The following is a 57,053-nucleotide window of genomic DNA, read 5'->3' on the forward strand; positions in this document are numbered from 1 at the left end:
TCGGTCACATCAAAACGCGCCACGTCCGAGTTCTACCAGCCACGGCCGGCCCGCCACTGGGCCACACCTAGATCCGAACCCCAAACAGCTCCTAGCTCGCCCGCCAGGACGTAGGCGCCGACGACGGCCAGACTGGTGCTGCCGCCGACCGCGGGGCCCGGGCAGTAGCCCGCGTCCCCGGCCAGGCTCACCCGCCCCCGTGACCAGGTGTCCATGCGCAGCTGGGTGATCGAGTCGAAGTAGAACGCCGTGGCGCGGTCGAGCTCCTCGCCCAGCAGGCGGGGGACCTCCCAGCCCATCCCGGCGAACTGCTCCCGCAGCAGTTCCTTCTGCCGGGCGACGTCCCGGTGGTGATAGTCGAGTTCGGCCGGAGGGCGGAACAGGAAGACGGCGCGGGCGTCGTCCAGGTGGGCGCCGCCGTACACGCCGACCATCCTGTTGACGCCGGTGATGCCCGATATGCGGTCGCGCAGCCCCAGATAGTTGGGGATCGACATGACCGCCAGGTAGGCCCCGATCCAGGCCGTGTAACGCGACTCGGGGCCGAAGACCAGGCGCCGGACGTTGGAGTGCAGCCCGTCGGCGCCGATGACCAGGTCGAACCTGCGGGCCGGTCCCCGTTCGAAGGTGACCTCGACGCCGTCGGCGTCCTCGGTCAGGGAGGCGATGGAGTCGTCGAAGACGTACTCGGCGTCGTGCCGGGTGGCCTCGTACAGGATCTCGCCCAGGTCGTCGCGCATGATCTCGGCGTGCCGGTCGGACACGACGCGCATCAGCCTGCCGACGTCGAGTGTGTGCGGGCGGTCGCCGTTCTCCGCCAGGAAGGAGAGCCACTCGGTGCCGGTCTTCTTCGCCTGGACGGCCCCGGCCAGTCCCATCCTGTCGACGATGTCCATGGCCGGGCGGAACAGGTCGACCGCGTGGCCGCCGGCCTTGCGGGGGGAGGGGGCCCGCTCGACGACGGTGACGACGAAGCCGTATCTGGTGAGCCAGTAGGCGAGGACGGGCCCGGCGACGCTGGCGCCGGAGATGAGGATCCGCATGCGCCGTCTCCTTACTTAACGGGAGGTAAGTTAATTACTTAACGATAGGTAAGCACGGTTGACGGCGGGGCGCAAGTCTTACTGAACGATAGGTAAGCGATACTCTTGGCTCATGGCGAGGCCCTCGGACACCAAGATCCGCATCCAGGCGACGGCGCGTGAGCTCTTTCGTGAGCAGGGTGTGCAGAACACCAGCCTCAAGCAGATCTCCGACCGGCTCGGCATCACCAAACCGGCTCTCTACTACCACTTCTCCTCACGGGAGGAGCTGGTCAGGAGCATCCTGCAGCCCGTCATGGACACCCTGGAGGCGTTCGTCATCGGGCGTGAGCCGGGGGAGGGGCGGCTACTGCTCGAAGACTACTTCGATCTCATCTGGCGCTACCGCGAGGAGATCTCGATGGTGCTGCACGCGCCGACCGTGCTCGCCGAGCTGGAAATGGTCGATCGGATGTGGCGCTGGCGCAAGGAGCTGACCGTGCTCCTGCTCGGCCCCGCTCCCTCGGACGCCGCCCGGATCCGCTCGACCGTGGCGCTGGGCGGCATGGCCGACTGTGTGGTCGAACACGCGGATCTCCCCGCGCAGGAGGTCAAGGCCGCCGCCGTCGAGGCCGCGCTCGCCGCCCTCGGACCGCTCGGCCGGGCGACCCCCTGAGGATCACCGAAAGGCGCTTTTCGGGCACCTAAAGTGACCGTATACCCTCCTTCGTACGAGTATGGGTGGTGTACGGGTGGGGACCGGTATCCGTTCTCCCAGACGGCCGTGTGGAATGTTGTGGGGTTCCTCCATGCGTGACCCGGCACCTCCTGGTGTGGGATCGACCTCATGACAGATGAAGGGAAGACGGTGTCACAGCAGGAAGGGACGGCGGGCTCCTCGTCGGGCTCCTCGTCGGGCCGAGGCTTCTCCACCGGAGATCTGGCCAGGGTCAGCGTGTTCGCCGCGCTGATCGCCGTGCTCGGACTGCCCGGGGCGCTGAACGTCTTCGGCAACGCGGTGCCCATCACCCTGCAGACGTTCGGCGTCATGCTCGCCGGAGCGATCCTGGGCACCTGGCGGGCCGGGCTCGCCGTAGCGGTCCTCATGGCGCTCGTCGCGACGGGACTGCCGTTGCTGGCCGGCGGCCGTGGCGGACTCGGCGTCTTCGTCGCGCCCTCCGCCGGGTTCCTGCTCGGCTGGCTGCCCGGCGCGATGCTGACCGGCTGGATCGTCGAGCGCGGCGGGCGCACCCCGGGCATCGTCCGCCTGCTGATCGCCTGCCTCCTCGGCGGCGTCGGGATGGTCTACCTCCTCGGCATTCCCGTGCAGGCGGCCGTGACCGGCGTCTCCCTGGGACAGGCCGCGCTGCTCAGCCTCACCTTCCTGCCCGGCGACCTGATCAAGGTGGTGCTCGCCTCCCTGGTGGTCAGGGGGACGCAGCGGGCCTACCCCGACGCCGTCCCCGCCGTGCGGCACGAGCGGCTCAAGGCCGCGGGGAGGCGTTGACCCGCCCATGCCGGTGGCCCTTCAGGTGGTGCGACACGCCTCGGAGCACCCGCGCCGGATCGCGCTGCGCGCTCCAGGAGGCGACCTGAGCTACGCCGGGCTCGCGAGGCGGACGGAGGCCGCCGCGGCGACACTGCGGAGCCGGGGGATCGGCCGGGGCACGCTGACGGCGCTCAGCCTGGCCGACCCGGCCGAGTTGCTCGTCGCCGTGCTCGCCGCGGACCTGGCCGGTGCCACGCCGCTGGTCTGCGACCACACCTGGGAGCGGGAACGGCGCGAGCGGATCATGGCGATGGTCCCGGCCCACGTCCGCGTCGAGGCCCCGCTGCCCTCGGACCCCGGCCCCGTCCCGGTGGACTCCGGGGTCTCGCCGCAGGACCGGGCGTGGGCCTGCTTCAGTTCGGGCAGCACCGGCAGGCCACGCGCCGTGGTACGAACCCGCGCGTCGTGGACGGGTTCGTTCCCGCACCTGAGCGCGCTCACCGGGATCGGCCCAGGCGACATCGTGCTGGTCCCCGGCCCCCTGACCTCCTCCCTGTACGGCTTCGCGGCCGTGCACGCCCTGGCGACCGGCGCCACGGCCGTCGTCCCCGGCCGCTGGCCGGCGAGGCCGGCCGCCCACCTGGGCGACGTGACCGCGGTCCACGTGGTGCCGCACCGGCTGCCCGCCGTACTCGACGCGCTGCGGGAGAGCGGCGGTGCACGGGGGCGGCTGCGCACCGCGGTCGTCGGCGGGGCGGCGCTGGGCGCGGGCGTCCGTGACCTGGCGGTGCGGGCCGGGGTGGACGTGGTCGCCTACTACGGCGCGACCGAGCTCTCGTTCGTCGCCGCCGACACCGACGGCCACGGCCTGCGGCCCTTCCCCGAGGTGGAGATCCAGGTCAGGGCCGATCCGGGCCGGGAACTCGGTGAGGTGTGGGCGCGCTCGCCCTGGCTGGCCGAGGGATACCTGACGGCAGGGGCGGGCCCGCTGCGGATCGACGGCGACGGCTGGGCGACGGTCGGCGACGTGGCGGAGCCGTACCGGGCGGGGGAGGTTCTGCGGCTGCGCGGCCGGGGCGGCGGCGCGATACAGACCGGCGGCGCGACCGTGGTGCCGGAGGACGTCGAGGAGGTCCTCAGACGGGCACCGGGGGTCGACGACGTCGTGGTCGTCGGCTCACCGCACCCGGAGCTCGGCTCCGTGGTCACCGCGATCCTGGAGACGGACGGTCCCCGGCGACCCTCACGCGCCACGCTTGAGGAGGTGGCGCGCGGCGGCCTGGACGCCGCGCAACGGCCAAGGCGCTGGTACGCCGTCCGCAGCCTGCCGCGAACCCCGGCGGGCAAACCGGCGCGCGGCCTGCTCGCCGCCCGCCTGGCCGACGGCGACCCGGACATCAGGCGGCTCACCTGACATGAGACGGGACCCATCCTCACGGCCGGTCGTCGTCGCGGCCCGCCGCGGCCCCATCGGCACCGCCTTCCACGCCTTCAAGGAACTGACGGTCGAGGCGCTCGCCGCCCCTGTCATCGACGCCGTCGCCCGGGACGTCGCCCACCTGGGCCCGCCCGTCGAGGACGTCGTGCTCGGCAACTGCACCGGCCCCGGAGGCAACGTCGCACGGATCTGCGCGCTGGCCGCCGGGCTGGGCCACGGCGTCCCCGGCGTCACCGTGGACAGGCAGTGCGGCAGCGGCCTGGCCGCGATCCTGCTCGCGGGGAACGCGGTCGCCGCGGGAGAGACGGACCTCGTCGTCGCCGGAGGGGTGGAGAGCGCCTCGACCGCTCCGCTGCGGACCCGCCGCGGCACGGCCGTTCCGTACGAGCGGGCGCCGTTCGTCCCCGCGGGGTGGCACGACCCCGAGATGGGGCCCGCCGCCGAGGCGCTGGCCGCCGCGCGCGGTGTGACCCGCGAACGTCAGGACGCCTACGCCCTGCTGAGCCACGCCAAGGCGCTGGCCGCGCGGGAGGCGGGCCGGTTCGCCCAGGAGATCGTCACGGTCGGCGGCCGGGACGACGACCAGTGGCCACGCCCGCTGCGCGCCCGGTCGCTGGCCCGGCTGCCCGCCGCGTTCGTGCCCGGTGGCACGGTGACCGCGGGCAACTCCTCCCCGGTCAGCGACGGGGCGGCGGCCGTCGCCCTCGTGCCGGAGTCGCTGCGGGCCGAACTCGGGCTTGCGGGACTGCGGCTGCGGGCCGGAGCCGTCGTCGGCTGCGACCCCGCGCTTCCCGGACTCGGACCGGTGCCCGCCGTACGGCGGGTGCTCGAACGCGCGGGGGCCGGCCTCGGGGAGGTCGCCGCGGTGGAGATCGTGGAGGCGTTCGCGGCGCAGGTGCTCGCGGTGACCGACGAACTCGGCCTCGACCCCCTCGGCGCGGACGCGGAGCGGGTCTGCGCGGACGGCGGCGCGCTCGCCCTCGGCCACCCGTGGGGCGCGACCGGCGCCGTGGTGGTCACCAGACTGTTCAGCAGGCTCGTACGGCAGGGCGCCCCAGCCGGGACACTGGGACTGGCCACGGCCGCGGTCGGCGGCGGCCTGGGCGTCGCCGCGTTGTTCGAGGTGGTGTAGATGATCGAGATGAACGACGTCGGGGTGCGGTTCGGGCGGCGTGAGGTGCTGCGCGGCATCACGGCCTCGCTGACCGAACGCAGGATCGGCGTGGTCGGGGCCAACGGCTCGGGCAAGAGCACCCTCGCCCGCCTGGTCAACGGCCTGGCCCTGCCGACCTCGGGCGGCGTCACCGTCTTCGGGCTCGACACCCGCCGTGACGCGGCCAGGATCAGGCGCCGGGTCGGGTTCCTGTTCAGCGACCCCGACGCGCAGATCGTCATGCCGACGGTCGCCGAGGACGTCGCCTTCTCCCTCAGGCGTGGAGGGCTGACACGGCAGGAGATCGACCTGCGGGTGCGGGAGGTCCTGGACAGGTACGGCCTGGCCGATCACGCCGACCATCCCGCGCACCACCTGTCCGGAGGCCAGAAGCAACTGCTCGCCCTGTGCTCGGTCATGGTGCTCGACCCGGAGGTCCTGGTCATGGACGAGCCGACGACGCTGCTCGACCTGCGCCACTCCCGCCAGGTCGCCGGCCTGCTGCGCGAGCTGCCGCAGCAGGTCGTGGTGGTCACCCACGACCTGCCGCTGCTGGCGGGTTTCGACCGCGTGCTGGTGCTGGACGAGGGACGGATCGTCGCCGACGACGAGCCGGAGGCGGCCATCGGCCACTACCGGAAGCTCATGGCGTGAACGCGCTCACCGGCGCCTACGTCCCCGGGGACTCGTTCCTGCACCGCCTGCCCGCCGGGGTCAAACTCCTCGGCCTGGCCCTGTCGTGCACCGCGCTCCTGCTGCTGCGCCCGCCCGGGGCGCTGGCGGGGGCGGCGTTCGCCGTGGCGCTGCTGTACGCGCTCTCCGGGGTCGGCGCCGCGGCGGCCTGGGCGCAGATCAGACCGGTCCGCTGGTTCGCCGTGGTCCTGTTCGCCATGCAGTACCTGCTGGACGGCTGGGCGGGGGCGCTGTCGTCCGTGCTTCGTGTCCTGCTCGCCGTCGCGCTGGCCGGGCTGGTCACGCTCACCACGCGTACCGCGGTCATGATGGCCACCCTGGAACGGCTGCTGGCCCCCGTCAGGTTCGTCGGCGCCGACCCCTTCCGCCTGTCGCTGCTGCTCTCCCTCACCCTGCGCAGCGTGCCCGTCGTCGCCGGGCTGGCCACCCGGGTCAGGGAGGCGCAGCGCGCCAGGGGCACCGAGTGGAGCGTGCGGGCCTTCGCCGTACCGCTGGTGGTGAGCGCCCTGCGGCACGCCGACACCCTGGGCGAGGCCCTCAGCGCCCGCGGCCTGGACGACTGACCACAGATCTCCATAAAAGCGGAAAAATCCAGATCTTCCTCGGTTATCGTGTGGACGATCTTGACGGCGACCGTCACCACGCGTCCGGAGGAAAATGTGGCCGAGGGCTTTCCTGACCGTGGATTCAAGGCCTACTGGTCGGCGATCGGGGTCTCGCAGTTCGGCACCGCCGTCAGTATGGTCACCATCCCGATGGTCGCCGTGCTGACCATCGGGGCCACGCCGGGGCAGATGACCTGGCTGGTGGTGATGGAGCTCGCGCCCGCGATGCTCGCCGGGGTTCCCGCCGCGGCCTGGGCCGACACGCTGCACCGGCGGTTGCCGCCGCTCATCGGCTGCAACGTCGTCCAGGCGCTGGTCGTGGGGGCGATTCCGCTGCTGTGGTGGCTGGGCTCGCTGAACTATCCGGCGCTGCTGGCCCTGGTCGGGGTCTCCTCACTGGTCCGCGGCCTGCAGTCGGCGCTGTCCAGCCCGATCCTGGTGCAGATCGTCCCCAGGGAACACCTCGTCGACGCCAACGGGAAGACGAACGCGACCCGCAGCGTCGCCGACATCGGCGGCCCCGCGGCCGGCGGGATGCTGATGGCGGTCCTCGCCGCCCCCCTGGTCGTCCTGGCCGACGCGTTGTCGTTCCTGCTCTCCGCGGCGCTGCTCACCCGGGTCAGGACGCCGCCACCCTCCGAGCGGGCCCCGAGGGAGAGATCACGCGGCACCCTCGGCGAGGTCGTACGGCTGGCCCGCGCTCTGGGCCGCCGCTCCGGAGTGCAGGCACTGGCCACCCTGTGCGTCGCCCAGGGGATCATGCAGCCGATCCTCGTCCTGTTCCTGGTGCGGGAACTCGGCCTGGGGCCGGCACCGATCGGGCTGCTGCTCGGCCTGGGCGCGGTCGGCGGCGTCGGCGGGGGACTCCTGCTGGGCAGGGTCATCGGCCGGCACGGCCCGGGACGGACGCTGGCGCTCGGCACCGCCGTCTCCATGTGCTCCCTGCTCGCACTGCCCTTCTCCGCCCCCGGCGTCTCCGGTGCCGCCGCGGTCGTCCTGTTCGAACTCGCGGGCAGCCTCGGCGGCACCGTCATGGCCGCCACGGTCTACGGAACCCTCCAGAGCGCGGCCAAGGACGGTGAGGTGGCCAAGGTGATGGCGCTGGCGGGCACCTTCCTGCAGGTCGGCGGCCTGGTGGGCTCCTTCGCCGGGGGAGCGCTGGCCACGGCGTTCGGGCTGCGCGCCGCCGCAGGAACGGCCGCCGCCCTGATGCCGCTGCTCCTGCTGCCCCAGCTCGTCCGCTGGTACACGGCCCGGTGGCGGATCGACACGGCCACCATCGGGTGAATCCACGGTCGAATCCACGGTCCCGCCCCGGGGCGCTGCGGGACCGTGGATGTGTCACCTGGTCTCGACGGGCATGACCGAGGAGAGGCTCCGCTCGACGCGCTCGGCGTCGCCGAGCAGCACCGCTGTGGCCCGGCCCGGTCCCATGTAGGTCGAGGCCACGCGGTGCACGTCCTCGACCGTGGCCGCGGTGAGCCGTTCGACACGCCGCGCCAGGTGGTCCAGCCGCAGGCCGAACCCCGCCAGCGTCCCGGCGAACCTGGCCAGCCCCGCCTGGGTGGCCGTGGCGACCTGCAACGTGCCGATGGCGTACCGCCGGGCCTGCTCGACCTCCTCCGGCTCCGGCGGCAGCGTGGCGATCCTGCCCAGCTCGTAGAGGGTCTCGACCAGCGCGGGAGCCGTCACCTCGGTGGAGACGTCGACGGAGAGTATGACGGCGGAACCGCCGAGCGAGTGGTCGACGATCGAAGCGGGACCGTAGGAGTACCCCTTGTCCTCGCGGATGTTCTCCGTCCAGCGGGAGGAGAAGTAGCCACCGAAGATCAGGTTGGCCAGCTGCATGGCGGCGCTGTCCGGGTGGTCACGGCCGGGGGCGGGCAACGCGAACCGTATCGACGACTGGAGCGTGCCCGGCCGGTCGACCAGCAGCAGCGGCCCCGGCACCGGTGACGGTGCGGGCGGCATCGTCACCTTGTGCCCGCTCCCGGCCCACCCCCCGAGCCTGCGCCCGGCCAGTTCGATCGCCTCGCCGGGGTCCAGGTCGCCGACCAGCACCAGGACGGCGCCGTCGGGACGCATCCGCCGCTCGTGCAGGGCGCGTACCCGCCCGGCCTCGACCGCGCCGACCCGCTCGGGATCGGGCGTCTCCACCGCGTACGGGTGTGTGCCGTAGACCCGCTTCAGCAGTTCGGCCCTGGCCAGCGCGGGCGGCTGGCTCAGCGTCACCCGGAACCGGTCGGCGAGCCTGTCCCGTTCGACGGAGAACTCATGGTCGGGGTACCGGGCGTCGCAGAGCGCGTCCGCGAGCACCTCCAGCAGCCGGTCGAGACCGGAGGCCAGGCAGTCTCCGCTGACCAGCCACCGGTCGGGGCTCGCCCCGCAGTCGAGACTGCCGCCGATGGCCTGCGTCTCCTCGGCGATCACGGCGGCCGAGCGGGTCCCCGTACCGGAGAACAGCGTCTGCGCCAGCAGGGCGCCCTCGGCGATGTCCACCTCCGCCATCGGCACCCACAGCCGCGCCTCGACCAGCGGCGTGGTACGGCGGGCGATCGCCACCACCGTCAGCCCCGAGGGCAGCACCGCCTCCGCCTGCGGTGGCAGGACCAGAGGAACGGCGGGCTCCAGATCGGGCAGGGGCCGTACGGTCTGGGCGCTCATCGGCCCCTCCCCGCCACGACCTCGACCGAGGCCCGCCGGTCCGGGACCAGCCTGGCCGCGGCCGCTCCGACCTGCTCGGCCGTCACCGAGGACAGCAGCGCGGGCAGCTCGTTGAGCAGCGCCGGATTTCCTCGTTGCAGCTCCAGCACGGCCAGCCGTGTCGCCCGGTCGATCATCGTGTCCCCCTCGCGCAGCAGCAGAGCGGTCATCCGCGCCTGGACGCGCGACAGTTCCTCGGGAGCCGGGCCCTCGGTGGCCAGCCGCTCGGTCTCCTCGCCGATGACGTCGAGCACGTGCCCGGCGGACCCGCCCGCGGGCAGGTTGGCCTGCAGCAGCAGCGCCGTGGGGTCGAGGACGTCGAAGGGGTCGCCCATGAAACCCACGTAGCCGCTGACGCCGGTGGCCAGACGGTCCCCGAGCACGAGCCGGGAGACCAGACGCGAGGAGGCGCCGTCGGTGAGCACCTCCGCCAGCACCACGTACGGCAGATAGCCCGCCAGGTCGGAAACCGGGTCGGGTACCCGCCACGCCGCCGCGACCGCGGGGGTCGGCGCCGCCGCGTCCACGTAGGAGTGGTGCCGGGCCGCGGTGAGATCGGGCTCCGCCAGGACGGGCGCGGGCGGCGCCGGGCGCGCGGGCACGTCGCCGAAGTGCCGCCTGACGAGCACCTCGGCCTGTTCCACGGAGAAACCACCGGTGACGCACAACACGGCGTTCCCGCAGGCGTAGTACCGGTCGAAGAACTCCTCGGCCTCGTCGACCCCGGCCGCGTCGAGGTCGGTGAAGGAGCCGTAGCCGTCGTGCGCGTTGGGGAAGGTGTCGAACATCACCGGGGGGAGCCGCAGCCACGGGAAGCCCCCGAAGGGACGGTTGAGGACGTTGACCCGGATCTCCTCCTTGACCACGTCCACCTGGTTGCGCAGGGTCTCCGGGGTGATCCGCGGCGCGCGCATGCGGTCGGCCTCAAGGAACAGCACCCGTTCGAGGGCGTTGGCGGGAACCGTCTGGATGTATCTGGTGTAGTCCAGGTGGGTCGAGCCGTTGAAGGTGCCTCCGGCTCCCTGGATGTGCCGGAAGTGCGCGAGTTTCTCCAGGTTCTCCGACCCCTGGAACATGAGGTGCTCGAACAGGTGGGCGAATCCGGTACGGCCCTGCGGCTCGGACCGGATGCCGGCGCCGTACACGACGGCGACCCCGGTCACGGGGCAGTCCGGCTCGGGGGCGAGCACGACCCGCAGCCCGTTGTCCAGGGTGAGGCGCTCGACCCGGTAACCGGTGCGCGGCCGGATGAGGTTTGACGTCGGCATTCGCGGCTACCCCCCGACCTGGGGCGCGTGCCCGAAGAGGGGGATCAAGCCGTCCTGGCCGATCGGTTCTCCCACTGCCATGGTGTCCTTTCGTGATCGCCGGGCAGATGCCTCCCCAGTCTTCCCAGTCGGAGCCCGGGGCGGAAGTGGGTCCCTGATCACGTCTGGATTGTCCGTTTCCTGGACAGTCGTGCGAGACTTTCGAGAGCGAGGTCCGCCCGCTGCTGGGCGGCACGTGAGGAAAGAAGGTCCGGGATGGTCAGGAAGGCTCCGCGAGAGGACGTCAACGAGGACGGGCTGGAGGTCGGCCCGCCCAAGGAGTGGGCGGCGGGCATCCCCGGGGTGACCCGGTCGCTGCTGACGTCCTACGCCCAGATGGGCGCGGGCCGTACGTTCCTCACCCTGGCCCGGGTCAACCAGAAGGACGGCTTCGACTGCCCCGGCTGCGCCTGGCCGGAGGGCGGGCACCGCAGCCCGGCGGAGTTCTGCGAGAACGGCGCCAAGGCGGTCGCCGAGGAGGCCACGACCCGCAGGGTCACCCGTGACTTCTTCGCCGCCCACACGATCGGCGACCTGGCCCGCCACACCGACTACTGGCTGGGCCAGCAGGGGCGGCTCACCGAGCCGATGTACAAGCCGGAGGGCGCCGACCACTACGAACCGATCACCTGGGAGCGGGCCTTCGGCGTCGTCGCCGAGGAACTGCGCGCGCTCGGCGGCCCCGACGAGGCGGTCTTCTACACCTCGGGCCGCACCTCGAACGAGGCGGCGTTCGTCTACCAGCTCCTCGTTCGGCGCTTCGGCACCAACAACCTGCCCGACTGCTCCAACATGTGCCACGAGTCGAGCGGTTCGGCCCTCACCCAGACCCTGGGCATCGGCAAGGGCACGGTCTCACTGGAGGACCTGCACCGCGCCGACCTCGTCTTCGTGGTCGGCCAGAACCCCGGCACCAACCATCCGCGCATGCTGTCGGCCCTGGAACGGGCCAAGCGCAACGGGGCGCGGATCGTCGCGGTCAACCCGCTGCCCGAGGCGGGACTGCTGCGCTTCAAGAACCCGCAGCGCCCCTCGGGGCTGGCCGGGCGCGGCACGACACTGGCCGACCGGTTCCTGCAGATCCGCCTCAACGGCGACCTGGCGCTGTTCAAGGCGCTGTCCCGGCTGCTGCTGGAGGCCGAGGACGCCGCCCCCGGCACCGTGGTCGACCACGCCTTCGTCCAGGAGCACACCCACGGCTTCGAGGAGTGGGCGGCCGACACCCGTGCCCTGGACTGGGCGGAGGTCGAGGAGGCGACCGGGCTCGACCGCGGGGCGGTCGAGGAGACCGCCCGCGACGTGCTCGGCGCGAAGTCGGTGATCGTCTGCTGGGCGATGGGTCTCACCCAGCACAGGAACTCCGTCGCCACCATCAGGGAGGTGGTCAACTTCCTGCTGCTGCGCGGCAACGTCGGCCGCCCCGGGGCGGGGGTCTGCCCGGTCAGGGGCCACTCCAACGTCCAGGGCGACCGGACGATGGGCATCTACGAGAAGCCCTCCGCGGTCTTCCTCGACGCGCTCCGTGACGAGTTCGGCTTCGAGCCGCCCCGCGAGCACGGCCTGGACACCGTCGAGGCCATCAGGGCGCTGCGCTCGGGCGCGGCGAAGGTGTTCTTCGCGATGGGCGGCAACTTCGTGGCCGCGACGCCGGACACCGAGGTGACCGAGGCGGCGCTGCGCCGCGCCAGGCTGACCGTGCAGGTCTCCACCAAGCTGAACCGCTCCCACGCCGTCTGCGGCGATCGGGCGCTGATCCTGCCGACGCTGGGCCGTACCGAACGCGACAACGACCGGTTTGTCACGGTCGAGGACTCCATGGGCATGGTCCACGCCTCCCGGGGCAGGCTCAGGCCCGCCTCTCCGGACCTGCTGCCCGAGGTGGCGATCGTCTGCGGCCTGGCCCGCGAGCTCTTCGAGGACGACCCGCATGTGCCCTGGAAGGAGTTCGAGGCCGACTACGACGCGATCAGGGAGCGCATCGCGCGGGTCGTGCCCGGCTTCGGCGACTTCAACACCCGGGTCCGCGCCCCCGGCGGATTCGCGCTGCCCAACGCGCCCCGCGACGAGCGGCGTTTCCCGACGGCGACGGGCCGGGCGACCTTCACCGTCAACCCGCTTGAGGTGCTGCGGGTCCCCGAGGGACGGCTGCTGCTGCAGACGGTCCGCAGCCACGACCAGTACAACACCACGATCTACGGCATGGACGACCGCTACCGGGGCGTGAGCGGCGGGCGCAGGGTCGTCTTCGTCAACCCGGACGACCTGGCCGAACGCGGCCTGGCGGACGGTGAGACGGTGGACCTGGTGAGCGAGTGGCCGGACGGCGAACGCAGGGCGGAGCGGTTCCGCGTCATCGCCTATCCGACCGCTCGGGGGTGCTGCGCGGCCTACTTCCCCGAGACCAACGTGCTCGTGCCGCTGGACTCCGTCGCGGAGACCTCCAACACCCCGACCTCGAAGAGTGTGGTCGTCAGGCTCGTCCGGCCCAACTGAGCACCGGGCGGCGGACGTGGACCGGCTCCCCGGGGCGGAGCATGCGAAACAGCGGTATGGCGTTGTGCAGCGGCACCCGCACGCACCCGTGGGAGGCGGGACGGCGCGGTACGAGCGTGGAGCCGTGCACGGCGATGCCGCCGTTGAAGTAGACCGGGTAGTACATCGCCCCCAGGGGGCCGGTCGACCAGCCGCGCACCCGCTCGCCGACCGTGAAGTCGCCGGGCGGCGTGTCGGCGAACCCGCAGTGTCCCCGATCGCAGTAGGACTTGCGCGCGCCGGTCGAGACATGGCTGACGAGTACGGCCCTGCCGTCCCGCCACACCGTGAGCAGCTGGCGGGTCAGGTCGATCTCGACCCGTGAGGGGCTTCCCCCGGGCACCAACGGCCTGATCCGCGCGGGCCTGGCCATCGCCCGCCGGGTGGCCGCGTCCACCCGGTCGAGGGCGGGCAGCCCGTTGGCCTTCTGGAAGGCCCACACGGCCATGCGCAGGGCGGAGTCGTACTCGGGGCCGGGAGCGCCGGGGGCGAACCCCAGCTCACGCAGGCGCCTCTTCACCTGGCGGACCCCCTGCAGCCGGACGCCGAAGCGCAGGGTCTGCGGTGGCTGCCCGGCCGCCGAAGGAGGCGTGTCGTCCGCGTGGGCGGGCCCCGTGGACACGAGCGCGGCCGGGGTGAGAGCGGTGAGCACGACCAGAAGACAGCGGCCGACGGTACGCATGGTTCACGCCTGTCCGTTGCCGGGAGCGGATGTTCCCGGTGATCTTCCCGCAACGGCATGGAGTTGACGGGCTTTCCAGTGGTGTTCGTGCCGGGAGGGACGTGGCCCGGCGGGGAACGCCCGCCGGGCCCGTGGACCTCTACGACAGGAAGCGGGAGGTCATCATGCGAAGGAGCGGGCGCTTCTCATGGATCGCCCCGGGGCCCCGGCCGTGGCACACCGGCCGGTGACAGCCGAACCAGTGTCGGCCGCCGTCGAGGTGGTGCCGGCTGTGGGTCCACACCTTCCCGGCCTGCCCTCCCGTTCCGCCCTCCACCGGAGGCTTGGGCGGACGCGGGGTCCGGGTGGGACTGGGCGTGGGTGTGGGTGTGGGTGTCGGAGTCGGGGTGGGCGTCGGTGTCGGCGTTGGGGTCGGGGTGGGCGTCGGCGTCGGTGTGGGCGTCGGTGCCCCGCAGTCGGGAAGGTCCCCGTTGAAGGGGTAGGCGTGGATCTCGTATCCGCCGTTCCCCGTGTGCGTGAGAGAGCCGTTGACGAACAGCCGCCCGTTGAAGCCCGGCATGCTCAGCGTCGTGGTGCTGGCCGGGTCGGCCACCAGGACACTGCCCTGGAAGTTGCCGCCGCCCTGCAGGTTCACCGTGGTCGCGTCGGGGAAGTTCCACAGCGACCGCTCACGCAGCGCGTTCCACGGGTCGGCGTCGGCGATGTCGCCGCTGAAGGTGTTGATCGTACGGCTGGTGCCCAGCATGTTGATCAGGACGGTCGCGTTCGCGGGGATGCCCTCGAACACGATGCCCTGCGTGGAGCCCCCGGGGCCGGTCAGGTCGAAGTCGACGTTGAAGACCTGGAGCGCGGAGGTGCCGTCACCGGTGAACAGGGTCTGGGCGCCCTGGTTCACCGCGGTCCCCGTCGGCGTGCTCGGAGGGTTTCCGGTCGAGTCGGCGTAGCACCGGCTGGCCTGCTGCAGCGCGGGCACCAGGTCCAGATAGGGGGTCGCCGCGTCCGGGTCCTCGACGAGGGTTCCGGTGACCGTGCCCGTCAGGGGACCCGCGTGCCGTACCACCCCGCCTTCGGCCAGGAGGCGCTGGCCCGGAGCGACGGTGACCGATCCACCGGTGGTCAGGAAGTCGGCCCCCTCGGGAGGCGGCACCCGTGAGCCGACCCCCGCGATGCCCACGTTGTAGGCGGGGGAGGCGGCGGCGTCCTTGTTCTGGTCGAAGTCGCCCAGCACGACCGCCCGGCCCTCGGCCTCGGCCGCGAAGCCCCGGACCAGGAAGTCACCGCCGACGAAGGTGTTGATGGCGTTGTCACGGCCCGCGAAAGGACCGTTGTTCACCGGAGGGAAGGGGGAGGGGCAGCTGCCCGGTACGCAGGGGCCCAGGCCGAAGGGCAGTGTCGCGGCCATGACGGCGGGAAGGGCGATGACGCCTCCCACCACGACGGCGAGGACCCCGGCACCTCCCGTCAGCAGCGAAGGGCGGCTGAAAACCCGGTATTTCCCGGGCCGTCGCATCTTTTGGAGCATGATCGATTCCTTTTTCCGAACGAGTCCTCCTCATCCTGAGCGGGAACATGATCATTTCCGTGATGGAAGCCCCCTGGTTGGTCACTGTTTGCGATCTACGGGGAAAAGCAAGGCGAAGATCAGTGCGGGACCGTGGCGAGCAGGTGCCGCAGGTGGTCCCGCAGGACCACGGCGTTGTTGTGCTCGGTGTCCCGTGCCGAGTACAGCAGGGTGACCGGCCCCTTCCTGGCGGCGTCGAGCAACGGCCGTACGGCCTCCGGGTTGGCCTCGAGCTCCCGCAGGTAGCGGTCACGGAACTCGGCGAACCGCTCGGGGCGATGCCCGAACCATGTCCTCAGCTCCGGCGAGGGCGCGACGTCGCGTGTCCAGCCGTCGAGCCTGAGGTCCTCCTTGCGCACGCCCCTCGGCCACATCCCGTCCACGAGGAAGACCGCCCCCGCGGTGGGTTCGGGATCGTACGCCCTGCTGATCGTGATACTCCCCATCCTCCGGACCTACCCGTCGCCGGTGCCGTGAAGCCGTACGAGAGGTTATGAGGATTTTGTGAGGGATCTGCCAGAGGAGGTTCCTAGATTCGTCCTCGCCTCACCGAAACGCCTCACCGAGACAAGAAAGACGAGGACGAATGGACATGACCATGTGTGCCGTCACGCGGGGACCGTCGGACCCGGCGCGGACGTTCGCCGGGCGCGGGGGCGCCGGCCACGGGGACGCGGTGCGGGACGACGGCGTCCGCATCACCCGTGGCGTTCGCATCACCTGATCCGGGCCGGGGAGGGGTGGACGGGGGTGTGCGCCCCTCCCCGGTTCTCAGCCTCGGCCAGGCGCAGCCGTACGGCCGCCGCCCGGTCGTCGTCGAGCTCGGCGAAGATCTCCGCGGCCTCCCGCCAGTGCGCCCGCGCCGCCTCGTGGTCGCCGCAGTCGCGCAGGACCTCGCCGAGCAGGTCCAGGATCTCGGCCTCGTCCAGACGGTCGTCGAACTCCCGCATCACCCGCAGCGCCTGCGACAGCAGGACGCAGGCCTCCTCGTGCCGGCCGAGCCCGGCGTTGGCCGTGCCCAGCACGCGCAACGCCTCACCCACGCGATAACGGTCACCGAGCTCGGTGTAGCCGTCGAGCGCCGCCCGCGCACCTGCCAGCGCCTCGTGATGGCGGCCGAGTTCGTTGTCGTTCCTGGCCAGGTCGTTGAGCGCCTCGGCCTCAAGACGCCGGTCACCGCTCAGCCTGGCGATCTCCAGCGCCCGGCCGTAGCACGACGCCGAGTCGGCGAACCTGCCGAGCCTGAAGTAGGTGGCGCCCATGTTGACCAGGACGTCCCCCTCAAGCCCCGGCTCCCCGATCCGCCGGGCCACCGCCAGCGCCTCCTCGTAGTGCGCGACGGCCTCCTCCGGCCTGCCGAGCAGCGCGCTGACCCAGGCCAGGTGGTTGAGGGCGAACCCCTCCTCGTACGGCTCACCCGCCCGCCCGCTCGCCTCGGCCGCGACGCGGAAGACGGTGGCCCAGGCCTCTCCGGGCACGTGCAGGTCGAGGAAGGAGGCCAGCAGCCGGGGAATCCGCCAGGCGGCCTCGTGCCGGTCGAGCGACGCCGCGCGCCGGGCGGCGGCCATCAGGTTGGGCAGTTCCTCCTCGTACCAGTCGACCGCCTCCTCGGGACCGCCGAAGCTCGGCAGGCTGAGCCCGGGCGGAACCGGCCCGTGTCCCGAGTCCCACACGGCCGGCGGCAGGTGTTCGGCGGCGGCGCGGGCCGCGTGCAGGTACCAGTCGAGCACCCGGCCGAGCGCGGCCTCCCGCTCCCGCCGGTCCTCTCCCTCCCCGGCCCGTTCGGCGGCGTAGTCGCGCAGCAGGTCGTGGAAGTCGTACCGGCCGGGGAAACGGGACCTGAGCAGATGGTCGGCGGTGAGCCGGTCGAGCAGCGGGGTGACCTCCGCGAGGCCCGCGCCCATCAGCGCGGCCGCGGCCCCGGCGCTCACCTCGGGTCCGGGGTGCAGGCCGAGGAGCCGGAACAGCCGTGCCGCGTCCTCCTCAAGGGCGCCGTAGGTCCACGAGAAGACCGTGCGCAGGTCGGTGTGCCCGCCGTCCCCGGCGTCGAGCGCCGACAGCCGGGTCGCCTCGTCCCGCAGGTCGGCGACGAGCCTGCCGAGCGGCACGGCGGGGAAACGCGCCGCGCGCTCGGCGAAGATGCGCAGCGCCAGCGGGAGACGGGCGCACCGTTCGACGGCCTCCGCGACCGCCTCCGGCGCGGCGGCGACCCGGTCCCGGCCGAGGACCCCGGCCAGCAGTTCCGTCGCCTCCCGCTCGGACATCTGGTCGAGTACGACGCGCCGCGCGCCGTACTCGACGACGAGGCCGCGCAGCTGGTTGCGGCTGGTGACGACGACCACCCCGCCGGAACCGGGGATCAGCGGGCGGACCTGCTCGCTGCTGCCCGCGTTGTCGAGCATCAGCAGCGTCCGCCTGCCGCTCAGCAGCGTCCTGAACAGGGCGGAGCGCTCGTCGAGACCGGCGGGAATCCGGCCCGCCGGGGTGCCGAGGGCCCGGAGCAGCGTCTCCAGGGCCTTGGCAGGGTCGACGGGCGGTTCGGGTCCGTAACCGTGCAGGTCGAGGTAGAGCTGCCCGTCGGGGAAACGGTCGGAGATCCGGTGCGCCCAGTGGACGGCCAGCGCCGTCTTGCCGGACCCCGCGGTCCCCTGGAGGGAGACGATTCTCGGCCCCGTCGTGGGAACGTCCTTCCCGAGCAGCAGGTCGAGCGCGGCCAGCTCGGTCCTGCGGCCGGCGAAACCCGGCGTGTCGGGCCGCAGCTGCCGGGGGACGGGAACGGGAGCCTCCTCACGCGGCGCGGCTGCGGGTGCCCGCGGAGACCGGCCGGGCGACTCACCGGCCAGGATCGCCTGGTAGGCGGCGCGCAGCGAGGGGGCGGGATCGACACCGAGCTCCTCGGCCAGCAGCTCACGCAGTGAGTGGTAGGCCTGGATCGCCTCCGCGTGACGCCCGCAGCGGTGCAGCGCGAGCATCAGCAGCTCCCAGAACGGCTCCCGCAGCGGGTGGGCACGGGTCAGCTCGCGCAGCGGGGTGACCAGCTCGGCGTGCCCGCCGGTGCGCAGCCCGATCTCCAGGCGTTCCTCCTGCAGGCGCAGCCACTCCTCGGTGAGCGGCCCGACCTCCTGGTCGTGGAGCACGGCCGAGTCCACGTTGGACAGCGCCGGGCCCCGCCACAGCCCCGCCGCCTCGGACAACGCCCGCGAGGCCGCGGCCAGGTCGCCCGCGGCGGCGGACCGCCGCCCGCTCTCCGCCAGGGAGCGCAGCCGCAGCAGGTCCAGCGACCCGGCGTCGACCTCGGCCCGGTAACCGTCGGGAAGGGTGCGGATGACCTCACCGGGTTCCAGTTGCCGCCGCAGCCGGTTGACGTAGCTGTGCACGGTCGCCCTGGCTCTGGCGGGGTCGTCCGTCTCCTCCTCCCACAGCCAGGAGACAAGCCGGGAGACCGGGACGGTCTCACCGGGGCGCAGCAGCAGACCGGCCAGCACGACACGCAGCTTGTTGCCGCCGACCGGCACCTCCCGGCCCTGGGAGATTACGGTCAGCGGGCCGAGTACACGAAATCTCACACCATCACCTGTGACGCGGAACCGACGAGCCCGCCGTCCGGCCCTGGGACGGCGGAGGCGGCGCGCCACACGCTACCGCCGCTCGGCCCCACATGCCTCCTCGTACGGCGGAGGCGGGCGGCTCAGGCGTCCCGGGCGAGCAGTTCCTTGAGCGCGTCGTCGATGAAGGCGGTGTCCACCGGGTTGAGGCCGCCACCCGCGAAGTGCCCCCACGACCCCGGGATCACCCGCAGTTCGGCCGAGGGCATGTGGGAGACCTCCCACTCGTTGTCCTCCGGCGGGAAGTAGAGGTCCTGCCGGCCGGGCATGATGATCGCGGGCATCCTGATCGAGGACAGCGCCTGCTCGGTGCCGCCGGCCCCGGGGGTCTTGCCGATGTCGGCGTTCTGCCAGGTCCACAGCATCGTGAGCAGGTTGTTCGCGTCGCGTTTGACGAACAGCCCCTCCCAGAAGCCGACGAGGAAGTCCTCAAGCGAGCCGTAGTCGAACGGGTCCCGCTCGTAGGTCCTCTCCCGGTAGAACTGCTGGGAGAAGCCCCAGCCCGCGTAGACCCGCGCCAGCGCCCGCAGACCGGTCCAGGGCTCCTCGGTGTACCAGCCGTGCTTCCAGGCGGAGTCGGCGGTGAGCGCGGCCTTGACCCCCTCAAGGAAGACGATGTTGTGCAGGCTGGTCCTGGCCGAGCCGCAGAAGGGCAGGATGCGCCGCACCATCTCGGGATGGCTGACCGCCCACTGGTAGGTCTGGCCCGCTCCCATCGACCAGCCGGTGACCAGCGCGAGACGCTCGACGCCGAACACCTCGGTGACCAGGCGGTACTGCGCCTCGACGTTGTCGTACATCGTCACGTCGGGGAAGCGCGCCCTGTCGTGCGGCGGCGGGGTGTTGCTCGGCGACGACGACAGGCCGTTGCCGAACATGTTCGGGATGATGATGAAGTATCTCGACGGGTCCAGGGCCATGCCCTCGCCGATCAGCCACTCGTTGTCGTAGTGCTGGCCCGAGTACCACGTGGGGTAGACGATCGCGTTGCCCTTGTCGGCGTCGAGCTCGCCGTAGGTCTTGTAGGCGAGCTTCGCGCCGGGTAGCGTCGCGCCGTTCTGCAGTCGCACGTCCCCGAGCTCGAACACGTCGTAGTCCATCGTGGCCTCCCTCGCCGACCACCGGTCCCGGCCGTCCCAACCCCCTCATGGTAACTGGGACACTTCGGACAATCAGGAGGTAGGCAGGGATCTGACCTGCCCTTTCCTCCCGCCGTACCCGCCCCCGCGCCACAAGCCCGCGGCGCGGTCCGAGACCACCGGGGTCGCCACCCGTACCGGGCGCCGCGCGAGTCTTCCCTTCGTGGGGGTTCTCGGGGCGTGCGACGGCCGGGTGGCGCTCTGGCGGGAGTATCAGGACACCGCGGGCATCGCGCGGGCCCTCGGAGCGGGCTGACCCCGCGTGGGGAAGGGTGCGCTCAGCCCACCCGGGACAGGACGGGGAGCAGGTGGACCTCGGCGGCCGGAGGGAGGGCGCAGGCGAGTCCGCCGAGCCCCCTGGCGTTCTCGCCGCAGACGAACACGCTGATGTGACGGCGCATCCGCCCGTGGTCGTCGCGGAGCCTGCGCTCAAGCGACGGATGGGTACGGCAGAGCGTGTCGAGGGCGGCCCCCAGGGTGGGGCGGCCGCCGTCGCGGTCGGCGACCGCGAAGACGCGAAGCTCGACCATGTCGCCCGCCCAGCGCCCCAGGGCTGAGGGGAACACGAAGGTGACGAGTGTGGCGGACCTGGTCAACGGTCTTCCTTTCCGATGCGGCCTCATGCTGTCACGGCGCGGGACGCCGCGTCCCGCGCTCAGCCGGTCAGGTATGGCAGTGGGCGCCCCGGCGCCGTCCCTCCTGGGGACGGTCCCGGTGGATGTCCGCGGGCGGGACCCCACCGCGCTGGAGCCTGAGGATCGTCTCCTCGACCATGTCGTCGGGTCCGCAGACGTAGACCTCGTGCCCGGCCCACGGCCGCAGGCGGTCGACGACCTCGGGCAGCCGCCCCCGTTCACCGCCGTAGCGGGGCTCGTCGGAGACCACGGGCACCACTTCGAGCCTGGGCACGCGTGAGCGCATCCTCATCAGGTCGGGCAGGTCGTAGAGCTCGCGCGAGGTGCGGGCGCCGTACAGCAGGCGGACGCGGGGCGGGGTGGGGTCCGAGGTGATCACGTGTTCCACGATGGCCTTCAGCGGGGCCAGGCCGGTGCCCCCGGCGACGCACAGGATGTCACGTCCGGGCTCGGGCGGCGTCATCGTGCCGCCCGGCGCGCCGAGCGTCACCGTGTCCCCGATCCGGGTGTGCCCGACGAGCGCGGAGGAGACCCAGCCGCCGGGGACGGCCCTGACGTGCAGGCGGACGGTGTTGTCCCGCCTGGGCGCGTTGGCGATGGAGAACGGGCGCCACACCCGCGGCCAGCGCGCGGTCTGCACGTCGACGTGCTGGCCCGGCAGGTACGGCAGCGGCTCGTCGGGCCGCAGGGTTATCACCGCGATGTCCGGGGCGCGCAGTTCGTGACCGATCACCTCGGCGGTCCACCAGGCGGGCGAGGTCCGGGCGTCCTCCTCGGCGGAGGTGATCATGATGTCGGCGGCGGCGGTGTAGGCGGCCAGCCACGCGGCCTCCATCTCGGGGCTCCACACCTCGGCGGCGAAGCGTCTCACCGTGGCCAGCAGGGCGTTGCCGAGCGTGGTGTAGTGCTCGGGGAGCACGCCGTACCTGCGGTGGCCCCGGCCGAGTTCGCCGAGGAACGACGACAGGCCGTCGAGGCTGTCGAGGCTCCACACGATCCTGGTCAGCGCGCCGAACAGGCGGTCGCGCTGGGTGTCCATCGCCGGGGGGAACATGGCCCGCATGTGCGGGTTCTCCGCGAACAGACGGCCGTAGAAATACGCGGCGGCCTTGTCCGCGACGGGTTCGATGACGGCGAAGCTTTCCTTCACGAGACGCGGATTCAAGGACATGGACGGAACCCACCCTAATTGACCGGATCGAATGTCCGATCACGCAGACCTACCTCCTGACGAATCCGGGTGATGAGCGTCCTGTGGCCCCGGCGCACCAGAGCGCTCGCATTTGAGTCTTCCATCACCATGTGAGGCTCACAACGTGTTCTCAGCAATATGGCGGGAATTCAAACTATCTGTAATTGCGAGACTATTTTTGGCGATCGTGCTATAGGAGTGACCTGGGTGGTCACAAATCGTATTTATCCGAACTTTGTTATTTATCCCTTGTGTGGGTGTTTGCCGTGTCGCCTGGTGCGGCCCGTCCCGTCCCTGCGTGGCGACGGCGCGGTGAGACGACACTGAGACCTTCAAAAGCGTGACATAACCGAAATAGGGTGCGCCATGATAGGGAAGTTGCTGAAGACGGGACGGGTGCCGCCCGGAACGGGGACGCCGCCGTCGCATGGCCCCCTTGGAGTTCCACATGCCCCGACCCCTGATCGGTGTCACCGCTTACCTTGAGGCCGCCCGCTGGGGCGACTGGGTTCGCGAGGCCGTCCTGTCGCCCCCCTCCTACGTGCGCGCGATCGAGAAGGCGGGCGGGATCGCCGTACTGGTCCCGCCGACGAACCCGGCCGCGGCCGGCGACCACGTGCGGTGTCTGTCCGGACTGGTCCTCGCGGGCGGTGGCGCGCTCGACCCCTCCCTGTACGGCGCGGCCCCCGAGGGCCGCGCGGGCGCGCCCCAGCCCCACCGTGACCGGTTCGAGCTCGCTCTCGCCCGCGCCGCCGTACGGGAGGGTCTGCCGTTGCTGGCCGTGGCCAGGGGCATGCACGTCCTCAACGTCGCCCAGGGCGGCTCACTGATCCCGTGGCTCTCCGACGAGGTCGGTCACGACCGTCACTCCGCCGCGGGCCGGGAGCACCTGATCCAGATCAGCGTCTCAAGCGGCCTGGGCAAGGCGGTCGGCGATCACGCGGAGGTGACCGCGCCGCACCACCAGGCCGTCAAGAGGCTGGGCGAGGGGCTGCTCGCCGTCGCGTGGGCCGACGACCAGATCGTCGAGGGGGTCGAGCTTCAGGGGCACCCCTTCTGCGTCGGCGTCCAGTGGCATCCGGAGCGCGCCGGCGACAACCGGCTGTTCGAGGCGCTGGTCCAGGCGGCGCGCTGAGGTGCCCCCGAGGTGTCACAGGTCGCAGGCGCCTGCGGTGTCGAGGGTCCGGGGCCTGCGCACGTGGTAGACGAAGGCGGGGGGAAGGTTGCCCCAGACGGTCCTGCCGACGACGACCTCCTCGAAGGTCTCGTGCAGACGGCGCCGGAAGCGCTGTGCGGGCCGCATGCGCTTGGCGAAGCTGTAGGCGAAGGTCGTGAAGGCCGTGTGCGGGCTCATGGTGGCCACGACGGCGTCCAGCAGGCGCGTCTGGGTGTCGGCGGAGAAGGCCGCCCAGGGCAGGCCGCTGATGACGGCGTCGGCCTTCTCAAGACCGCGCTCACGCAGCATCTCGGGCAGCCGCGCCGCGTCGCCGACCACCACGTCCACCTTCGGGTGCCGCTCCGACAGGAACGAGGCCAGCGCGGGATTGATCTCCACGGCCAGGTGGTGCCCCCTGCCGTTCAGCCGCCGCTGGATCTCCGCGGTGAACGCCCCCGTCCCCGGGCCCAGCTCGACGATCACGGGATCGCCCCGCTGGGGGACCGGGGTGGTCACCGTCTCGGCCAGCCGCCGTGAGCTCGGCGCCACCGCCCCAACGGTTCCCGGGGAGCGTAGCCACTGCCCCAGAAAGAGCGTGGTGTCTTTGGTCATGCTGTGAAGGGTAGAGGCTGAAGCGGGCGGAATGACCCCGTAATCCGATTGATTTTCCTTCCGCCATGAGGAGGAGAGGGCCGACCTACCTCAGGAGGAGAGGCGCGGGCGCCGCGAACGGGTTCCGTCCCGGCGTCGTCCCCGGAGCACGGCGAATCCGCCACGCGGCGGATCGGCGGGTACCCCTGGAGGCTGACGACCCGGCGGAACCGCGCGGCCACGATGTGTCCCTGAACAGTCATTGCAGGAAGGACACATCTCATGCAGGAGGGCATCACCCGGCCGCTCGCGGCACCGGAGCGCTCCGTCTCCGCGGGCCTGCTGTATGGCCTGCGCGTTCTGGTGACCGCGCAGGCCGTCGGTCTGATCGTCGCGGCCTCCTTCGCGGGCCAGGCCGTACAGGGCGGAGCCGATCTGGCCGAGACCCACGTCATGGTCGGGATGGTGGTGCACCTGATCGCACTGCTGCAGACCGTCGCGGCCGTGCTGTTCTGGCGGCCGGGCCGAGGCGCGGGATGGCCCGCGGCGGCCAGCGCGGGCCTGCTCCTGATCGGCATGGGGCAGCACTTCACCTGGAACCTGCTCGGCACACACGTGCCCAGCGGGCTCACCCTGTTCGGGCTGACCGTGGCCCTGCTCGTCTGGGTCTGGTCGCCCCGCGCCGCGGTCCGCGGCCGCTGAGGCGCGGCGCGGGCGGTCTCCCGGCCCGCGCGCCTCGCCCGACCCCCGGAACCTCGGAAGGCCCGGGACGCACGAGACGGATCCGTCTCGTGCGTCCCGGGCCTTCGCCGTGCCGCCAGGGCCGCCCGGAGACGAAGGTCGTTGACAACGACAGTTGCGAATAGTTGGATGTTATGTGGGTCAAGGAACATCCGTGGCCGGGTCCGTCACCCGCCGTCCTTGTCGCCCGTTCGGTGACGATCGAAGTGCTCGTGCTGTGAAAGCACAGTTCCGGCCCCATTTTTGGCGTTTGTGCAGCGCCGTACCATGCCCAAATAGTTCAACGTTCAACCAAACGTCGACCTGTGGGTGCCGGTTCATCAGTGAACTACATCGCAACAGGAGAAAAGTCATGCTGGAGAGAATCGGGCCTTACACCCTTTTGCTCGCCCGGGTCGTCATCGGCATCGTGTTCATCGCGCACGGCCTTCAGAAGCTCCTCAGCAGCGGGATCGACGAGGTCACGGCCGGGTTCACCCACCTCGGCATCCCCCTCGCCGCCGTGGCGGCCCCGGCCGTGGCGGGCAGCGAGGTCCTCTGCGGCCTCGCCTTCATCCTCGGCGCCGCCCTGCCTGTCGCGGGCGTCATCCTCGCCCTCAACATGGTCGGCGCCTACGTCTTCGTCCACGCGGGCAAGGGCTTCTTCTCGCAGCAGGGTGGGTTCGAGTACGTCCTGGTCCTGTTCGCCATCTGCCTGGCGATCGGGTTCAGCGGCGGCGGGGCGCTGGCCCTGGACAGGCTGTGGCGGCGTGACCGCTCCCCGGTCGCCGTGGGAGCCGCGAACTGAGCCGTTGCGGCGGACCGTGACCGGGTCCGCCGCATCCTCCCCGGGTGCGGGACGGGCGACACGCCCGGCCCGCGCCCGCGGCACACTCCCCCCACGACCTCGAAGAACCTTCACAGGGTTCCTGCCGAAGCTGTGAAGAGACCTGTGGTGCCCGTCACCTGCGGGATGCCGCGGCGAACGCAGTAGGGTCGGCTTCAGGTACGGGGAGGGAGACATTCGGGTGAATCCGGAAGCATCGGGTGCCGAAGACCGCATTTTGACGGTGCCCAACGCGCTGAGCCTGGCCCGGCTTGTCGGAGTCCCGGTCTTCCTGTGGCTGGTCCTCGGGCCGAAGGCCGACAGCTGGGCCGTGGCGCTGCTGATGCTGGCCGGCCTGTCCGACTGGCTCGACGGCAAGATCGCCCGCGCGTGGAACCAGACCAGCAGGCTCGGCCGCCTCCTCGACCCGCTGGCCGACCGCCTCTACATCCTGGCCACCCTCTTCGGCCTGGCCATGCGCGAGATCATCCCCTGGTGGCTGGCCCTGGCGATCCCGCTGCGCGACGTCATGCTGCTGGGCATCCCGCCCATCCTGCGCCGCCTGGGGTACGGCCCCGCGCTGCCCGTGCACTTCCTCGGCAAGGCCGCGACGGCCAACCTGCTCTACGCCTTCCCCCTGCTCTTCCTCGCCCACCACGACGCCTGGTACGCCGGGCCCGCCCGCATCGTCGGCTGGTCGCTCGCGATCTGGGGCACCGGACTGTACTGGTGGTCCGGGGCGCTCTACTGGGTACAGGTGCGTCAGCTCATACGCGGAGCCGGACGCATTAAGAGGTGATGTGTGAAGGCCGTCGTGATGGCGGGCGGGGAGGGGACTCGGCTGCGGCCGATGACCGCCAACCAGCCCAAGCCACTGCTACCCGTGATCAACCGGCCGATCATGGAACACGTGCTGCGCCTGCTGAGGCGGCACGGGTTCACCGAGACCGTGGTGACCGTGCAGTTCCTGGCGGCGCTGGTCCGCAACTACTTCGGTGACGGCGACGAGCTCGGCATGAGCCTGTACTACGCCACCGAGGACACCCCTCTCGGCACGGCGGGCAGCGTCAAGAACGCCGCGGACAAGCTCAGGGACGAGCCCTTCCTGGTCATCTCCGGCGACGCGCTGACCGACATGGACCTCACCGACATGATCCGCTTCCACCGGGAGAACGGCGCGCTGGTGACGATCGGGCTCAAACGCGTCCCCAACCCCCTGGAGTTCGGCATCGTCATCGTCGACGACCGGGGCAGGGTTGAGCGCTTCCTGGAGAAGCCGACCTGGGGTCAGGTCTTCTCCGACACCGTCAACACCGGCGTCTACGTGATGGAGCCCGAGGTCCTCGACGAGATCGCCGCGGGCGGGGTCGTCGACTGGTCCGCCGACGTCTTCCCCCGCCTGCTGGCGCGCGGCGCCCCGCTGTACGGCTACGTCGCCGACGGTTACTGGGAGGACGTCGGCACCCACGAGAGCTACCTCAGGGCGCAGGCGGACGTGCTCTCCGGGCGGGTGAGGGTGGACATCGACGCCTTCGAGGTCTCCCCGGGTGTCTGGGTGGCCGAGGGGGCCTCGGTCGACGCCGACGCCGTACTCAAGGGCCCCCTGTACGTCGGCGACTACGCCAAGGTCGAGGCGGGGGCCGAACTGCGCGAGTTCACCGTGCTCGGCAGCAACGTGGTGGTCAGGGAGGGCGCCTTCCTGCACCGCGCCGTCGTCCACGACAACGTCTACGTCGGCCCGAGCGCCCACCTGCGCGGCTGTGTCGTCGGCAAGAACACCGACCTGATGACCGGGGTCAGGATCGAGGAGGGCGCCGTCGTCGGCGACGAGTGCATCATCGAGGCCGAGGCGTACGTCTCCTCGGGCGTCAAGGTCTACCCCTTCAAGACCGTGGAGGCCGGGGCGGTCGTCAACACCAGCGTCATCTGGGAGCCCAGGGGCCAGCGCAGCCTGTTCGGCCCGCGCGGCGTCTCCGGCCTGGTCAACGTGGAGATCACCCCCGAACTGTGCGTACGGCTCGCCAGCGCCTACGCGACCACGCTGAGGAAGGGCGCCTCGGTCATCACCTCCCGGGACTCCTCCCGGGCGGCCAGGGCGCTGAAGCGGGCCGTGATCAGCGCGCTGACCGCCAGCGCGATCAACGTGCTCGACCTGGAGGCGGCCCCGCTGCCCGTCTCGCGCTTCCACACCGCCAGGGAGAACGCGGTCGGCGGGATCGCGTTGCGCACCACCCCGGGCGACCCGCAGAGCGTGGACATCGTCTTCATGGACGAGCACGGCGCCGACCTCTCCCAGGGCGCCCAGCGCAAACTGGAGCGGGTCTTCTCCCGCCAGGAGTTCCGCCGCGCCTTCCCCGGGGAGATCGCCGAGCTGAGCTTCCCGGCCAGGGCGATCGAGGACTACACCTACGAGCTGCTGCGCTGCGTGGACGTCACCGGGGTGCGCGACGCCGACCTGAAGGTCGTCGTCGACTGCGCGGGCGGCACCTCCTCACTGGTGCTGCCCAGCCTCCTGGGCAGGGTCGGCGTCGAGGTGCTCACCGTCAACAACCGCCTGGACGACGCCTCGCCGACCGAGACCCTCGCCGAGCGCCGCCGGGCCCTGCAACGCCTGTCCGAGCTGGTCGGCTCGGCCAGGGCGGCCTTCGGCGTGCGCTTCGACCCGGTGGGGGAGCGGATCGCGCTCGTCGACGAGACGGGCCAGCTGATCAGCGAGGAGCGCGCCCTGCTGGTCGTGCTCGACCTGGTCGCCGCAGAGCGGCGTGGCGGCAGGGTGGCCCTGCCGGTCACCACGACCCGGGTGGCCGAGCAGGTCTGCCGCTTCCACGGCGTGCAGGTCGAGTGGACCTCGACCGCACTGGACGCGCTGACCACCGCGGCCAGGGCGGAGGGCATGGTCTTCGCCGCGGACGGGCGGGGCGGCTTCGTGGTGCCCGAGTTCGGCCCGACGGTCGACGGCCTGGCGGTGTTCCTGCGGCTGCTCGGCCTGGTCGCCAGGACCCGCCTTTCGCTCAGCCAGATCGACGCCAGGATCCCGCAGGCCCGGTTGCTGCGCCGTACGGTCCCCACGCCGTGGGCCGCCAAGGGCGTGGTGATGCGCTCGGTCATCGAGGCCGCCGAGCTGTACCGGATAGACACGACCGACGGGGTGCGCGTCGTGGCGCAGGACGGCAGCTGGGCGCTGGTGCTGCCGGACCCGGCCGAGGCGGTGACCCACCTGTGGGCGGAGGCGGGGGACGTCGACTCGGCGCAGAGCCTGATCGAGCACTGGGCCAGGGTCGTGGAGGGGGCGGCGGCGACCTGAGGTCTCCCCTGGGATCCCCGGCCCGGAGAGCGCGAAAACCCAGCGCGGCGGCATGGACCGGGGCGCCGCCCGGCGGTAACTTTGTCCTCGACCGAACCCGTCCTCGAGCGTCGGACTTGATCTTTCTCGCTATTCGGTGTATGTTGCGGCATTCGCAGTCTGAGCAAATACTTGAGAAGCGATGAAGCGAGGCGCGCGTACCGAGAACCGTTGCCGCGTCCTCGCGGTAGGAGGCCGAGCCGATCGATGCCGAGCGTCTACTGCACGCAGTGCGGTCATGCCAACCCTGAGGACGCCCGTTTCTGTTCACGATGCGGGTCGCCGCTGACCAGGTTCGACTCCCCGGGGGACAGTACGTCGACGATCTCCCTGTCCGGGATCGAGGCCTACGAGGCGGAGACGGGAGAGACGCTTCTCGCCGAGCGGCAGGCCGTCGAGCAACTGCCTCCGGGCGCCGCGCTGCTCGTCGCCATGCGTGGTCCCAACGCGGGCAGCCGCTTCCTGCTGGACAGCGACCTGACCACGGTCGGCCGTCACCCCGAGAGTGACATCTTCCTGGACGACATCACCGTCTCGCGGCGTCACGTCGAGTTCTACCGGCGCGGCGGAGGGGTGTTCACCGTCCGTGACGTCGGCAGCCTCAACGGCACCTACGTCAACCGTGAGCGGATCGAGGAGGTCCCGCTCTACGGCGGCGACGAGGTGCAGATCGGCAAGTTCCGCCTGGTCTTCCTCACCCGTGGCGCCGCTGGAGGATGATGAGCTCCCAGGCGGCTCGTTCGCACATGAGCATCGGGGAGGTGCTCGCCCTGTTGCAGGGCGAGTTCCCCGACGTCAGCATCTCCAAGATCCGTTTCCTGGAGGGCGAGGGGTTGATCGAGCCGGAGCGCAGTCCCTCCGGCTACCGGAAGTTCAGTTACGCCGACGTCGAGCGGCTGCGTTACATCCTCGGCGAGCAGCGCGACCGTTACCTGCCGCTGCGTGTGATCAAGGACCGGCTCGAGGCCGCGGACCGCGAGGACCGGCCGGTCACCCCTCCGCGGGCCCTTCCCGGCGAGGCGCCGCCGGAGGTTCGTCTCACCCGCAAGGAACTGCTCGCCGCCGCCGAGCTCGACGAGGAGACCCTCACCGAGCTTGAGGACTTCGGCCTGCTCGCCGCGGTCGCCCGCCACTACGACGCCGAGGCGCTGGCCGTGGCCCGCAGCGTGGGGGCACTGGCCGCCTTCGGGCTCAGGGCACGCCACCTGCGGGTCGTCAAGGCCGCGGCCGAGCGGGAGGCCACCCTCGTCGAACAGGCCATCGCGCCGTTGCTTCGCCGCCGAGGCCCGGGGGCCATCGACCGGGCCGACGAGACCGCCAAGGAGATTTCTGGTCTTCTGCTGGAATTGCACGCCTCGCTCCTGCGTTCCGCCGTGCGTGGGGGCTTGGGCCGGTGAGAACCTGACCAGGCACTCGTCCCCTCACGAGTGTTACGTTGAACAAACCGGTCATAATCCAGCGAAGACGGAGCAGCCCGTGTTGCAGATGGAGGTCGTGGGCGTTCGGGTTGAGATGCCCTCAAACCAGCCTATTGTCCTGCTGAAGGAGGCACATGGGGAGCGGTACCTGCCGATCTGGATCGGCATGACCGAGGCGACGGCGATCGCGATGGCCCAGGCCGAAGAGCCGCCACCCCGGCCACTCACCCATGACCTCTTCCGCGACGTGCTCGACGCGCTCGGCGTCCGGCTGAGCACCGTGAACATCGTCGCACTCCGTGATGGGATCTTCTTCGCCGATCTCGTGTTCTCCAACGGGGTCGAGGTGAGCGCCCGTCCTTCGGACTCCATAGCCCTGGCGTTGCGTACGGGAGCCCGTATCTTCGCCAGTGAGGACATCGTCAGGGAGGCGGGGGTGATCATTCCCGACGACCAGGAGGACGAGGTGGAGAAGTTCAGGGAGTTCCTTGACACGATCACGCCCGAGGACTTCGGTCGCGCGGGGTAGGTATTTCGGTGCATTTACGCTTCACGACGCGCCGGGGAGGGTCGTTGACTGATCTTGGCCCCAGTCCTACGGTGCAAGTGAAACCCGCGGCTGTGCGCAAACCCCCAGATCAGGCCGCGGGATGAGAGAAAGCCGGAGGTCCGCGTGGCGGTCAGCAGCGGCGAGGGTAGAAACGCCGACCAGGATGACCCGGAACGGCGCGGGGAGGCACGTCAGCGTGCGGGCGAAGAGGGCCTGCTGTTCGACGGGCAGCCGGTGAAACTGCCCGCCGACATCGGATACCGCGGTCCCACCGCCTGTGCCGCGGCCGACATCACCTATCGGCAGCTGGACTACTGGGCGCGCACCGGTCTGGTCGAGCCCACGGTCAGGGCCGCTCACGGTTCGGGTTCCCAGCGCCTGTACGGCTTCCGCGACATCCTGGTGCTCAAGGTCGTCAAACGGCTGCTCGACACGGGTGTGTCCCTCCAGCAGATCCGCATCGCCGTCCAGCACCTGCGCGACCGCGGCGTCAACGACCTGGCCCAGATCACCCTCATGAGCGACGGGGTGAGCGTGTACGAGTGCACCTCACCCGACGAGGTCATCGACCTGCTCCAGGGAGGGCAGGGTGTCTTCGGCATAGCCCTCGGCCGCGTCTGGCAGGAGGTGGAGGGCTCCCTGGCCGACCTGCCCGGAGAGCGCGCGGAGTCCGGCCAGAGCCCTTTAGGCGATCACCACGCGGATGAGCTGGCCCGTCGTCGCCGGGCTCGCCGCACCGGGTAAGGTTGTCTCGCTGCTGACTCTGCGCGGGAGAGACCCCGGCATGATCGGGGCGCCGAAGGAGCAACCTCCCCGGAATCTCTCAGGCACCCGGTACCGCGTGGGCGAGGCGACTCTGGAAAGCAGGCACGCCCGCCAGGCGCGTCTCACCGACGGGGAAAGCCTTCCACGCACCGGAAGGTGAAACTCTCAGGTCGCGATGACAGAGGGGGAGATCCGGCATACGCCCGCGCCCAGCGCCGGTCTCCAACGTCTCGGGAGGCTTCCCATGACCGACCTGTCACCGCTCAGCGAGCTGACCCCCCCGCCGTTCGCCACCCGTCACATCGGGCCCGCGGACGCCGACCAGACCCGCATGCTCGAGGCGGTCGGATTCGCCTCGACCGCCGACCTGGTCGCGGTGGCCGTCCCCGAGGCCATCAGGGCGAAGGACAGGCTCAACCTCCCGCCCGCCGCGAGCGAGACGGAGGCCATCGCCGAGCTGCGCGCCCTCGCCGGGCGTAACACCGTGCTCACCTCGATGATCGGCCTGGGCTACCACGACACGATCACCCCGGCGGTCATCCGCCGCAACCTCCTGGAGAACCCCGGCTGGTACACCGCCTACACGCCCTACCAGCCCGAGATCTCCCAGGGGCGCCTTGAGGCCCTGCTCAACTTCCAGACGGTCGTCTCCGACCTGACCGGTCTCGACGTGGCGGGCGCCTCCCTGCTGGACGAGGCCACCGCCGCCGCCGAGGCGATGACGCTGGCCCGCAGGGCGGTGCGCGGCTCCTCGAACGTGTTCGTCGTCGACGCCGGCTCGCTGCCGCAGACCAAGGCCGTGCTGCGCACCAGGGCCGAGCCGCTCGGCATCGAGCTGGTCGAGAGCGACTTCACCGAGGCCCTTCCCGACTGTTTCGGCGTGCTCGTGCAGTACCCCGGGGCCGACGGCGAGATCAGGGACTTCCGCGCCGTCGCCGAGGCCGCCCACGCGCGCGGCGCCCAGGTGGTGGCCGCCGCCGACCTGCTGGCCCTGACCCTGCTGGCCGCCCCCGGCGAGCTCGGCGCCGACATCGCGATCGGCTCCTCGCAGCGCTTCGGCGTCCCGCTGGGCTTCGGCGGCCCGCACGCCGCCTACATGGCCGTCCGCGACGGCCTGCAGCGGCAGATGCCCGGCCGCCTGGTCGGCGTCTCCCAGGACGCCGACGGCCGCCCCGCCTACCGCCTGGCGCTGCAGACCCGTGAGCAGCACATCCGCAGGGAGAAGGCGACCAGCAACATCTGCACCGCGCAGGTGCTGCTCGCGGTCATCGCGGGCATGTACGCCGTCTACCACGGCCCCGAGGGCCTTCGCAGGATCGCCAGGCGCGTCCACCGGCACGCCGTCGTGCTGGCCGCGGGCCTGCGCCACGGAGGCGTCGAGGTCGTCCACGACGCCTTCTTCGACACCGTGCTCGCCCGGGTGCCCGGCCGCGCCACCCGGATCGTGGCCGCGGCCCGCGACAACGGCGTCAACCTGCGCCTGGTCGACGCCGACCACGTCGGCGTCACCTGCGACGAGCGGACCGAGCAGCTCCACCTGGAGCAGGTCCTGGCCGCCTTCGAGGTCAGCGGCGCCGTACTGACCGACCTGGACGCCGCGGCGCACGACGCGCTGCCCGAGGGGCTGGCGCGCACCGGCGACTACCTGACCCACCCGGTCTTCCACAGCCACAGGTCGGAGACGGCCATGCTGCGCTACCTGCGCAGGCTCCAGGACAAGGACGTCGCGCTCGACCGGTCGATGATCCCGCTCGGCTCGTGCACCATGAAGCTCAACGCGACCACCGAGATGGAGCCGATCACCTGGCCCGAGTTCGCCGGGCTGCACCCCTACGCCCCCGCGGAGCAGGCCGAGGGCTACACGGAGCTGGTGCGGGAGCTTGAGGGCTGGCTGGCCGAGGTCACCGGCTACGACGCGGTCTCCATCCAGCCGAACGCGGGCTCCCAGGGTGAATTCGCCGGGCTGCTGGCGATCCGCGCCTACCACCACGCCCGCGGCGAGGCCCATCGCGACGTCTGCCTGATCCCCTCCTCCGCGCACGGCACCAACGCCGCCAGCGCGGTCATGGCCGGTATGCGGGTCGTCGTGGTCGCCTGCGACGACAACGGCAACGTGGACCTCGCCGACCTCGACGCCAAGCTCGGCAAGCACCGCGACCGGCTCGCCGCGATCATGGTGACCTACCCCTCGACGCACGGCGTCTACGAGGAGACCATCACCCAGATCTGCGAGCGGGTGCACGAGGCGGGCGGCCAGGTCTACGTCGACGGCGCCAACCTCAACGCCCTGGTCGGCCTGGCCAAGCCGGGCGAGTTCGGGGCGGACGTCTCCCACCTGAACCTGCACAAGACCTTCTGCATCCCGCACGGCGGCGGCGGCCCCGGCGTCGGCCCCGTCGCGGTCCGCGCCCACCTCGCCGGCTACCTGCCCGGTCACCCGCTGCGCGACGACTCGCCGGTCGGTCCCGTCTCCGCCGCGCCGTACGGTTCGGCGGGCATCCTGCCCATCTCCTGGGCCTACGTCAGGATGATGGGCGCAGACGGGCTCAAGGCGGCCACCGAGCAGGCCATCCTGTCGGCCAACTACCTGGCCCGCAGGCTCGCCCCGCACTACCCCGTCCTCTACACCGGCCGGGGCGGCCTGGTCGCCCACGAGTGCATCGTGGACCTGCGCCAGATCACCAAGGAGACCGGTGTGACCGTGGACGACGTGGCCAAGCGCCTGGTCGACTACGGCTTCCACGCTCCCACCATGTCCTTCCCGGTGGCCGGTACGCTGATGATCGAGCCGACCGAGAGCGAGGACCTGGCCGAGCTCGACCGGTTCTGCGAGGCGATGATCGCGATCAGGGGGGAGATCGAGAAGGTCGCCTCCGGCGCCTACGACAAGACCGACAACCCGCTGCGCAACGCCCCGCACACGGCCGCCTGCCTGCTGGCCGACGACTGGGAGCACGCCTACTCGCGGGCCGAGGCGGCCTACCCGCTGCCGTCGGTGCGCGAGGCCAAGTACTGGTCGCCGGTCCGCCGGATCGACCAGACGTACGGCGACCGCAATCTGGTGTGCGCCTGCCCTCCGCTTGAGGCCTACGAGGACTGATTCGCACCGTTAAGATCCACCTCGTGGACAGGGCTCCGGGCCACCGGGCCCGGGGCGATTCCTTACCCGGAGGGACCCTGCATGCCAGAGGTGGACACCCGACCGCTGGAGACCGCGCGGCGGCTGGCCGAGGACGGTGACCTGGACGGCGCCGCGGTGATTTTCGCGGAGCTGGCCGCGGACCCCGAGGGGCCCGACCGCGCGCAGGCGGCGGTCGGGCTGGCGGTGGTGCTCGAGGAGCGGGGGGACGCGGCCGACGCCAGGGCGGCGGCCCGTGCCGCGCTGGCCACCGGCCATCCCGAGTTCGCCGGGCAGGCCGCCTGCCTGCTCGCCAGGAGCTTCGAGCGCGACGACCTGCCCGACCAGGCGCGGGCGGCCTGGCAGGCCGCGCTGGGCACCGGGAACGCCGCCTGCGCTCCGCTGGCGCACATGGGCCTGGCCAGGCTCGCCGTGGGCCCCGTGGAGGCGGAGGAGGCCCTGAGGGCCGCGCTGGCGACCGGAGAGCCGGAGATCTCCTCCCTCGCCGCCCAGCGGCTGGCCGAGATCCTCCTTCAGGAGGGGGAGGCGGCCGAGGCGGCGGGAGTGCTCGTCGAGGCGCTGTCCGTGCCGGACGTCGTGGAGACGGCGAGGCTGCGGGTGCTGCTCGGCATCGCCCATCTCGAACTGGCCTGCGCCGAGCTCACCGGGGCGGTGGAGGAGGGCGGCGACGCCGAGACCGGGGCGCTGGCCATCGAGCTGCTGGCCCGCACGCTGCCGCTCAGAGGGCGTGACGAGGACGCCGAGCGGGTGTGGCGTTACGGCCTGGACAGCGCGGACGAGGAACTGGCCGAGGAGGTCAGGCTGCGACGCAACCGGGACGCCTGAGTCTCCGGCCCCGCTCTTCAGTCGCGGTGGCGCAGCCCGCCGAGGGCGTGGGCGATGTTGATCACCACGATGCCGCCCCAGGCGACCAGGATCCCCACGGTCCCGCCCTCGGCGGCGACGGCGGTCAGCGGGATGGCCAGCCCCAGCGAGCCGAGCGCGATCGGGACGGTGCCGTTCCCCTTGCGCCGCGGCGCGGGGGGAGGACCCTGGGGGTGCGGATAGTGCTGCTGGGGGTGATAACCCGTGGCCTGCAGCTCCGCCCGCACCCTGGCGGCGATCGTCGAGTCGAGGCGTTCGACGAAGGACTCGACGAGCGCGGCCTCGTACTCGGGGCCGAGGTCACGGCGGGCCCCGATGGTCGCCCGTACGTCCTGTCGGATATCGTGATGATCCTGCACCCTGAGATTGTCCGCCCTGCCGCAGGCCCGGACATCAGCCGTTAGGACTAGATCGGTGTCCATCCGGAGTACTGCCTCGTCCGTGGAGATCGGCACCGTCCACGGCCCGGCCGTGGCCGAGATCGACGAGGTGGCCGATCCACGTTTCCTGCTGGTGCTCACCCACGGCTCGGCCGGGGGAGTGGACGCACCCGACCTGCTGGCCGTACGGGACGCGGTGACGCCGATCGGCGGAGTGGTCGCCCGGGTGCTCCAGCCGTTCAGGATGCGAGGGGCCAGGGCTCCCGGATCGGCGGCCAGGCAGGACGAGGCCTGGCTGGAACTGGTCGCCGGGCTTCGCGGGCTCCGGCCCGGTCTGCCGCTGGTGCAGGGCGGGCGGAGCAACGGGGCCAGGGTCGCCTGCCGTACGGCCTCGCAGGCGGGGGCGACGGCGGTGGTCGCGCTGGCCTTCCCCCTGCATCCTCCCGGTAAGCCGGAGAGGTCGCGCGCGCAGGAACTGCGCGCGGCGGGGGTCGACGTGCTGGCGGTCAGCGGTGACCGTGACCCGTTTGGGGTCCCCGAGGCGGCGGACACCTCGCGCCTGGTGGTGCTGCCCGGTGAGGGGCACGATCTCAAAAGGCATCCCGGCAGGGTGGGCGAGGTGGTCGCGCACTGGCTCGGCGCGAGGATGCGCGCCGCCGCGGAGTGATCGGTCAGGCGATCAGGCGACGCCGGCCAGGGGCCGGTGCGGCTCGATGACCCCGCCGTCGGGCAGGATCTCACCGGTGTCGTCGAACAGCACCACACCGTTGCAGAGCAGGCTCCAGCCCTGCTCGGGGTGGGCGACCATCGTACGGGCGGCTTCGCGGTCCAGCGCCTCGGCGGGCGGACAGGACGGCTGGTGCGGGCACATCGGCGTGCCTCCGGATCTCTATCGTCGGCTCGCTGGATCGACATCGGACAGCGGGTGGACACCGTGTCCCCGATGGGAATCCGTTCCCATCGCGTGACGGGTGACGAGCATCTGGTGTGGACATGTGGGTCGTGCGTGCCTCGAACGGGGTGAGGTCCGCACGTTGGTCAAACTCAAGTGTGCGATCTGGATCTCACCCCGGGACATAGCCCGTTAGGACTGTTTGCGAACTCTGGAGAGTGGTCCTTCAGGGCTCTTCCGGAGGTGTGACCTATAGCACAGGATGCCTCATAGCGGACATCTGGCCAAGCGAAACGCGCCATCTGGCAGGTAAAAAAGGATCGGCCTCGCGTTTCTTTACCGTTCAGTCTCCGTTCGCTTTCCGTTGAGTCCCGCCAGCAGGGCGTTCAGCCCGTGCTCGAAGTCGGTGTCGGCCGCCGCGGAGCCTCCGCCGGCCGACGGGGGACGCCACGGCTCGGCGCCGTCCGCCGGGGAGTCGGCCCATCCGGAGCGCTGTACCTCGACCGCGACCGCGCCGAAGACGTAGGCCCGCAGCGTCCGTACCGCCTGCGCCGCGTCGGGCAGTCCGGCGTCGGCGAGCTGCTCGGTCTGCTCCATGAGGGCGATCGCCGCGCGGCCCTTCGGGGGCTTGGTCAGCGCCAGCGCCAGCACCCCGGGATGCTCCCTGAGCGCGTCCCTGCTCGCCCTGCACCACGCCCTCGCGCTGTCCTGCCAGGTGCTCGCGGGCTCGGCGTGGACGGCCGTGACGTGCTCGGCCAGGGCGTCCATGAGGGCGTCCTTGCCGCGCGGCAGATGGTGGTAGATGGCCATGGCCTCGACCTGGAGCGCGTCGCCCAGGCGCCGCATCGTCAGCCGCCGGAGCCCCTGGCTGTCGGCGATGTGCAGGGCGGCCTCGATGATGCGTTCCCTGGAGAGCGGGACGGGTGGTCGTTTGGCGGGCATGGGCCGCATCCTGCCATCGGTGACCTTACTGTGTAAAGGGCGCCGCGCCGTGCCGTCCGGGGTGGGCCGGTCCCTGAGTGGGTGGTCCGGGGGCCGACGGCGTAGGCTACAGCCGTGATCCGCCGGGAGGTTCCCGGCGACGGGTGAGAGAGGGCAGACGATGGCGTTTTTCCGACCGGGCGTGAGCCGGGAGGCGGAGGTCCGTCACCACGCCGACCAGGAGGTCGGGAAGAGCTTCCCCGAGTTCCTTGAGAGGGCGCGCACGGCCGAGGCCGAACTGCGCCGGGTGCAGGCGGCCGGGGCGTCCCCGGAGGAGCTCAGGGCCGCCGGGCTGGTCTTCGACGCGGCGCTGACCGAGGCGCTGCGCGCGGCCGAGGCGGGCCAGCGGGCGACCTTCGGGCCCAAGGCCTACGACGACAGGATCCGCCGCCGCAAGGGCAGGGCGACCCCCAAGGGTGCGGAGTGGACCGCCGAGGTCAACCGGCTGCGCACCCTGCGCGAGGAGAACCGGCTGACCGGCATCGCCCGCGTCCCGCGGCCGGTGACCACCGTCGTCCGCTGACTCCTCGTGTGAACGGCCTGCCGGGTCGTTCGCACACCAGGCGGCTCCGGGATACCGGGGCCGCCTTTCTCATGCCCGGATGCCTCGACGTGCCCGGGTGGCCGGTGGTCGCTCCCGGCGTCGCCTCCGAGGCACCCCTCTCGCCGCGCCGTGCCCGTCGCCGCGTGCGATGACGGGCGCCGCCCTCCGGCCGACCGGGTCCGGGGTCAAATGGACATCGTGTCCACTTGTCGCTATGGTGATTAAGCGGACACAACGTCCGCTTTGGCATCGAGGATCGGAGAGCCGTGAGCCGCCTGCTGCACCTGGACGCCAGCGCCCGCCGTGCGTCCTTCTCCCGCACCCTGTCGGGGATCTACGCCGCCGCGTGGCGCGCGGCCAACCCGGAGGGCGGATACACCTACCGGGACCTGGCCGCCGACCCCGTCCCGCACATCGGGCAGGCCTGGACGGAGCTGTGCGACCGTGTCCTGGCCGGTCAGATCACCGACATCGGCCGCTACCACGAGGTGGTGAGCACCCCGGAACAGGCCGAGGCCTGGGCGGTGGTCGAACCGCTGCTCGACGAGCTGGTGGCCGCGGACGTCGTGCTGATCGGCACGCCGATGTACAACTTCTCCATCCCCTCGGCGCTGAAGGCCTGGATCGACCAGGTGACCTTCCCCAAGATGAAGCTCACCGGCCGGACGTTCGTCGTCGCGGGCGCGCGGGGCGGCGCCTACGGCCCCGGCACCCCCAGGGAGCCCTTCGACCACGAGGAACGCTATCTGCGTGACTTCTTCCTCGGGCACTTCGCCGTCGAGGACGTCACGTTCGTCCACGCCGAACTGGTCAACTCCCTGGTGGACCCGGCCCTCGCCGACCGGCGGGCCGTGCACGAGCGGTCCTACGCCGCCGCGCGGGAGCTGGCCGGGAAGCTGGCCGTCCGATGAGCTGGCTGCTGCTCATGGCGGCCGGGCTGGTGGAGATCGCCTGGTCGCAGAGCATCAAGCCGACCGAGGGGTTCACCCGGCCGCTGCCCACGCTGGTCTGTTTCGCGCTGGGGGCGCTGGCGGTGTGGCTGCTGTCGAAGGCCATGCAGCAGGGACTCCCCGTCGGCACCGCCTACGCCGTCTTCACGGGTATCGGCGCCGTCGGCGCGATCACCCTGGGGATCGTGCTGCACGGCGATCCCGTCGGGGCGGGGCGCGTCGCGGCCCTGGCGTTGATCGTCGGCGGGGTCGTGCTGGCCAGGGCGCTCGCCTGACCCCGGGCACGCGTGAGGGGCGTCGCGGACCGGTGGTCCACGACGCCCCTCACGAGCGGGTCTAGCTGGCCCAGTCGAGCAGCGGGCGGGTGTTGCTCGGGTGGCGCAGCTTCGACAGCGACTCCTTCTCCAGCTGGCGGATGCGCTCGCGCGTCAGGCCCAGGTGCTTGCCGATCTCGTCGAGGGTGTGAGGCTTGCCGTCGACGAGGCCGAAGCGCAGAGCCATGATCTTGGCCTCCCTGGGGGAGAGGTTGCCCAGCACGCCGCGCAGCTGCTCACCCAGCAGCTGACGGTCGACCACCTCGGACGCCTCGGGCGAGTCGACGTCCTCGATGAGGTCGCCGATGGTGGTCTCGCCGTCGTCGCCGATGGTCGCGTTGAGGCTGATCGGCTGGCGGCTGGTGCGCAGCAGTTCCTCGATCTGGTCGGGGGTCTTGTCCAGCTCGACCGCCAGTTCCTCCGGGGTGGGCTCACGGCCGAGACGCTGGTGCATGTCACGCTCGACGCGCGACAGCTTGGAGAGCATCTCCAGCACGTGCACGGGAAGGCGGATGGTGCGCGCGGAGTCGGCGAACCCACGCTGGATGGCCTGGCGGATCCACCACATGGCGTAGGTGGAGAACTTGTAGCCCTTGGTGTAGTCGAACTTCTCGACCGCGCGGATCAGGCCCAGATTGCCCTCCTGGACCACGTCGAGCAACGCCATGCCACGGTCGGTGTACTTCTTGGCGACCGAGACGACCAGGCGGAGGTTGGCCTCAAGCATGTGGTCCTTGGCGCGGCGGCCGTCCTCGGCGATCCATTCGAGGTCGTCGCGCATGGCGGCGGGCAGGCCGGGCTCGGCCTCAAGCTTGGACTCGGCGTACAGCCCCGCCTCGATCCGCTTGGCCAGCTCGACCTCCTGGGCGGCGGTGAGCAGGGTACGCCTGCCGATCGACTTGAGGTAGGTGTGCACCGAGTCGCCCATGACCGAGGACTGGTCGTCCAGGTCCATGGTCTGCTCGGCCTCGAGCTCGGCCTCCTCGGGGGCCCACTCCTCCTCGCCGATCTCCGGCTCGGCCTCGGCGGGGGCCCCGGCGGTCTCGGCCTTCTTGGCGGTGGTCCTGGCGGCCCTGGTGGTGGCCTTGGCGGGCGCGGCCTTCGCCTTGCGGGTGGTCCGGCGCCCGGCGGTCTTCTTGGACGCGCCGCTGAGCGCGGGCTCGTCCTCGGCGGCCAGGATGACGCCGGCCTCGGTGAGCTCCCGCAGGATCGAGCGGCCCTCCGTGGGGCTGGTCCCGGACTCCGCGAAGGCGTGGCGCAGCTCCGCGAGCGAAAGGTGACCCTGGACTCGCCCTCGGTCAAGGAGCTTCTCAAGGGGCGTCGGGGCCTCCGATGAGGTCGCCACGGCGGTTTGGGGCATGAGGACACCTCCTCCATCACGGAGTCGTCTGCTTACAGATTGTCGGGTGGGGCGGCCTGCGGGCCGCTCAGCGCACCAGTACCAATAACCCCAGTCAAGAACTTTATGTTCCCGACTTGACGGGGAAAATAAGATGGGCGGATCGTCCCGAGGCGGTCCGTTCCGTCATCAGCCGTGGTCAGGGGCTATTCGACCCCCTCCACCCGGCTTCCGGAGGGCCCCGCCGGGTCGTCGGCCTCGGGCATGGGGAAGGGGCTCGCCTCCTGCAGGCGCTGCTCGGTCCAGTAGGTCGTGACCGACCCCGGGTCGGGGTTGACGTCCCTGGAGACCACGGACCCGTCGTCGGGCGCCGATGTGGGTGCGGACGTCGGCTCGGAGCGCGGTGCGTCGTCGTCGGCCTGCGGCTGCGCCGTCTGCCGCGTCGCCGGTGACACCGCGGGCCCGGAGCCGGACTCCACGACCCTCCAGATCTTCTCCACCCGGCCGGCGGAGGCGGCGGCCGTCACGGAGACGCCGCCCACGAGGATCACGCCGACGACTCCAGCGGAGACCAACGCCTTGCGGGTGATATGCATGGGGTCGTCCCTTCTGTCGCGGCTGTCTGTTTGACGTGCCGGGTCTCCTCACGGTTCCCGATCACGACCATAACGGAGGGCGGCGAGATTCGGCTTGCCATTGGGCAGAAGTGGTATTTCGGACATCACGACCAGCTCGGCGGGGGCCGCGCAGGCGGGGAGCCGTTCCTTGACGAAGGCCCGCAGCTCGGCCAGCGACGGCGGGTCGGGGGAGACGACGACGGCCACGACGCGCTCGCCCCACTCCGGATCGGGGCGGCCGACCACGACGGCGTCGGCGATCGCGGGGTGCTCGGCCACGGCGGCGGCGGCCACGGCGGCGACGACCTTCTCGCCGCCGGTGTTGATGACGTCGTCGCAGCGGCCGAGCACGCGCAGGCCCCCGCCGTCCATGACGCCGAGGTCGGAGGTGACGAACCAGTCGCCGTCGAGGGCCGAGGCGGTCAGCTCGGGCCGCAGCCGGTAGCCGGAGAACAGCACCGGGCCCGCGACGCGAATCCGCCCGTCGTCACCAATCTTGAGATCTACATTGTAAAGGGGGGCGCCGTCGTAGACGCACCCGCCACAGGTCTCGCTCATCCCATAGCTGAGCACCACCCGCGCGCCCGCGGCCCTGGCCTCCTCGACCAGCCCCGGCGGCGGCGCCGCGCCCCCCAGCAGGATCGTGTCGAACACCGACAGGTCGGCGTCCAGCAGCCGACGCAGCTGCGTCGGAACCAGCGAGACGTGCCGGGCACCGCTGGAGAGCACCGCCTCGGGGGAGAAGCCCTCGTGCACGATCGGTTCCGTCCCGCCGACCAGTGACCTGACCAGGACCTGAAGCCCCGAGACGTGGGAGGGGGGCAGGCAGCAGAGCCAGCGCTCGCCGGGCCGGGCGCCCAGACGGCGCAGCGAGGCCGAGGCGGAGGCGCGCAGGGCCGCGGCCGACAGCTGGACCCCCTTCGGCGCCCCGGTCGTGCCGCTGGTGGCGATGACGACGGCCACCTCGCCGGGCACCCCCACACCGTGCTCGCGCCGTACACCGTTGACATGGGTGGGGCGCAGGGCGTCGAGCGTGGCCCGCAGCGCGGCGGCGGGCAGGGCGGGAGACAGGGGAAGCACCGCGGGGCCGCCGTCGAGCGCGGCGCCGACCGCCCTGAACAGCTCCGGTCCCGGCGGCAGCACGAGCGCGTGCAGCTCCCGCCACCCGCAGGACGACTCCGCGTGCACAGGACCGTTCGTCACAGTCGTAAGGTTAGTGCCGGGAAAACGGACGGCAGCCGGGCGGGTCCCGGCGAGGCGGAAGGGACGCAGTCATCGTGAGCACGGAGCAGGCGGTGCCGGGCACGGACGGGCGGGCGAAGGGCGAGGCCAGGCCCATGCCGGAGAGCGTCCAGGTGCGCGCCGCCGACTGGAGGCGCTCCGGGGACTACGAGGACATCGTCTACGAGACCGCCGAGGGCATCGCGAAGATCACGATCAACCGGCCGGAGCGGCACAACGCCTTCCGCCCGACGACGCTCTTCGAGCTCAGGGACGCCTTCAACGTCGCCCAGGAGGACTCGGAGATCGGTGTGATCATTCTCACCGGCGCGGGCGACCGGGCCTTCTGCTCGGGCGGCGACCAGAAGATCCGCGGTGACGACGGCTACGTCGACAAGTCGACCCCGCACGTGGGCAGGCTGAACGTGCTGGACCTGCAGGTGCAGATCCGCCGCTGCCCCAAGCCGGTCATCGCGATGATCGCCGGCTACGCGATCGGCGGCGGTCACGTGCTGCACGTCTGCTGCGACCTGTCCATCGCCGCGGACAACGCGGTCTTCGGCCAGACCGGGCCCAAGGTCGGCTCCTTCGACGGCGGCTACGGGTCCTGGCTGCTCGCCGAGACCGTCGGCCTGAAGCGGGCCCGTGAGATCTGGTACCTGTGCCGTCAGTACGACGCCGAGACCGCCCTCGGCTGGGGCCTGGTCAACACGGTCGTCCCGCTGGAGCGCCTGGAGGAGGAGACGGTCGCCTGGGCCAGGGAGATGATGGAGAAGTCCCCGCTGGCCCTGCGCATGCTCAAGGGCGCGCTGAACGCGGTCACCGACGGCGCGGCGGGCATGCAGCAGTTCGCCGGCGACGCCACCCTGCTCTTCTACATGAGCGAGGAGGCGCAGGAGGGCCGCGACGCCTTCAAGGAGAAGCGCACCCCCGACTTCGGCAAGTTCCCGCGCAGGCCGTGAGCCGCAGGCGATTCCAGCGATGAGGCGAAACCGGCCCGTCCCCGCAGTGCGCCGCCCCGGCGCGGTGAGGACGGCGCCGGTCCGCCGTCAGCCGTCGTGTCCGTCCTTTCGGACACGGCTTCTCTCAGCACGACGACGACCAGAGGAGGCAGTGCGGTGAATCCCGCCACCGCGCTCGCGACCGTGCTGGTCGACGAACTCGTACGCTGCGGTCTCACCGAGGTGGTGCTCGCGCCGGGCTCACGCTCGGCTCCGCTCGCACTCGCCGCGCACGCCGACAGCCGCGTACGGCTGCACGTGCGCATCGACGAGCGCTCGGCGGCCTTCCTCGCCCTCGGACTGGCCAAGCGCGGCGGCCGGCCGGTCGCGCTGATGTGCACCTCGGGCACCGCCGCGGCGAACTTCCACCCCGCGGTCGTCGAGGCGCACGAGTCGGGGGTGCCGCTGCTGCTGCTCACCGCGGACCGGCCGCCCGAGCTGCGCGACACCGGCGCCAGCCAGACCATCGACCAGATCAAGATGTACGGCACCGCGGTCCGCTGGTTCAGCGAGGTCGGCGTGCCCGAGGACCGGCCTGGGCAGGTCGCCTACTGGCGTTCCCTGGCCTGCCGCGCCTACCAGCGTTCACTCGGCCCGGCCGACCCCGGCCCGGTCCACCTCAACCTCGCCTTCCGTGAGCCGCTCGTCCCGGACGGCGACGTCTCCTGGAGCGAGTCCCTCGAGGGCGACGCCAACGGGCCGTGGGTCCGCGCCAGGGTCGCGCCTCCCGCGGCCGCGCTGCACCTGCCGCCGACCCGAAGGGGCGTGCTCGTCGTCGGGGACGGCGCCGCCAACATGCGCAGATACGTGGCGGCGGCCGGCATGGCCGGATGGCCGGTCCTGTCGGAGCCGAACGGCGGCGCCCGCTACGGCGACCACGCGGTCTCGACCTACCACTTCCTGCTCGGCACCCCCGAGTTCGCCGACCGGCACCGTCCGGACGTGGTGGTCACCCTGGGCCGTCCCGGCCTGTCCAGGCCGCTGCTGAACTGGCTCAGGCACGCCGAGGAGCACATCGTCGTCGCCCCCGACCTGTCCCGCTGGCCCGACCCGACCCGTTCCGCGACCCAGGTGGCGCAGGCGGTCGAGATCCCGGTCGCGGCCGGGGACGACGACTGGCTGCGCTCGTGGCGGCGCGCGGACACGGCGGCCAGGGCGGCGATCGACGAGGTGCTCGACGCGGGCGGGCTCAGCGAGCCGCGCCTGGCCAGGGACCTGGCCGAGCAGCTGCCCAACGGGGCGCTGCTGTTCTCCGGCTCGTCCATGCCGATCCGTGACCTCGACCAGGCGATGCGCCCGAGGAGGGGGCTGCGGATCCTGTCCAACCGGGGCGCGGCGGGGATCGACGGCGTGGTGTCCTCCGCGATGGGCGCGGCGCTGGCGCACAACGGCCCCTCCTACGCGCTGATGGGCGACCTGACGTTCCTGCACGACCAGAACGGGCTGATCCTCGGCCCCCGTGAGCCCCGCCCCGACCTGTGCCTGGTCGTGGTGAACAACGACGGGGGCGGGATCTTCTCGCTGCTGCCCCAGGCCGCGCTGCGCGACCCCTTCGAACGGGTCTTCGGCACCTCGCACGGAGTGGACCTGTCCCACGTCGCGGCGGCGACCGGCACGCCGTACACCTTCGTCGGGGAGGCGGAACAGCTGCCCAAGGCGTTGCGCGGGGAGGGGGTGCGCATCGTCGAGGTCCACACGGACCGGGAGCCGAACGCGGTGCTGCACGCCGCGCTGCGCGAGGCGGCCCACACCGCGATCCACGGCGTCCTGTGAGGGCCTGACACCGGCCCCTGTGCGGCCGGGTGCGGCCGGGCGAGGCCGGATGAGATCGGGGAGACGACGCAATAAGGTGACGGGCATGCATGTCGACGAGTTGCTCCAGGCGATTCCCGCGGTGTGGATCTACGTCCTGGTCGGTCTGGTGATCGGGATCGAGAGCCTGGGCATCCCGCTGCCCGGCGAGATCGTCCTGGTCAGCTCCGCGCTGCTGGCGGCCAAGGGCGTGGTCGACCCGCTGTGGGTCGGCGCCTGCGCCGGCGTCGGCGCGATCGTCGGCGACTCGATCGGCTACGCCGTCGGGCGCAGGGGCGGCAAGCCGATGTTCGACCGGCTCGGACGCAGGTTCCCCAAGCACTTCGGGCCGGAGCACATCGGCAGGGCCGAACGCTACTTCCACCGCTACGGCATGTGGACGGTCTTCCTCGGCAGGTTCGTCGCGCTGCTGCGCATCCTGGCGGGGCCGCTGGCCGGGGCGCTGCGCATGCCGTACTGGAGGTTCCTGGTCGCCAACGTGCTCGGCGGGATCGTCTGGGCGGGCGGGACCACCGCGGTGATCTACTACCTGGGCATGGCCGCCGAGCGGTGGCTGCGGGGCTTCTCCTGGGTCGCGCTGGTCGTCGCGTTGCTGTTCGGCGTCGCGACCACGCTGTTCGTCAAGCGCAGGGCCGCGCGGGCGGTGGCCGAGACGTCCGGGGAGCCCGGGGTGGCCGAAGGGGACCCGGAGACCGGACAGGCGGGCAGTCCGGTCGGCGCGGGCTGATCTGCTACCAGACCTGGGGATGTGCGCCGGGCCGCGGGCCGGTCACGCTGAGTCGGTACGGACTCACCGTGGAGGGGAGGCGGCATGCTATCCGACCAGACCTTGACCGGCTATGAACCGGTAGCCACCTACGGCCGTTACGAGGAGGCCCAGCGGGCCGTCGACTACCTGTCGGACCAGCGTTTTCCCGTCCAGCACGCGATGATCGTCGGGATGGACCTGCGGATGGTCGAGAAGGTGCTCGGGCGGCTGACCTACCTGCGCGCCGCGGGGATGGGGGCGGCGACCGGTGCCTGGATCGGACTGCTGATCGGCCTGTTCTTCGCGATCTTCACCCCCGGCAGGTTCCCCTGGATCCTGGTCCTGTGGAGCGTGATCTGGGGTGTGGTCGCCGGAGCCATCTTCGGGCTCATCGCCCACGCCTTCACCGGCGGCAGGAGGGACTTCCTCTCGTCGAGCGCCATCGTCGCCAACCGCTACGAGCTGCGGGTGACGACGCCCCAGGCCGCCGAGGCCCGCAGGCTGCTAGAGACCGGCATACCCCAGCACACCTAGGGCGGCGACCGCCCGCGGGGTTCACGCCGGGTCGCGCCTCAGGGGCCCGCCCGTCGGATCCGAGGACGCGGCCCCGCGCGCCGTACGGCCGTCGCGGGAGGCCCAGAAGGAGACCAGCATGGCTAAGGCAGTCGGGATCGACCTGGGGACGACCAACTCGGTGATCGCCACGATGGAGGGCGACAAGCCCACGGTGATCGCCAACGCCGAGGGGTCGCGGACGACCCCGTCGGTCGTCGCCTTCACCGAGGACGGTGAACGCCTGGTCGGGCAGCTGGCCCGTCGTCAGGCGATCCTCAACCCGAAGGGGACGATCTACTCGGCCAAGCGTTTCATCGGCCGCCGCTACGACGAGGTCACCACCGAGATGCACGCCGTGTCGTTCGACGTGGTGCCGGGGCCGGACGACGCGGTCCGTTTCGACGTGCGCGGCAAGATGTACGCCCCGGAGGAGATCTCCGCCCTGATCCTGCGCAAACTCGTCGACGACGCCTCCAAGTTCCTCGGGGAGAAGGTCACCGAGGCGGTCATCACCGTGCCCGCCTACTTCAACGACTCCCAGCGCCAGGCCACCAAGGACGCGGGGAAGATCGCCGGTCTTGAGGTACTGAGGATCGTCAACGAGCCGACCGCCGCGGCCCTGGCCTACGGGCTCGACCGCAAGGAGAACGAGACGGTGCTCGTCTTCGACCTGGGCGGCGGAACGTTCGACGTCAGCATCCTGACCATCGGGGACGGCGTCGTCGAGGTACGTTCGACCGCGGGCGACACCCACCTCGGAGGTGACGACTTCGACCGGCGCATCGTCGACTACCTCGCCGACGAGTTCCAGCGGGACACCGGCGTCGACCTGCGCGCCGACCCCCAGGCTCTGCAACGGCTCTTCGAGGCGGCGGAGAAGGCCAAGGTCGAGCTGTCCTCGGTCTCCCAGACGCAGATCAACCTGCCCTTCATCACGGCCGACGCCGCGGGCCCCAAGCACCTGAACACCACGCTGCGCCGGGCGACGTTCGAGGACATCACCTCCGACCTGCTGGAACGCTGCAAGGGGCCGGTCGAGCAGGCCATGGCCGACGCGCGGCTGAGCACCGGGGACATCGACGAGGTGATCCTGGTCGGCGGATCGACCAGGATGCCCGCCGTACAGGCCCTGGTGCGCAGGATGACCGGGGGCAAGGAACCGAACATGACGGTCAACCCCGACGAGGTCGTCGCGCTCGGCGCGGCGGTGCAGGCGGCCGTCATCAAGGGCGAGCTGAAGGACGTCGTCCTGCTGGACGTGACGCCTCTCTCGCTCGGCATCGAGACCCTCGGCGGCATCATGACGAAGGTCATCGACCGCAACACGACGATCCCCGCCCGCCGTTCCGAGGTGTTCAGCACCGCCGAGGACAACCAGAACGCGGTGGACGTCGTGGTGCTGCAGGGCGAGCGCGAACGCGCCGGGGACAACCGGGTGCTCGGCCGCTTCAGGCTGGAGAACATCAGGCCCGCGCCGCGCGGTGTTCCCCAGGTCGAGGTCACCTTCGACGTCGACGCCAACGGGATCCTGAACGTCTCGGCCAAGGACAAGGACACCGGCGCCGAGCAGCGCATCACCATCAGTGAGAGCTCGACCCTCGACACGGGCGAGGTCGAGCGGATGGTCGCCGACGCCGAACGGCACCGGGAGGAGGACCTGCGGCTGCGGCAGGTCGTGGACGCGCGCAACGAGCTCGACAGTGTCGCCTACCAGGTGGAGCGGCGGCTTTCCGAGCTGGGGGAGGCCGTGCCGGTCCATGAGAAGGCTCGGGCCGAGATGCTCGTCTCCGACGCCAGGGAGACGGTCAGGCAGCAGGAGACACCGATCGACCGGCTGCGCTCGCTGACCGGCGAGCTGCAACAGGTCTACCAGGGCCTGGGCACGGTCTCGGCCTCCGGCGGCCAGAGCGGCCAGGGCCCGCAGGGGGCTCAGGGCGGCGGCAGGGACGACGACGTCATCGACGCGGAGTTCACGACCGATGAGTGAGGAACCCCGCGACGACGAGGCCGTGAGGCAGGAGCCCGACGGCCTCCAGGAGCGCGTCACCGAGCTTCAGGACGAGGTGGCCGAGCTCCAGGACCGGTGGCGGCGAGCCCTGGCCGACCTCGACAACCTGCGCAAACGGGTCAGCCGTGACGCGTCTCGGGTGCGGGAGGAGGAAAGGGCCAGGGCGGCGGCCGAATGGCTTCCGGTGCTGGACAACCTGGAGCGCGCCCTCGAACACGCCGGAAACGACCCCTCCTCCGTCGCCGAGGGGCTGCGGGCCATCCACGAGCAGGCTCTCGACGTGCTGGCCCGCCTGGGCTTCCCGCGCCGCGACGACACCGGCGCGAGGTTCGACCCCGCCAGGCACGAGGCGGTCGGCGTGCTCAGCCAGGAGGGCACACCGGACGGGACCGTCCTGCACGTGGTGCAGCCCGCCTACGGGGACGGTGAACGGCAACTGCGGCCCGCGACGGTCGTCGTCTCCAAGGCGGAATGATGCCGGCAGCCCGGGACTTCTACGAGATCCTCGGCCTGCAGCGCAACGCGAGCCAGGAGGACATCCAGCGCGCCTACCGCAAACTTGCGCGGGCCAACCACCCCGACGTCAACAAGGCCCCCGAGGCCGAGGACCGCTTCAAGGACATCTCCGAGGCCTACAGCGTCCTGTCCGATCCCAAGACCCGCCGCCGCTACGACGCGTTCGGCCCCGACTTCCGCCAGGTCCCCGAGGACGTGGACCCCGAGACCTGGGCCCGTGCCGGGGCGGGACGCGCGGGGGCAGGGCGGGGCGGCCGGGGGAGCGGCTGGCCCGGTCAGGGCCCCTCCGGCTTCGGGGAGGGCGTCGACATCGACGACCTGCTGGAGGGACTCTTCTCCGGCAGGTCGGGCGGCGCGGGCAGGGCGGGCCCCGGATGGGGGCCCATCCCCGGCGCCGACCAGGAGGCCGAGCTGGAACTGAGCGTCGAGGACGCCTACCGGGGCGGCCGTAAGTCCCTCACCGTCGGGGGCCGCAGGATCGAGGTCCGCATCCCCGCAGGGGTGACCGACGGCCGGCGGATCCGCCTGGCGGGCCAGGGCGGCAGGGGCGGTGACGGGGCACCACCCGGAGACCTCTACCTGATCGTCAGGATCGCGCCGCATCCCCGGTACCGGGTCGAGGGACGCGACATCCACATCCGGCTCCCGATCACGCCCTGGGAGGGGGCGCTCGGCGCGGCCGTCGCCGTCGAGACACCGGGCGGCGAGACCAAGGTCAAGGTGCCGCCGGGCACGTCGAGCGGGCGGCGGCTACGGCTGCGCGGCCGGGGCATGCCCAGTCCGAGGGAAGGCCCCGGCGACCTGTTCGCCGAGATACAGATCATGGTGCCGCCACGGCCGACCGACGAGGAGAGGCAGCTGTTCGAGCAGCTCGCGGCGGTGTCGGAGTTCGACCCGAGGAGGCGGTGATGCCCTACGCCCTGACCAGGCCGCGGCGCCTGGACATCGAGTCGTTCGCCCGCCTGACCGGCACGCACCCCGACCTGGTGCGCCGCCTGGTCGTCCTCGGCGTGCTCGACGCGCAGCGGGACGCGGCGGGAGAGCTGTGGTTCCCGCTCTCCCAGCTGCCGGCCATGGCCAGGGTCCAGCGGCTGCGCGCCGGGTTCGCCCTCAACTACGCGGCCCTCGGCCTGGTGGTCGACCTTCTGGACCGCATCGCCGAGCTGGAGAGCGCCGCGCGTGGGCGCTCCCGCACCCCGGGAGGACCGAAGTGGACGTCAACCAGCTGACGCAGAAGTCGCAGGAGGCGCTGCACGACGCGCAGACCAAGGCCCTGCGCCACGGGCACACCGACGTCGACGGCGAGCACCTGCTGCAGGCGCTGCTCGACCAGCCGGACGGGCTGATCCCACGGCTGCTCCTGAACGCCTCCGTCGACACCGACCGGCTCGGCGCCGACCTGGAGGCGGCGCTGAACCGGATGCCGAGGGTCAGCGGGCCGGGCGTCGAACCCGGTCAGGTCCGGGTGACCCAGCGCCTTTCCCGGCTGCTGGAGACGGCCAAGCGGGAGGCCGACCGGCTCAAGGACGAGTACGTCTCCGTCGAGCATCTGCTCGTCTCCCTGATCGAGGAGGGCGAGACGACGCCCGCCGGTCGGCTGCTGCGCCAGCAGGGGCTGACCAGGGACTCCTTCCTGCAGGCGCTCACCGCCATCCGCGGAAACCAGCGCGTCACCTCGGCGATGCCCGAGGTCGCCTACGAGGCGCTGACCAAGTACGGGCGGGACCTGGTGGCCGACGCCGCCGCGGGCAGGCTCGACCCGGTCATCGGGCGCGACGCCGAGATCCGCCGCGTCATCCAGATCCTGTCCCGCAAGAGCAAGAACAACCCGGTGCTGGTCGGCGACCCCGGAGTCGGCAAGACCGCCATCGTCGAGGGACTCGCCCAGCGGATCAGCAACGGCGACGTGCCCGAGGGCCTGCGGGACAAGGTGGTCTTCAGCCTCGACATGGGATCCCTGGTCGCCGGGGCGAAGTACCGGGGGGAGTTCGAGGAACGGCTCAAGGCCGTGCTCACCGAGGTGGTGGCCGCGGAGGGCCGCATCCTGCTGTTCGTCGACGAACTGCACACGGTCGTCGGGGCGGGCGCGGCCGAGGGCGCCATGGACGCGGGCAACATGCTCAAGCCCATGCTGGCCCGCGGCGAGCTGCACATGATCGGCGCGACGACGCTTGAGGAGTACCGCAAGCACATCGAGAAGGACGCCGCCCTGGAACGCCGCTTCCAGCCCGTCACGGTCGACGAGCCCTCCGTCGAGGACGCCGTCTCGATCCTGCGTGGCCTGCGCGAACGGCTGGAGGTCTTCCACGGGGTGACGATCCAGGACGCCGCCCTGGTGGCCGCCGTGGTGCTGAGCCACCGCTACATCTCCGACCGCTTCCTGCCGGACAAGGCCATCGACCTGGTCGACGAGGCCTGCGCGATGCTCAGGACCGAGATCGACTCGATGCCCGCCGAGCTCGACGAGCTCACCCGCAGGGTGATGCGCCTGGAGATCGAGGAGGCCGCGCTGGGCAAGGAGGAGGACCAGCAGAGCCTGGCCCGCCTCGACGAGCTGCGCAGGGAGTTGTCCGACCTGCGCGCGGAGGCCGACGCCATGCGCGCCCAGTGGGAGGCCGAACGGCACGCGCTGCGCGGCGTCCAGGGGTTGCGCGAGGAACTGGAGAACGTGCGCGCCGAGGCGGAGCGGGCCGAGCGTGACTACGACCTCAACCGTGCCGCCGAGCTGCGGCACGGCAGACTGCCCGAGCTGGAACGGCGGCTGAAGGCCGAGGAGGAACGCCTGCGCAGCAAGCAGGGGGTCGCCAGGCTGCTGCGCGAGGTGGTCACCGAGGAGGAGATCGCACTGATCGTCTCCAGGTGGACGGGCATCCCGGTGAGCCGCCTGCAGGAGGGCGAGCGCGAGAAGCTCCTGCACCTGGACGAGGTCCTGCACGAGCGGGTGATCGGCCAGGACGAGGCGGTGCAGACGGTCTCCGACGCCATCATCAGGGCCCGTTCGGGGATCAAGGACCCGCGCCGCCCGATCGGGTCGTTCATCTTCCTCGGACCGACCGGGGTGGGCAAGACCGAGCTGGCCAAGGCGCTGGCCGCGGCGTTGTTCGACACCGAGGACAACATGATCCGCATCGACATGAGCGAGTACCAGGAGCGGCACACCGTCAGCCGCCTCGTCGGCGCCCCGCCCGGTTACGTGGGCTACGAGGAGGGCGGCCAGCTCACCGAGGCCGTACGGCGCAAGCCGTACTCGGTGGTGCTCTTCGACGAGATCGAGAAGGCGCACCCCGACGTGTTCAACACGCTGCTGCAGGTCCTTGACGACGGGCGGCTCACCGACGCGCAGGGCAGGACCGTCGACTTCCGCAACACGGTGCTGATCATGACCTCCAACATCGGCTCGGTCTACCTGCTTGAGGGCGTCACCTCAAGCGGGGAGATCAAACAGGACGCCCAGGAGCTGGTGATGGCGGACCTGCGTTCGCACTTCCGCCCCGAGTTCCTCAACCGCGTCGACGACATCGTGATCTTCAAGCCGCTCACCGAGGAGGAGATCGAGCGCATCGTGGGCCTGATGTTCGGCGACCTGCGCGCGCGGCTCGGCGAGCGGGGCATCCTGCTGGAGGTCTCCGAGGACGCCACCAGACACATCGCCGAACGGGGCTACGACCCCGTGTACGGCGCCCGCCCGCTGAGGCGCTTCATCGCCAAGGAGGTCGAGACCCGCATCGGGCGCGCCCTGCTGCTCGGCGACGCGCACGAGGGCGCGGTGATCCGGGTCGGCATGGCCGGGGGGGAGCTCGTGGTCACCGTCGCCCAGGAGACCGAGACGGCCAAGGTGGCCTGAAGCTCACCGGCTGACCCGCCGGTGGAGAAGGCTTTTGGCCGGAGACCCTACCGGCGCCGTGCGCGAGGGGGTTTCCGGCTTGGGCGCCGTCGGTGCTTGGACTGAGGAACGCAGGAGCGCAGCGACGGAGTGACGAGGGAAAGCGCCGACTCGGAGGCGCCCAAGCCCCGCGACGCCGTCAGGCGGAGCAAGGAGACACAGTGACGAGGGAAAGCGCCGACTCGGAGGCGCCCAAGCCCCGCGACGCCGCCAGGCGGAGCAAGGAGACACAGCCAGACACAACCTAGGGACCGCCCCGGCCAAGGGTGAGCCTGGTCAGCTCGACCCGCGAGTGGATGTCCAGTTTGCGGAAGATCTGACGCAGGTGGAAGGCGACGGTGTGCTCGCTGATGAACATCTGCTCGGCGGCCTGGCGGTTGGTCAGCCCCTCGGCGACGAGGCCGCAGACAGCCAGTTCGGTGCCGGTCAGGCTGTCCCAGCCGGAGACGGGGTGGTCGGTGGTGACCCAGTGGCGGCGGCGTTCCCCGAGGGCGCGCAGCCTGCCGCGAACCCGGGCCGCGTCGCGCAGCGCCCCCACCTCGTCGTAGCGGGACAGCGCGTCGTCCAGGGCCCGTACCGCCAGGTCGCGGCAGCCGCCGTCGGAGCCGAGCAGTACCCCGAGGTCCTCGGCGGCCGAGGCGCGGGCCCACGGGTCGGTGTGCCCGTCCACGGCGCGGCCGAGCGCCTGCCGGTCGCGTTCGCGCAGGCCCCGGGCGTGGACCGCGGAGATCGCGGGGTTGGGCAGGCCGGGGTTGCGGCGGGCGATGTCCTCGGCGGCGCCGACCACGGCGTCGGCCCTGCGTGTGTCGTCGACGGCCATGGCCACCCGCACCAGCCAGGCGGCGGCGGCCGGTTCGCTGGTCAGCGCCCCGGTGTGCCGGGGCAGCGCGTCGTAGACCCGGCCGAGGGAGCTCATCCCGCCCGCGGCCCCGTCCAGGGCCTCGCTGATGCGGCCCGCCGCCAGTTCCGAGCGCAGCCGTGTGTACGGCGGCGCGTCCCGCGCTCCCCGCGCCAGTTCGCTCTCCAGGCATCTGATCGCCCTGGGCAGGTCTCCCGCCCGCAGTGACGCGGTGCCGAGCACGGACAGGGCGGAGGAGGTCAGGGACGGCACGCGCAGGGCCTCGGCGGCGGTCAGGCCGGTCTCCGCCCGCGCGATCGCGCTGCCGAACCGCCCGGCGGCCAGGTCGAGGCGGGCGCGCAGCAGCGGGATCTCCACGGCCCACTCGGGGTGGCGGGCCGCCTGCGTCTCCGCGTCGGCCGTGACGGCCTCGGCCTCATCGAGCAGCCACAGGTCGATGAGCATCGTGGCCAGTACGGCCCTGGGCCCGGGGTGGTGCCCGGCGCCCGGCCGCTCCACGGCCTCGCGGGCCAGGTCCAGGCCGTGGGAGAGCCTGCCCTCGTCCCAGGCCAGCAGGGCGGGCAGCATCAGCGTCTCGGCGTTGGCGCCGCCGTTCACCCGGTGCCGCCCGGCGACCGGTACGGCCCGTTCGATCTGGCCGTGCAGCGCCCGCCGTACGGGGGCGGGGACCGTCTCGACGACCGAGCGCCACAGCAGTTCGTGCCGGAAGGTCAGTTCCTCGGGGGTGGCGTCCAGCACGCCCGCGGCCAAAGCCTCCTCAAGGGCGGGCAACAGGGCGGCGGGGGTCTCGCCGAGCATCTCGGCGGCGTAGGCGGGGGAGAAGGACCGGCCGAGTACGGCCGCCGCCTCAAGCAGGTGCCTGGTCCTGGTGCTGACCTCCTCAAGGCGCCGCCGTACCGCGGTGTGCACGCGGCGGGGCAGCGTGGGGCCGGTCAGCCTGGCGAGGCCGTCCTCGACCTTGACCGCGTCCTCCTCGCGCAGCCCGGTGAGCAGTTCGACGAGCAGGAACGGGTTTCCCCCCGCCTGCGCGGCCAGGGCCGTCAGTTCCTCGTCCGGCGGCGCCCCGAGCGTGTCGGCGGCCACCTGGGCCACCGCCTGCCCGCACAGGGGGCGCAGTGTGACCGTCGCGGCCCCCTCGCGCCGCAGCAGGCCGAACAGGCGGGCGTCGTCGGTGCCCTCCACGGGGCGGCGGGCCAGCAGCCAGGCCAGGGGGAGGCCGGTCAGCTGGGCGGGCAGCGCGCGCAGTGCCATGAGTGTGGCGGGGTCGGCCCAGTGCAGGTCGTCGAGGGTCACCAGCAGCGGTCCCCGCTTCGCGCGCCGTTCGAGCGCGTCGCGCACCTGATCGGCCAGCCACATCAGCAGGCTCGGCGCGTCGGGCACGGCGTTCCTGGTGACGGCGGCGGCGGAGGGGGACTCGTCGAGGGCGGACAGCAGCGGCCCCAGCGGGGTCAGCCTGCCGAGCATGTCGGCCCTTCCTGAGACGACGGCCGCCCCCGTGCCGGGGGCGGCGGCGCACGCCTCGGCGAGCAGGAGGCTCTTGCCCGTTCCCGGCTCGCCTTCGACGAGGATCACGTTGCCCGGGGCTCCCGCGGTCTCCAGCAGCCGCAGGACCGTCGCCCACTCAGGGGCCCGGCCGCGCATCGTCCTGTCCGAGATCCGAGATCATATAGGCGATTTTCTCCCCGATGTCCACTTCCATCATGCCCTTGGGTGGCGAAACGGCTCGTCAAGAGAGGTTCAGGGTTGGGAGTGGACGGGTGTGATCGCCCGGTTGCCGCATATCGCCTCCGATGCGTGAAGGCGCGTAGTAGCCTGCCTTCGAGACCCGGGTAAACGTCATCCACCTCGCATGTTCCAGTATTACCTATTGATCCTGTAGGAAAAGGGGGTAAACTGGTGGTCCCCCGCACGAAGGAGCCGCCATGAGCCCGGAACCTGGGACAGAGAGCCCCTTGCGCGCGGCGACCGAGGCCGCGAGATGGATCCGCTCCGCGGCGGTCGACGACGAGCGGGGACGGCACTGGAAGGCCAACCCCGACCCACGGGGCAAGGCCGCCCTGACCGGCCATCCGCTCTCGCTCTACTCGGGCGCGGCGGGCATCGTCCTGTTCTTCCTCGAACTGGCCGCGGCGACCGGCGACGAGAGCTACCTCGACGACGCCAGGGCCGGAGCCCGCTACCTCGCGGCCACCTGGCGCGAACAGGCCGACCTGTCCCTGCACCACGGCCTGGCGGGGGTGATGTTCACCCTGGCGGAGGCGGGATGGGCCGTCGGGGAGGAGGCCTTCGAGGCCGAGGCGGTCGCGGTCGCCGACCACGTCGTGCGCAGCGCCCGCTCGATCGACGGGGGCCTCGGCTGGACGGGCGACCCGGCCCAGCGTGGCGACGGCGGCGTCATCCTGGCCCTGCTGCACGCCTCCGGCATCCTGGGCGTCCCCGCCTACCAGGAGGTCGCCGTCGAGGCGGGCACCCGCATCGCCGAGCTCGCCGTACCCGGCCATCGCTTCGGTCACGGCGCGTGCGGCGACCTGCCGCTGGACGCCGTCACGCCCGGCTTCCTGTCCGGCACCGCGGGCACCGCCTTCCTGCTGGCCCGCCTCTACGGCCTGACCGGGCAGACCCGCTTCCTCGGCGCGGCGCGCAGGGGGGCCGACTTCGTCCGCGCGGTGAGCGCCGTGAGCGAGCGGTGCGCTCTGGTCCCGCACCACATCCCGCAGGGCCGCGACCTGCACTATCTCGGCTTCTGCTCGGGTTCGGCGGGCGTGGCGCGGATGTTCTACGAGCTGTACCGGGTCGCGGGCGACGCCGGAGACCTCGACTGGGTCGAGCGGCTGGCCAGAGGCATCGTCCGCAGCGGCGTGCCCGGCCGCCAGACCGAAGGCTACTGGAACGTGGCCTGCCAGTGCTGCGGCACCGCGGGCCTGGTCGAGCTGTTCGTCGGCCTCTGGGCGGCGACGGGCCGCCCCGCCCACCTGGAGTTCGCCTGCGAGCTCGGCGACAACCTCATCGGCAGGGCCGCCGGGCACGACGAGCGCGGATCGCGCTGGTACCAGGCCTACCGCAGGTTACGCCCCTGGGAGGTCACCGCGGACACCGGCTACATGGTCGGGGCGGCGGGGATCGGGGCGGCGCTGCTCCACCTGGACGCGACCGCGCGTCCCGAGGAGGCGCGCAGGCTCCTGCTGCCGCCGGACAATCCCTTCCCCGCCATCCCGTTCCCGGCGGCGACGCTCCGCAGGCCCTGACCGTCTCACCGACCTGTGCCTCGTGGCCGTCAAGGGACGGCCAAAACTCGTGACCATGAT

51 protein-coding genes and 1 riboswitch are annotated in these 57,053 nt (G+C 71.7%); of the genes, 33 read left to right on the forward strand and 18 right to left on the reverse strand.

Annotated elements, in window-relative coordinates; translation table 11 throughout:
• Positions 1-32: 32 nt before the first annotated feature.
• Positions 33-1,043 (reverse strand): FAD-dependent monooxygenase, encoded by a 1,011-nt coding sequence (locus ABZ463_RS30455; protein WP_362781299.1) that lies wholly within the window; start codon positions 1,041-1,043, stop codon positions 33-35.
• 112 nt (positions 1,044-1,155) lie between these two features.
• Between ABZ463_RS30455 and ABZ463_RS30460 the strand changes: the two genes are divergently transcribed.
• From ABZ463_RS30460 to ABZ463_RS30490, 7 genes are all read left to right on the forward strand, one after another.
• Positions 1,156-1,698, forward strand: a complete 543-nt coding sequence (locus ABZ463_RS30460; protein ID WP_362781301.1) for a TetR/AcrR family transcriptional regulator — start codon at positions 1,156-1,158, stop codon at positions 1,696-1,698.
• A gap of 192 nt (positions 1,699-1,890) precedes the next feature.
• The gene (locus ABZ463_RS30465; protein WP_352012578.1) at positions 1,891-2,529 is read left to right on the forward strand and encodes a biotin transporter BioY; all 639 of its coding nucleotides are present in this window, start codon (positions 1,891-1,893) and stop codon (positions 2,527-2,529) included.
• A gap of 7 nt (positions 2,530-2,536) precedes the next feature.
• Complete coding sequence (locus tag ABZ463_RS30470) at positions 2,537-3,925, forward strand: AMP-binding protein (protein ID WP_362781304.1); 1,389 nt, start codon at positions 2,537-2,539, stop codon at positions 3,923-3,925.
• Position 3,926: 1 nt separating this feature from the next.
• A complete protein-coding gene (locus ABZ463_RS30475) occupies positions 3,927-5,081 on the forward strand; it encodes a thiolase family protein (RefSeq protein WP_352012576.1) in 1,155 nt (384 codons plus the stop codon).
• Positions 5,082-5,756, forward strand: a complete 675-nt coding sequence (locus ABZ463_RS30480) for an ABC transporter ATP-binding protein (RefSeq protein WP_362781306.1) — start codon at positions 5,082-5,084, stop codon at positions 5,754-5,756.
• A complete protein-coding gene (locus ABZ463_RS30485; RefSeq protein ID WP_362781308.1) occupies positions 5,753-6,358 on the forward strand; it encodes an energy-coupling factor transporter transmembrane protein EcfT in 606 nt (201 codons plus the stop codon). The genes ABZ463_RS30480 and ABZ463_RS30485 overlap by 4 nt, the downstream gene beginning before the upstream one ends.
• A gap of 60 nt (positions 6,359-6,418) precedes the next feature.
• Positions 6,419-7,687, forward strand: coding sequence for an MFS transporter (locus ABZ463_RS30490; RefSeq protein ID WP_362781310.1), 1,269 nt, complete (start codon positions 6,419-6,421; stop codon positions 7,685-7,687).
• 54 nt (positions 7,688-7,741) lie between these two features.
• On the opposite strand, the gene ABZ463_RS30495 is transcribed toward ABZ463_RS30490, so the two are convergent.
• Entirely contained in the window at positions 7,742-9,064 is a 1,323-nt protein-coding gene (locus ABZ463_RS30495; protein ID WP_352012572.1) for a pitrilysin family protein, read from the reverse strand.
• Positions 9,061-10,371, reverse strand: a complete 1,311-nt coding sequence (locus tag ABZ463_RS30500) for a pitrilysin family protein (protein ID WP_352012571.1) — start codon at positions 10,369-10,371, stop codon at positions 9,061-9,063. Before ABZ463_RS30500 ends, ABZ463_RS30495 begins: the two co-directional genes overlap by 4 nt.
• A 255-nt stretch (positions 10,372-10,626) precedes the next feature.
• On the opposite strand from ABZ463_RS30500, the gene ABZ463_RS30505 reads away from it, so the two are divergent.
• A complete protein-coding gene (locus ABZ463_RS30505; RefSeq protein WP_362781313.1) occupies positions 10,627-12,903 on the forward strand; it encodes an FdhF/YdeP family oxidoreductase in 2,277 nt (758 codons plus the stop codon).
• On the opposite strand, the gene ABZ463_RS30510 is transcribed toward ABZ463_RS30505, so the two are convergent.
• The 7 genes from ABZ463_RS30510 to ABZ463_RS30540 all read right to left on the reverse strand — a co-directional run bounded on the left by ABZ463_RS30510 (position 12,881) and on the right by ABZ463_RS30540 (position 21,735).
• Positions 12,881-13,624, reverse strand: a complete 744-nt coding sequence (locus ABZ463_RS30510) for a L,D-transpeptidase family protein (protein WP_362781315.1) — start codon at positions 13,622-13,624, stop codon at positions 12,881-12,883. The two genes, ABZ463_RS30505 and ABZ463_RS30510, sit on opposite strands and share 23 nt — an antisense overlap.
• Positions 13,625-13,763: 139 nt before the next feature.
• Positions 13,764-15,146: a choice-of-anchor A family protein gene (locus tag ABZ463_RS30515; RefSeq protein WP_362781317.1), complete on the reverse strand. Its 1,383-nt coding sequence runs from the start codon at positions 15,144-15,146 to the stop codon at positions 13,764-13,766.
• A gap of 119 nt (positions 15,147-15,265) precedes the next feature.
• Entirely contained in the window at positions 15,266-15,631 is a 366-nt protein-coding gene (locus tag ABZ463_RS30520) for a DUF488 family protein (RefSeq protein WP_362781319.1), read from the reverse strand.
• A gap of 270 nt (positions 15,632-15,901) precedes the next feature.
• On the reverse strand, positions 15,902-18,751 hold the full coding sequence (locus ABZ463_RS30525) for a BTAD domain-containing putative transcriptional regulator (protein WP_362781321.1): 2,850 nt from the start codon (positions 18,749-18,751) through the stop codon (positions 15,902-15,904).
• A gap of 122 nt (positions 18,752-18,873) precedes the next feature.
• Positions 18,874-19,890: an alpha/beta fold hydrolase gene (locus tag ABZ463_RS30530; protein WP_352012565.1), complete on the reverse strand. Its 1,017-nt coding sequence runs from the start codon at positions 19,888-19,890 to the stop codon at positions 18,874-18,876.
• 317 nt (positions 19,891-20,207) lie between these two features.
• A complete protein-coding gene (locus tag ABZ463_RS30535; RefSeq protein WP_362781324.1) occupies positions 20,208-20,525 on the reverse strand; it encodes a molybdopterin synthase sulfur carrier subunit in 318 nt (105 codons plus the stop codon).
• A 67-nt stretch (positions 20,526-20,592) separates the two neighbouring features.
• Positions 20,593-21,735, reverse strand: coding sequence for a globin domain-containing protein (locus ABZ463_RS30540; protein ID WP_362781326.1), 1,143 nt, complete (start codon positions 21,733-21,735; stop codon positions 20,593-20,595).
• A gap of 469 nt (positions 21,736-22,204) precedes the next feature.
• Here ABZ463_RS30540 and ABZ463_RS30545 point away from each other — a divergent pair, with 469 nt between their 5' ends.
• Entirely contained in the window at positions 22,205-22,891 is a 687-nt protein-coding gene (locus ABZ463_RS30545; protein WP_362781328.1) for a gamma-glutamyl-gamma-aminobutyrate hydrolase family protein, read from the forward strand.
• A 15-nt stretch (positions 22,892-22,906) separates the two neighbouring features.
• Here ABZ463_RS30545 and ABZ463_RS30550 read toward each other — a convergent pair whose 3' ends face one another.
• Positions 22,907-23,524 carry a methyltransferase domain-containing protein gene (locus ABZ463_RS30550; protein ID WP_352012561.1) on the reverse strand — a complete coding sequence of 206 codons (618 nt, stop codon included), beginning with the start codon at positions 23,522-23,524 and terminating at the stop codon, positions 22,907-22,909.
• Between the two features lie 261 nt (positions 23,525-23,785).
• Here ABZ463_RS30550 and ABZ463_RS30555 point away from each other — a divergent pair, with 261 nt between their 5' ends.
• The 10 genes from ABZ463_RS30555 (at position 23,786) to ABZ463_RS30600 (ending at position 35,089) form a co-directional block, all read left to right on the forward strand.
• A complete protein-coding gene (locus ABZ463_RS30555; RefSeq protein ID WP_352012560.1) occupies positions 23,786-24,205 on the forward strand; it encodes a hypothetical protein in 420 nt (139 codons plus the stop codon).
• Between the two features lie 391 nt (positions 24,206-24,596).
• Positions 24,597-25,031 (forward strand): DoxX family protein, encoded by a 435-nt coding sequence (locus ABZ463_RS30560; RefSeq protein WP_352012559.1) that lies wholly within the window; start codon positions 24,597-24,599, stop codon positions 25,029-25,031.
• 220 nt (positions 25,032-25,251) lie between these two features.
• Positions 25,252-25,848, forward strand: a complete 597-nt coding sequence (locus ABZ463_RS30565) for a CDP-alcohol phosphatidyltransferase family protein (protein WP_362781331.1) — start codon at positions 25,252-25,254, stop codon at positions 25,846-25,848.
• 3 nt (positions 25,849-25,851) lie between these two features.
• Positions 25,852-28,353 (forward strand): mannose-1-phosphate guanyltransferase, encoded by a 2,502-nt coding sequence (locus tag ABZ463_RS30570; RefSeq protein ID WP_352012557.1) that lies wholly within the window; start codon positions 25,852-25,854, stop codon positions 28,351-28,353.
• Positions 28,354-28,599: 246 nt separating this feature from the next.
• On the forward strand, positions 28,600-29,112 hold the full coding sequence (locus ABZ463_RS30575; RefSeq protein WP_352012556.1) for an FHA domain-containing protein: 513 nt from the start codon (positions 28,600-28,602) through the stop codon (positions 29,110-29,112).
• Positions 29,113-29,138: 26 nt separating this feature from the next.
• Positions 29,139-29,789 (forward strand): MerR family transcriptional regulator, encoded by a 651-nt coding sequence (locus tag ABZ463_RS30580; RefSeq protein ID WP_352012555.1) that lies wholly within the window; start codon positions 29,139-29,141, stop codon positions 29,787-29,789.
• A gap of 79 nt (positions 29,790-29,868) precedes the next feature.
• Positions 29,869-30,339, forward strand: a complete 471-nt coding sequence (locus tag ABZ463_RS30585) for a bifunctional nuclease family protein (protein ID WP_184713884.1) — start codon at positions 29,869-29,871, stop codon at positions 30,337-30,339.
• Between the two features lie 234 nt (positions 30,340-30,573).
• Complete coding sequence (locus ABZ463_RS30590; protein ID WP_246435481.1) at positions 30,574-31,104, forward strand: MerR family transcriptional regulator; 531 nt, start codon at positions 30,574-30,576, stop codon at positions 31,102-31,104.
• A 14-nt stretch (positions 31,105-31,118) separates the two neighbouring features.
• A riboswitch (glycine riboswitch) is annotated at positions 31,119-31,210 on the forward strand.
• Positions 31,211-31,369: 159 nt separating this feature from the next.
• The gene (gene gcvP, locus ABZ463_RS30595; protein WP_362781335.1) at positions 31,370-34,225 is read left to right on the forward strand and encodes an aminomethyl-transferring glycine dehydrogenase; all 2,856 of its coding nucleotides are present in this window, start codon (positions 31,370-31,372) and stop codon (positions 34,223-34,225) included.
• A gap of 81 nt (positions 34,226-34,306) precedes the next feature.
• Positions 34,307-35,089, forward strand: a complete 783-nt coding sequence (locus tag ABZ463_RS30600) for a hypothetical protein (protein WP_362781337.1) — start codon at positions 34,307-34,309, stop codon at positions 35,087-35,089.
• 17 nt (positions 35,090-35,106) lie between these two features.
• Here ABZ463_RS30600 and ABZ463_RS30605 read toward each other — a convergent pair whose 3' ends face one another.
• A complete protein-coding gene (locus ABZ463_RS30605) occupies positions 35,107-35,487 on the reverse strand; it encodes a hypothetical protein (RefSeq protein ID WP_352012552.1) in 381 nt (126 codons plus the stop codon).
• An 82-nt stretch (positions 35,488-35,569) separates the two neighbouring features.
• Between ABZ463_RS30605 and ABZ463_RS30610 the strand changes: the two genes are divergently transcribed.
• Positions 35,570-36,175, forward strand: a complete 606-nt coding sequence (locus ABZ463_RS30610; RefSeq protein WP_352012551.1) for an alpha/beta family hydrolase — start codon at positions 35,570-35,572, stop codon at positions 36,173-36,175.
• 12 nt (positions 36,176-36,187) lie between these two features.
• Here ABZ463_RS30610 and ABZ463_RS30615 read toward each other — a convergent pair whose 3' ends face one another.
• Both ABZ463_RS30615 and ABZ463_RS30620 read right to left on the reverse strand, forming a co-directional pair.
• Positions 36,188-36,379 (reverse strand): DUF5999 family protein, encoded by a 192-nt coding sequence (locus tag ABZ463_RS30615; RefSeq protein ID WP_352012550.1) that lies wholly within the window; start codon positions 36,377-36,379, stop codon positions 36,188-36,190.
• Between the two features lie 357 nt (positions 36,380-36,736).
• Positions 36,737-37,342 (reverse strand): TetR/AcrR family transcriptional regulator C-terminal domain-containing protein, encoded by a 606-nt coding sequence (locus tag ABZ463_RS30620; protein WP_352012549.1) that lies wholly within the window; start codon positions 37,340-37,342, stop codon positions 36,737-36,739.
• Between the two features lie 160 nt (positions 37,343-37,502).
• Here ABZ463_RS30620 and ABZ463_RS30625 point away from each other — a divergent pair, with 160 nt between their 5' ends.
• The 3 genes from ABZ463_RS30625 to ABZ463_RS30635 all read left to right on the forward strand — a co-directional run bounded on the left by ABZ463_RS30625 (position 37,503) and on the right by ABZ463_RS30635 (position 39,150).
• Positions 37,503-37,904, forward strand: coding sequence for a hypothetical protein (locus tag ABZ463_RS30625; protein WP_362781340.1), 402 nt, complete (start codon positions 37,503-37,505; stop codon positions 37,902-37,904).
• 287 nt (positions 37,905-38,191) lie between these two features.
• Positions 38,192-38,836 (forward strand): NAD(P)H-dependent oxidoreductase, encoded by a 645-nt coding sequence (locus ABZ463_RS30630; protein WP_362781342.1) that lies wholly within the window; start codon positions 38,192-38,194, stop codon positions 38,834-38,836.
• Positions 38,833-39,150, forward strand: coding sequence for a multidrug efflux SMR transporter (locus ABZ463_RS30635; RefSeq protein ID WP_352012546.1), 318 nt, complete (start codon positions 38,833-38,835; stop codon positions 39,148-39,150). The genes ABZ463_RS30630 and ABZ463_RS30635 overlap by 4 nt, the downstream gene beginning before the upstream one ends.
• A gap of 61 nt (positions 39,151-39,211) precedes the next feature.
• Here ABZ463_RS30635 and ABZ463_RS30640 read toward each other — a convergent pair whose 3' ends face one another.
• The 3 genes from ABZ463_RS30640 to ABZ463_RS30650 form a co-directional block, all read right to left on the reverse strand.
• Positions 39,212-40,549 carry an RNA polymerase sigma factor gene (locus ABZ463_RS30640; RefSeq protein WP_352012545.1) on the reverse strand — a complete coding sequence of 446 codons (1,338 nt, stop codon included), beginning with the start codon at positions 40,547-40,549 and terminating at the stop codon, positions 39,212-39,214.
• 185 nt (positions 40,550-40,734) lie between these two features.
• Positions 40,735-41,124: a hypothetical protein gene (locus tag ABZ463_RS30645; protein ID WP_362781345.1), complete on the reverse strand. Its 390-nt coding sequence runs from the start codon at positions 41,122-41,124 to the stop codon at positions 40,735-40,737.
• A 48-nt stretch (positions 41,125-41,172) separates the two neighbouring features.
• On the reverse strand, positions 41,173-42,300 hold the full coding sequence (locus ABZ463_RS30650) for an AMP-binding protein (protein WP_362781506.1): 1,128 nt from the start codon (positions 42,298-42,300) through the stop codon (positions 41,173-41,175).
• A gap of 182 nt (positions 42,301-42,482) precedes the next feature.
• Between ABZ463_RS30650 and menB the strand changes: the two genes are divergently transcribed.
• The 9 genes from menB to clpB all read left to right on the forward strand — a co-directional run bounded on the left by menB (position 42,483) and on the right by clpB (position 52,850).
• On the forward strand, positions 42,483-43,328 hold the full coding sequence (menB, locus tag ABZ463_RS30655) for a 1,4-dihydroxy-2-naphthoyl-CoA synthase (protein ID WP_362781508.1): 846 nt from the start codon (positions 42,483-42,485) through the stop codon (positions 43,326-43,328).
• Positions 43,329-43,484: 156 nt separating this feature from the next.
• A complete protein-coding gene (menD, locus tag ABZ463_RS30660) occupies positions 43,485-45,140 on the forward strand; it encodes a 2-succinyl-5-enolpyruvyl-6-hydroxy-3-cyclohexene-1-carboxylic-acid synthase (RefSeq protein ID WP_352012543.1) in 1,656 nt (551 codons plus the stop codon).
• A gap of 85 nt (positions 45,141-45,225) precedes the next feature.
• Positions 45,226-45,906, forward strand: a complete 681-nt coding sequence (locus tag ABZ463_RS30665; RefSeq protein ID WP_362781348.1) for a DedA family protein — start codon at positions 45,226-45,228, stop codon at positions 45,904-45,906.
• Positions 45,907-45,990: 84 nt separating this feature from the next.
• A complete protein-coding gene (locus ABZ463_RS30670) occupies positions 45,991-46,461 on the forward strand; it encodes a general stress protein (RefSeq protein WP_352012541.1) in 471 nt (156 codons plus the stop codon).
• 118 nt (positions 46,462-46,579) lie between these two features.
• On the forward strand, positions 46,580-48,469 hold the full coding sequence (gene dnaK / locus ABZ463_RS30675) for a molecular chaperone DnaK (RefSeq protein ID WP_362781351.1): 1,890 nt from the start codon (positions 46,580-46,582) through the stop codon (positions 48,467-48,469).
• Positions 48,462-48,965, forward strand: a complete 504-nt coding sequence (locus ABZ463_RS30680) for a nucleotide exchange factor GrpE (RefSeq protein WP_352012539.1) — start codon at positions 48,462-48,464, stop codon at positions 48,963-48,965. The genes dnaK and ABZ463_RS30680 overlap by 8 nt, the downstream gene beginning before the upstream one ends.
• Positions 48,965-49,915 (forward strand): DnaJ C-terminal domain-containing protein, encoded by a 951-nt coding sequence (locus tag ABZ463_RS30685; RefSeq protein WP_362781354.1) that lies wholly within the window; start codon positions 48,965-48,967, stop codon positions 49,913-49,915. The genes ABZ463_RS30680 and ABZ463_RS30685 overlap by 1 nt, the downstream gene beginning before the upstream one ends.
• Positions 49,915-50,235 carry a chaperone modulator CbpM gene (locus ABZ463_RS30690; RefSeq protein WP_352012537.1) on the forward strand — a complete coding sequence of 107 codons (321 nt, stop codon included), beginning with the start codon at positions 49,915-49,917 and terminating at the stop codon, positions 50,233-50,235. The genes ABZ463_RS30685 and ABZ463_RS30690 overlap by 1 nt, the downstream gene beginning before the upstream one ends.
• Positions 50,217-52,850 (forward strand): ATP-dependent chaperone ClpB, encoded by a 2,634-nt coding sequence (clpB, locus tag ABZ463_RS30695; protein ID WP_352012536.1) that lies wholly within the window; start codon positions 50,217-50,219, stop codon positions 52,848-52,850. The genes ABZ463_RS30690 and clpB overlap by 19 nt, the downstream gene beginning before the upstream one ends.
• A 283-nt stretch (positions 52,851-53,133) precedes the next feature.
• On the opposite strand, the gene ABZ463_RS30700 is transcribed toward clpB, so the two are convergent.
• Positions 53,134-55,389: an AAA family ATPase gene (locus tag ABZ463_RS30700; RefSeq protein ID WP_362781357.1), complete on the reverse strand. Its 2,256-nt coding sequence runs from the start codon at positions 55,387-55,389 to the stop codon at positions 53,134-53,136.
• 281 nt (positions 55,390-55,670) lie between these two features.
• On the opposite strand from ABZ463_RS30700, the gene ABZ463_RS30705 reads away from it, so the two are divergent.
• Positions 55,671-56,993: a lanthionine synthetase LanC family protein gene (locus tag ABZ463_RS30705; protein WP_352012534.1), complete on the forward strand. Its 1,323-nt coding sequence runs from the start codon at positions 55,671-55,673 to the stop codon at positions 56,991-56,993.
• Positions 56,994-57,053 lie beyond the last annotated feature (60 nt).

Origin of the sequence: Streptosporangium sp. NPDC020145 (genome assembly GCF_040631275.1) — a bacterium.
Taxonomy (GTDB): Bacteria; Actinomycetota; Actinomycetes; order Streptosporangiales; family Streptosporangiaceae; genus Streptosporangium.

Bases quoted from the DNA above. Each gene is read 5' to 3' on its own strand.
- ABZ463_RS30670 (WP_352012541.1), top strand. From the start codon at position 45,991: ATGCTATCCGACCAGACCTTGACCGGCTATGAACCGGTAGCCACCTAC.
- ABZ463_RS30540 (WP_362781326.1), bottom strand. From the start codon at position 21,735: ATGTCCTTGAATCCGCGTCTCGTGAAGGAAAGCTTCGCCGTCATCGAA.
- ABZ463_RS30560 (WP_352012559.1), top strand. From the start codon at position 24,597: ATGCTGGAGAGAATCGGGCCTTACACCCTTTTGCTCGCCCGGGTCGTC.
- ABZ463_RS30515 (WP_362781317.1), bottom strand. From the start codon at position 15,146: ATGCTCCAAAAGATGCGACGGCCCGGGAAATACCGGGTTTTCAGCCGC.
- gcvP (WP_362781335.1), top strand. From the start codon at position 31,370: ATGACCGACCTGTCACCGCTCAGCGAGCTGACCCCCCCGCCGTTCGCC.
- ABZ463_RS30455 (WP_362781299.1), bottom strand. From the start codon at position 1,043: ATGCGGATCCTCATCTCCGGCGCCAGCGTCGCCGGGCCCGTCCTCGCC.
- ABZ463_RS30545 (WP_362781328.1), top strand. From the start codon at position 22,205: ATGCCCCGACCCCTGATCGGTGTCACCGCTTACCTTGAGGCCGCCCGC.
- dnaK (WP_362781351.1), top strand. From the start codon at position 46,580: ATGGCTAAGGCAGTCGGGATCGACCTGGGGACGACCAACTCGGTGATC.
- ABZ463_RS30575 (WP_352012556.1), top strand. From the start codon at position 28,600: ATGCCGAGCGTCTACTGCACGCAGTGCGGTCATGCCAACCCTGAGGAC.
- ABZ463_RS30640 (WP_352012545.1), bottom strand. From the start codon at position 40,549: ATGCCCCAAACCGCCGTGGCGACCTCATCGGAGGCCCCGACGCCCCTT.
- ABZ463_RS30705 (WP_352012534.1), top strand. From the start codon at position 55,671: ATGAGCCCGGAACCTGGGACAGAGAGCCCCTTGCGCGCGGCGACCGAG.
- menB (WP_362781508.1), top strand. From the start codon at position 42,483: ATGCCGGAGAGCGTCCAGGTGCGCGCCGCCGACTGGAGGCGCTCCGGG.
- ABZ463_RS30500 (WP_352012571.1), bottom strand. From the start codon at position 10,371: ATGCCGACGTCAAACCTCATCCGGCCGCGCACCGGTTACCGGGTCGAG.
- ABZ463_RS30480 (WP_362781306.1), top strand. From the start codon at position 5,082: ATGATCGAGATGAACGACGTCGGGGTGCGGTTCGGGCGGCGTGAGGTG.
- ABZ463_RS30550 (WP_352012561.1), bottom strand. From the start codon at position 23,524: ATGACCAAAGACACCACGCTCTTTCTGGGGCAGTGGCTACGCTCCCCG.
- ABZ463_RS30685 (WP_362781354.1), top strand. From the start codon at position 48,965: ATGCCGGCAGCCCGGGACTTCTACGAGATCCTCGGCCTGCAGCGCAAC.
- ABZ463_RS30505 (WP_362781313.1), top strand. From the start codon at position 10,627: ATGGTCAGGAAGGCTCCGCGAGAGGACGTCAACGAGGACGGGCTGGAG.
- ABZ463_RS30470 (WP_362781304.1), top strand. From the start codon at position 2,537: ATGCCGGTGGCCCTTCAGGTGGTGCGACACGCCTCGGAGCACCCGCGC.
- ABZ463_RS30620 (WP_352012549.1), bottom strand. From the start codon at position 37,342: ATGCCCGCCAAACGACCACCCGTCCCGCTCTCCAGGGAACGCATCATC.
- ABZ463_RS30495 (WP_352012572.1), bottom strand. From the start codon at position 9,064: ATGAGCGCCCAGACCGTACGGCCCCTGCCCGATCTGGAGCCCGCCGTT.
- ABZ463_RS30635 (WP_352012546.1), top strand. From the start codon at position 38,833: ATGAGCTGGCTGCTGCTCATGGCGGCCGGGCTGGTGGAGATCGCCTGG.
- ABZ463_RS30520 (WP_362781319.1), bottom strand. From the start codon at position 15,631: ATGGGGAGTATCACGATCAGCAGGGCGTACGATCCCGAACCCACCGCG.
- ABZ463_RS30460 (WP_362781301.1), top strand. From the start codon at position 1,156: ATGGCGAGGCCCTCGGACACCAAGATCCGCATCCAGGCGACGGCGCGT.
- ABZ463_RS30580 (WP_352012555.1), top strand. From the start codon at position 29,139: ATGAGCATCGGGGAGGTGCTCGCCCTGTTGCAGGGCGAGTTCCCCGAC.
- ABZ463_RS30555 (WP_352012560.1), top strand. From the start codon at position 23,786: ATGCAGGAGGGCATCACCCGGCCGCTCGCGGCACCGGAGCGCTCCGTC.
- ABZ463_RS30645 (WP_362781345.1), bottom strand. From the start codon at position 41,124: ATGCATATCACCCGCAAGGCGTTGGTCTCCGCTGGAGTCGTCGGCGTG.
- ABZ463_RS30625 (WP_362781340.1), top strand. From the start codon at position 37,503: ATGGCGTTTTTCCGACCGGGCGTGAGCCGGGAGGCGGAGGTCCGTCAC.
- ABZ463_RS30690 (WP_352012537.1), top strand. From the start codon at position 49,915: ATGCCCTACGCCCTGACCAGGCCGCGGCGCCTGGACATCGAGTCGTTC.
- ABZ463_RS30600 (WP_362781337.1), top strand. From the start codon at position 34,307: ATGCCAGAGGTGGACACCCGACCGCTGGAGACCGCGCGGCGGCTGGCC.
- ABZ463_RS30510 (WP_362781315.1), bottom strand. From the start codon at position 13,624: ATGCGTACCGTCGGCCGCTGTCTTCTGGTCGTGCTCACCGCTCTCACC.
- ABZ463_RS30680 (WP_352012539.1), top strand. From the start codon at position 48,462: ATGAGTGAGGAACCCCGCGACGACGAGGCCGTGAGGCAGGAGCCCGAC.
- ABZ463_RS30615 (WP_352012550.1), bottom strand. From the start codon at position 36,379: ATGTGCCCGCACCAGCCGTCCTGTCCGCCCGCCGAGGCGCTGGACCGC.
- ABZ463_RS30665 (WP_362781348.1), top strand. From the start codon at position 45,226: ATGCATGTCGACGAGTTGCTCCAGGCGATTCCCGCGGTGTGGATCTAC.
- ABZ463_RS30700 (WP_362781357.1), bottom strand. From the start codon at position 55,389: ATGCGCGGCCGGGCCCCTGAGTGGGCGACGGTCCTGCGGCTGCTGGAG.
- ABZ463_RS30475 (WP_352012576.1), top strand. From the start codon at position 3,927: ATGAGACGGGACCCATCCTCACGGCCGGTCGTCGTCGCGGCCCGCCGC.
- ABZ463_RS30530 (WP_352012565.1), bottom strand. From the start codon at position 19,890: ATGGACTACGACGTGTTCGAGCTCGGGGACGTGCGACTGCAGAACGGC.